The organism is Pseudoalteromonas fenneropenaei (assembly GCF_042643375.1).
Taxonomy (GTDB): domain Bacteria; phylum Pseudomonadota; class Gammaproteobacteria; order Enterobacterales; family Alteromonadaceae; genus Pseudoalteromonas; species Pseudoalteromonas fenneropenaei.
Genome location: NZ_JBHRSD010000048.1, coordinates 1 through 56,868, shown reverse-complemented (window position 1 = coordinate 56,868; position 56,868 = coordinate 1). Strand labels below are relative to the sequence as shown.

General features: G+C 46.5%; 58 protein-coding genes and 1 pseudogene (1 of these 59 only partly in view). 44 read left to right on the top strand and 15 right to left on the bottom strand.

Annotated features, from left to right (window positions below; all coding sequences use genetic code 11):
- The 4 genes in view from coxB to ACFOEE_RS20305 are tightly spaced (each overlapping or abutting the next) and all read left to right on the top strand, a layout consistent with a single transcriptional unit that may run on beyond the window.
- Positions 1-860, top strand: the 3' portion of a protein-coding gene (coxB, locus tag ACFOEE_RS20320) for a cytochrome c oxidase subunit II (protein ID WP_377128931.1). Its footprint begins 286 nt before the window's first position; 860 of the gene's 1,146 nt are visible here — the last part of the coding sequence; its start codon lies off the left edge, out of view; the stop codon is at positions 858-860.
- A complete protein-coding gene (gene ctaD, locus ACFOEE_RS20315) occupies positions 857-2,440 on the top strand; it encodes a cytochrome c oxidase subunit I (protein ID WP_377128928.1) in 1,584 nt (527 codons plus the stop codon). Before coxB ends, ctaD begins: the two co-directional genes overlap by 4 nt.
- Positions 2,437-3,009: a cytochrome c oxidase assembly protein gene (locus ACFOEE_RS20310; RefSeq protein WP_377128926.1), complete on the top strand. Its 573-nt coding sequence runs from the start codon at positions 2,437-2,439 to the stop codon at positions 3,007-3,009. Before ctaD ends, ACFOEE_RS20310 begins: the two co-directional genes overlap by 4 nt.
- A complete protein-coding gene (locus tag ACFOEE_RS20305) occupies positions 3,002-3,880 on the top strand; it encodes a cytochrome c oxidase subunit 3 (protein ID WP_377128923.1) in 879 nt (292 codons plus the stop codon). Before ACFOEE_RS20310 ends, ACFOEE_RS20305 begins: the two co-directional genes overlap by 8 nt.
- 37 nt (positions 3,881-3,917) lie before the next feature.
- On the opposite strand, the pseudogene ACFOEE_RS20300 reads toward ACFOEE_RS20305, so the two are convergent.
- Positions 3,918-4,088: pseudogene (locus ACFOEE_RS20300) on the bottom strand (DUF2909 family protein); the annotation flags it as partial.
- A gap of 11 nt (positions 4,089-4,099) precedes the next feature.
- Here ACFOEE_RS20300 and ACFOEE_RS20295 point away from each other — a divergent pair.
- The 13 genes from ACFOEE_RS20295 (at position 4,100) to ACFOEE_RS20235 (ending at position 16,451) form a co-directional block, all read left to right on the top strand.
- Positions 4,100-4,807 carry an SURF1 family protein gene (locus ACFOEE_RS20295; RefSeq protein WP_377128920.1) on the top strand — a complete coding sequence of 236 codons (708 nt, stop codon included), beginning with the start codon at positions 4,100-4,102 and terminating at the stop codon, positions 4,805-4,807.
- Between the two features lie 2 nt (positions 4,808-4,809).
- Positions 4,810-5,307 carry a transmembrane cytochrome oxidase associated protein gene (locus ACFOEE_RS20290; RefSeq protein ID WP_377128917.1) on the top strand — a complete coding sequence of 166 codons (498 nt, stop codon included), beginning with the start codon at positions 4,810-4,812 and terminating at the stop codon, positions 5,305-5,307.
- Between the two features lie 9 nt (positions 5,308-5,316).
- A complete protein-coding gene (locus ACFOEE_RS20285; protein WP_377128914.1) occupies positions 5,317-6,300 on the top strand; it encodes a COX15/CtaA family protein in 984 nt (327 codons plus the stop codon).
- 15 nt (positions 6,301-6,315) lie between these two features.
- Complete coding sequence (gene cyoE / locus ACFOEE_RS20280; RefSeq protein ID WP_377128911.1) at positions 6,316-7,215, top strand: heme o synthase; 900 nt, start codon at positions 6,316-6,318, stop codon at positions 7,213-7,215.
- A gap of 2 nt (positions 7,216-7,217) precedes the next feature.
- Complete coding sequence (locus ACFOEE_RS20275; RefSeq protein ID WP_377128908.1) at positions 7,218-7,820, top strand: SCO family protein; 603 nt, start codon at positions 7,218-7,220, stop codon at positions 7,818-7,820.
- Between the two features lie 148 nt (positions 7,821-7,968).
- Entirely contained in the window at positions 7,969-8,241 is a 273-nt protein-coding gene (locus ACFOEE_RS20270; protein ID WP_377128906.1) for an STAS domain-containing protein, read from the top strand.
- A 9-nt stretch (positions 8,242-8,250) separates the two neighbouring features.
- Entirely contained in the window at positions 8,251-8,613 is a 363-nt protein-coding gene (locus tag ACFOEE_RS20265) for a response regulator (RefSeq protein WP_377128904.1), read from the top strand.
- Between the two features lie 14 nt (positions 8,614-8,627).
- The gene (locus ACFOEE_RS20260; RefSeq protein ID WP_377128901.1) at positions 8,628-10,727 is read left to right on the top strand and encodes a chemotaxis protein CheA; all 2,100 of its coding nucleotides are present in this window, start codon (positions 8,628-8,630) and stop codon (positions 10,725-10,727) included.
- 47 nt (positions 10,728-10,774) lie between these two features.
- Positions 10,775-11,221: a chemotaxis protein CheW gene (locus ACFOEE_RS20255; RefSeq protein ID WP_377129017.1), complete on the top strand. Its 447-nt coding sequence runs from the start codon at positions 10,775-10,777 to the stop codon at positions 11,219-11,221.
- A 24-nt stretch (positions 11,222-11,245) separates the two neighbouring features.
- Positions 11,246-13,954, top strand: coding sequence for a methyl-accepting chemotaxis protein (locus ACFOEE_RS20250; RefSeq protein ID WP_377128898.1), 2,709 nt, complete (start codon positions 11,246-11,248; stop codon positions 13,952-13,954).
- Between the two features lie 21 nt (positions 13,955-13,975).
- On the top strand, positions 13,976-14,803 hold the full coding sequence (locus ACFOEE_RS20245) for a CheR family methyltransferase (RefSeq protein WP_377128895.1): 828 nt from the start codon (positions 13,976-13,978) through the stop codon (positions 14,801-14,803).
- Complete coding sequence (cheD, locus tag ACFOEE_RS20240) at positions 14,790-15,407, top strand: chemoreceptor glutamine deamidase CheD (protein WP_377128892.1); 618 nt, start codon at positions 14,790-14,792, stop codon at positions 15,405-15,407. Before ACFOEE_RS20245 ends, cheD begins: the two co-directional genes overlap by 14 nt.
- 9 nt (positions 15,408-15,416) lie before the next feature.
- Entirely contained in the window at positions 15,417-16,451 is a 1,035-nt protein-coding gene (locus ACFOEE_RS20235; RefSeq protein ID WP_377128889.1) for a protein-glutamate methylesterase/protein-glutamine glutaminase, read from the top strand.
- A 15-nt stretch (positions 16,452-16,466) separates the two neighbouring features.
- Here the strand turns inward: ACFOEE_RS20235 and ACFOEE_RS20230 are convergent, their stop codons facing one another.
- Positions 16,467-17,504 carry a polysaccharide deacetylase family protein gene (locus ACFOEE_RS20230; protein WP_377128886.1) on the bottom strand — a complete coding sequence of 346 codons (1,038 nt, stop codon included), beginning with the start codon at positions 17,502-17,504 and terminating at the stop codon, positions 16,467-16,469.
- Between the two features lie 39 nt (positions 17,505-17,543).
- Between ACFOEE_RS20230 and ACFOEE_RS20225 the strand changes: the two genes are divergently transcribed.
- Complete coding sequence (locus ACFOEE_RS20225; protein ID WP_377128883.1) at positions 17,544-18,833, top strand: MATE family efflux transporter; 1,290 nt, start codon at positions 17,544-17,546, stop codon at positions 18,831-18,833.
- Here ACFOEE_RS20225 and ACFOEE_RS20220 read toward each other — a convergent pair.
- Together ACFOEE_RS20220 and nfuA are read right to left on the bottom strand one after the other, a co-directional pair.
- Positions 18,760-19,035 (bottom strand): hypothetical protein, encoded by a 276-nt coding sequence (locus tag ACFOEE_RS20220; RefSeq protein WP_377128880.1) that lies wholly within the window; start codon positions 19,033-19,035, stop codon positions 18,760-18,762. The genes ACFOEE_RS20225 and ACFOEE_RS20220 overlap by 74 nt on opposite strands.
- A gap of 69 nt (positions 19,036-19,104) precedes the next feature.
- Positions 19,105-19,680: a Fe-S biogenesis protein NfuA gene (gene nfuA / locus ACFOEE_RS20215; RefSeq protein WP_377128877.1), complete on the bottom strand. Its 576-nt coding sequence runs from the start codon at positions 19,678-19,680 to the stop codon at positions 19,105-19,107.
- A gap of 152 nt (positions 19,681-19,832) precedes the next feature.
- Between nfuA and ACFOEE_RS20210 the strand changes: the two genes are divergently transcribed.
- Positions 19,833-22,379, top strand: a complete 2,547-nt coding sequence (locus ACFOEE_RS20210; RefSeq protein ID WP_377128875.1) for a M14 metallopeptidase family protein — start codon at positions 19,833-19,835, stop codon at positions 22,377-22,379.
- On the opposite strand, the gene ACFOEE_RS20205 is transcribed toward ACFOEE_RS20210, so the two are convergent.
- Complete coding sequence (locus tag ACFOEE_RS20205; RefSeq protein ID WP_377128872.1) at positions 22,352-23,074, bottom strand: ComF family protein; 723 nt, start codon at positions 23,072-23,074, stop codon at positions 22,352-22,354. The genes ACFOEE_RS20210 and ACFOEE_RS20205 overlap by 28 nt on opposite strands.
- 60 nt (positions 23,075-23,134) lie before the next feature.
- Between ACFOEE_RS20205 and bioH the strand changes: the two genes are divergently transcribed.
- The 3 genes from bioH to ACFOEE_RS20190 all read left to right on the top strand — a co-directional run bounded on the left by bioH (position 23,135) and on the right by ACFOEE_RS20190 (position 25,251).
- Complete coding sequence (bioH, locus tag ACFOEE_RS20200; RefSeq protein ID WP_377128869.1) at positions 23,135-23,872, top strand: pimeloyl-ACP methyl ester esterase BioH; 738 nt, start codon at positions 23,135-23,137, stop codon at positions 23,870-23,872.
- A gap of 99 nt (positions 23,873-23,971) precedes the next feature.
- Positions 23,972-24,280: a hypothetical protein gene (locus ACFOEE_RS20195; RefSeq protein WP_377128867.1), complete on the top strand. Its 309-nt coding sequence runs from the start codon at positions 23,972-23,974 to the stop codon at positions 24,278-24,280.
- A 50-nt stretch (positions 24,281-24,330) separates the two neighbouring features.
- Complete coding sequence (locus ACFOEE_RS20190; protein ID WP_377128864.1) at positions 24,331-25,251, top strand: putative metalloprotease CJM1_0395 family protein; 921 nt, start codon at positions 24,331-24,333, stop codon at positions 25,249-25,251.
- Between the two features lie 111 nt (positions 25,252-25,362).
- Here ACFOEE_RS20190 and ACFOEE_RS20185 read toward each other — a convergent pair whose 3' ends face one another.
- Positions 25,363-27,678, bottom strand: coding sequence for a Tex family protein (locus ACFOEE_RS20185; RefSeq protein ID WP_377128861.1), 2,316 nt, complete (start codon positions 27,676-27,678; stop codon positions 25,363-25,365).
- Between the two features lie 76 nt (positions 27,679-27,754).
- On the bottom strand, positions 27,755-28,228 hold the full coding sequence (gene greB / locus ACFOEE_RS20180) for a transcription elongation factor GreB (RefSeq protein WP_377128858.1): 474 nt from the start codon (positions 28,226-28,228) through the stop codon (positions 27,755-27,757).
- Positions 28,229-28,401: 173 nt separating this feature from the next.
- Between greB and ompR the strand changes: the two genes are divergently transcribed.
- Positions 28,402-29,121 carry an osmolarity response regulator transcription factor OmpR gene (gene ompR / locus ACFOEE_RS20175; RefSeq protein WP_377128855.1) on the top strand — a complete coding sequence of 240 codons (720 nt, stop codon included), beginning with the start codon at positions 28,402-28,404 and terminating at the stop codon, positions 29,119-29,121.
- A gap of 22 nt (positions 29,122-29,143) precedes the next feature.
- Positions 29,144-30,457, top strand: coding sequence for a two-component system sensor histidine kinase EnvZ (gene envZ, locus ACFOEE_RS20170; protein ID WP_377128852.1), 1,314 nt, complete (start codon positions 29,144-29,146; stop codon positions 30,455-30,457).
- Between the two features lies 1 nt (position 30,458).
- Here the strand turns inward: envZ and ACFOEE_RS20165 are convergent, their stop codons facing one another.
- Complete coding sequence (locus ACFOEE_RS20165) at positions 30,459-31,451, bottom strand: TDT family transporter (protein WP_377128849.1); 993 nt, start codon at positions 31,449-31,451, stop codon at positions 30,459-30,461.
- A 99-nt stretch (positions 31,452-31,550) separates the two neighbouring features.
- Here ACFOEE_RS20165 and ACFOEE_RS20160 point away from each other — a divergent pair, with 99 nt between their 5' ends.
- A complete protein-coding gene (locus ACFOEE_RS20160) occupies positions 31,551-32,441 on the top strand; it encodes a LysR substrate-binding domain-containing protein (RefSeq protein WP_377128846.1) in 891 nt (296 codons plus the stop codon).
- 65 nt (positions 32,442-32,506) lie between these two features.
- On the opposite strand, the gene ACFOEE_RS20155 is transcribed toward ACFOEE_RS20160, so the two are convergent.
- The 3 genes from ACFOEE_RS20155 to hslR form a co-directional block, all read right to left on the bottom strand.
- On the bottom strand, positions 32,507-34,045 hold the full coding sequence (locus tag ACFOEE_RS20155; protein ID WP_377128843.1) for a phosphoenolpyruvate carboxykinase: 1,539 nt from the start codon (positions 34,043-34,045) through the stop codon (positions 32,507-32,509).
- 312 nt (positions 34,046-34,357) lie between these two features.
- On the bottom strand, positions 34,358-35,203 hold the full coding sequence (gene hslO / locus ACFOEE_RS20150) for an Hsp33 family molecular chaperone HslO (RefSeq protein WP_377128840.1): 846 nt from the start codon (positions 35,201-35,203) through the stop codon (positions 34,358-34,360).
- 10 nt (positions 35,204-35,213) lie between these two features.
- Positions 35,214-35,624, bottom strand: a complete 411-nt coding sequence (gene hslR, locus ACFOEE_RS20145) for a ribosome-associated heat shock protein Hsp15 (RefSeq protein ID WP_377128838.1) — start codon at positions 35,622-35,624, stop codon at positions 35,214-35,216.
- Positions 35,625-35,855: 231 nt separating this feature from the next.
- Between hslR and gspC the strand changes: the two genes are divergently transcribed.
- From gspC to ACFOEE_RS20080, 13 genes are all read left to right on the top strand, one after another.
- Positions 35,856-36,758 carry a type II secretion system protein GspC gene (gene gspC, locus ACFOEE_RS20140; protein ID WP_377129014.1) on the top strand — a complete coding sequence of 301 codons (903 nt, stop codon included), beginning with the start codon at positions 35,856-35,858 and terminating at the stop codon, positions 36,756-36,758.
- Positions 36,759-36,784: 26 nt separating this feature from the next.
- Entirely contained in the window at positions 36,785-38,863 is a 2,079-nt protein-coding gene (gspD, locus tag ACFOEE_RS20135; RefSeq protein WP_377128835.1) for a type II secretion system secretin GspD, read from the top strand.
- A complete protein-coding gene (gene gspE, locus ACFOEE_RS20130; protein WP_377128832.1) occupies positions 38,856-40,397 on the top strand; it encodes a type II secretion system ATPase GspE in 1,542 nt (513 codons plus the stop codon). Before gspD ends, gspE begins: the two co-directional genes overlap by 8 nt.
- On the top strand, positions 40,397-41,626 hold the full coding sequence (gene gspF, locus ACFOEE_RS20125) for a type II secretion system inner membrane protein GspF (protein WP_377128829.1): 1,230 nt from the start codon (positions 40,397-40,399) through the stop codon (positions 41,624-41,626). The genes gspE and gspF overlap by 1 nt, the downstream gene beginning before the upstream one ends.
- 68 nt (positions 41,627-41,694) lie before the next feature.
- Entirely contained in the window at positions 41,695-42,117 is a 423-nt protein-coding gene (gene gspG / locus ACFOEE_RS20120) for a type II secretion system major pseudopilin GspG (protein ID WP_377128826.1), read from the top strand.
- A 15-nt stretch (positions 42,118-42,132) separates the two neighbouring features.
- Positions 42,133-42,738, top strand: a complete 606-nt coding sequence (gene gspH, locus ACFOEE_RS20115) for a type II secretion system minor pseudopilin GspH (protein WP_377128823.1) — start codon at positions 42,133-42,135, stop codon at positions 42,736-42,738.
- Positions 42,728-43,108: a type II secretion system minor pseudopilin GspI gene (gene gspI, locus ACFOEE_RS20110; protein WP_377128820.1), complete on the top strand. Its 381-nt coding sequence runs from the start codon at positions 42,728-42,730 to the stop codon at positions 43,106-43,108. The genes gspH and gspI overlap by 11 nt, the downstream gene beginning before the upstream one ends.
- Positions 43,105-43,803: a type II secretion system minor pseudopilin GspJ gene (gene gspJ / locus ACFOEE_RS20105; RefSeq protein ID WP_377128817.1), complete on the top strand. Its 699-nt coding sequence runs from the start codon at positions 43,105-43,107 to the stop codon at positions 43,801-43,803. The genes gspI and gspJ overlap by 4 nt, the downstream gene beginning before the upstream one ends.
- Positions 43,793-44,782: a type II secretion system minor pseudopilin GspK gene (gene gspK / locus ACFOEE_RS20100; protein ID WP_377128814.1), complete on the top strand. Its 990-nt coding sequence runs from the start codon at positions 43,793-43,795 to the stop codon at positions 44,780-44,782. Before gspJ ends, gspK begins: the two co-directional genes overlap by 11 nt.
- Complete coding sequence (gene gspL / locus ACFOEE_RS20095) at positions 44,779-45,984, top strand: type II secretion system protein GspL (protein ID WP_377128812.1); 1,206 nt, start codon at positions 44,779-44,781, stop codon at positions 45,982-45,984. Before gspK ends, gspL begins: the two co-directional genes overlap by 4 nt.
- The gene (gspM, locus tag ACFOEE_RS20090; protein ID WP_377128809.1) at positions 45,984-46,457 is read left to right on the top strand and encodes a type II secretion system protein GspM; all 474 of its coding nucleotides are present in this window, start codon (positions 45,984-45,986) and stop codon (positions 46,455-46,457) included. Before gspL ends, gspM begins: the two co-directional genes overlap by 1 nt.
- Positions 46,458-46,459: 2 nt before the next feature.
- Positions 46,460-47,218, top strand: a complete 759-nt coding sequence (locus ACFOEE_RS20085) for a type II secretion system protein N (RefSeq protein WP_377128807.1) — start codon at positions 46,460-46,462, stop codon at positions 47,216-47,218.
- Positions 47,219-47,223: 5 nt separating this feature from the next.
- Complete coding sequence (locus ACFOEE_RS20080) at positions 47,224-47,793, top strand: UPF0149 family protein (RefSeq protein ID WP_377128804.1); 570 nt, start codon at positions 47,224-47,226, stop codon at positions 47,791-47,793.
- Between the two features lie 24 nt (positions 47,794-47,817).
- On the opposite strand, the gene ACFOEE_RS20075 is transcribed toward ACFOEE_RS20080, so the two are convergent.
- Both ACFOEE_RS20075 and ACFOEE_RS20070 read right to left on the bottom strand, forming a co-directional pair.
- A complete protein-coding gene (locus tag ACFOEE_RS20075) occupies positions 47,818-48,024 on the bottom strand; it encodes a hypothetical protein (RefSeq protein WP_377128801.1) in 207 nt (68 codons plus the stop codon).
- 15 nt (positions 48,025-48,039) lie between these two features.
- On the bottom strand, positions 48,040-48,396 hold the full coding sequence (locus ACFOEE_RS20070) for a hypothetical protein (protein WP_377128798.1): 357 nt from the start codon (positions 48,394-48,396) through the stop codon (positions 48,040-48,042).
- A 248-nt stretch (positions 48,397-48,644) separates the two neighbouring features.
- Between ACFOEE_RS20070 and ccoG the strand changes: the two genes are divergently transcribed.
- The 4 genes from ccoG (at position 48,645) to ACFOEE_RS20050 (ending at position 52,408) form a co-directional block, all read left to right on the top strand.
- A complete protein-coding gene (gene ccoG, locus ACFOEE_RS20065; RefSeq protein ID WP_377128795.1) occupies positions 48,645-50,072 on the top strand; it encodes a cytochrome c oxidase accessory protein CcoG in 1,428 nt (475 codons plus the stop codon).
- 78 nt (positions 50,073-50,150) lie between these two features.
- On the top strand, positions 50,151-51,128 hold the full coding sequence (locus tag ACFOEE_RS20060; RefSeq protein ID WP_377128792.1) for a serine/threonine protein kinase: 978 nt from the start codon (positions 50,151-50,153) through the stop codon (positions 51,126-51,128).
- 12 nt (positions 51,129-51,140) lie between these two features.
- Entirely contained in the window at positions 51,141-51,764 is a 624-nt protein-coding gene (locus ACFOEE_RS20055) for a thiol:disulfide interchange protein DsbA/DsbL (RefSeq protein WP_377128789.1), read from the top strand.
- A gap of 11 nt (positions 51,765-51,775) precedes the next feature.
- Positions 51,776-52,408, top strand: coding sequence for a thiol:disulfide interchange protein DsbA/DsbL (locus tag ACFOEE_RS20050; RefSeq protein ID WP_377128786.1), 633 nt, complete (start codon positions 51,776-51,778; stop codon positions 52,406-52,408).
- Between the two features lie 40 nt (positions 52,409-52,448).
- Here the strand turns inward: ACFOEE_RS20050 and trmA are convergent, their stop codons facing one another.
- On the bottom strand, positions 52,449-53,546 hold the full coding sequence (gene trmA, locus ACFOEE_RS20045) for a tRNA (uridine(54)-C5)-methyltransferase TrmA (protein WP_377128783.1): 1,098 nt from the start codon (positions 53,544-53,546) through the stop codon (positions 52,449-52,451).
- A 164-nt stretch (positions 53,547-53,710) separates the two neighbouring features.
- Here trmA and ACFOEE_RS20040 point away from each other — a divergent pair, with 164 nt between their 5' ends.
- On the top strand, positions 53,711-54,817 hold the full coding sequence (locus tag ACFOEE_RS20040) for a DUF5610 domain-containing protein (RefSeq protein WP_377128780.1): 1,107 nt from the start codon (positions 53,711-53,713) through the stop codon (positions 54,815-54,817).
- A gap of 114 nt (positions 54,818-54,931) precedes the next feature.
- On the top strand, positions 54,932-55,705 hold the full coding sequence (murI, locus tag ACFOEE_RS20035) for a glutamate racemase (RefSeq protein ID WP_377128777.1): 774 nt from the start codon (positions 54,932-54,934) through the stop codon (positions 55,703-55,705).
- Between the two features lie 2 nt (positions 55,706-55,707).
- Here the strand turns inward: murI and ACFOEE_RS20030 are convergent, their stop codons facing one another.
- On the bottom strand, positions 55,708-56,169 hold the full coding sequence (locus ACFOEE_RS20030) for an RNA recognition motif domain-containing protein (RefSeq protein ID WP_377129011.1): 462 nt from the start codon (positions 56,167-56,169) through the stop codon (positions 55,708-55,710).
- Between the last annotated feature and the right edge of the window lie 699 nt (positions 56,170-56,868).

Below are 56,868 nucleotides of genomic sequence, written 5' to 3'. Positions count from 1 at the left end.
TAATCGTCATGGCAATACCTGCGACCAAAACCTTGATCGCTATGGAGGATACCAGCAAAGCGGATCTCACCATCAAAGTTACCGGTTCGCAGTGGAAATGGCATTACGAATATATGGGCGAGGGAGTCGATTTTTACTCCGTACTATCTACACCCAAAGAGCAGATAGATAACCTGCAAGCAAAGGGTGAAAACTATTTGTTGGAAGTGGATAAACCGCTCGTTATTCCTACTGGCGCGAAAGTGCGGTTTTTAATGACCTCAGATGACGTTATCCACTCTTGGTGGGTACCTGATTTTGCGGTGAAAAAAGACGCCAATCCAGGCTTTATCAACGAGGCTTGGACACGTGTTAATGAGGCTGGTATTTACCGAGGTCAATGTGCTGAACTATGTGGCAAGGACCATGGCTTTATGCCCGTTGTGGTTGAAGCGAAATCACCAGACGAATTTGCGACTTGGCTTGCCGATGCTAAAGCAGCTAAACAACGAGCTGCTGCTGAAAGTGCAGCATTACTAGACCAAACGTTATCGAAAGAAGAGCTGATGGCAGTTGGTGAAAAAGCCTACATGGCTTACTGCGCAGCTTGTCACCAGCCAACAGGTATGGGGTTGCCTGGCGTATTCCCAGCTTTAAAAGGCAACGCAGTCGTGCTTGGCCCAATTAATGACCACATTGACGTGATCCTGCATGGTCGTCCTGGCACTGCAATGCAGGCCTTTGCAAAGCAACTGTCAATTAAAGATATCGCAGGGGTCGTCACCTACAAACGTAATAGCTGGGGCAATGATACGGGTGAAGTAGTACAACCTAGTCAAGTTCAGGCTCGATTGGACGCAACGAAGGAGGAAGGGCAATGAGCAGCATCGTCAATCCGCATGAGCATGATCATGCCCATCATGCGCCCAGTGGCTTTAAGCGCTGGTTGTATACAACAAATCATAAAGACATAGGTACGATGTACCTCATTTTCGCGCTTACCATGTTTATTATTGGCGGCGCGATGGCAATGGTGATTAGGGCAGAATTGTTTCAACCTGGCCTACAATTGGTTGATCCGCATTTCTTTAACCAGATGACTACAGTGCATGGCTTAATCATGGTGTTTGGTGCGGTTATGCCAGCTTTCACCGGTCTGGCTAACTGGATGGTTCCTATGATGATAGGGGCTCCAGATATGGCATTACCACGGATGAATAACTGGAGCTTCTGGATACTGCCGTTTGCCTTTGCGATTCTGCTTGCTTCACTATTTATGGAAGGTGGTGGTCCTGCATTTGGTTGGACATTCTATGCCCCGCTGTCTACCACTTACAGTAACGATAACACCGCGCTATTCGTATTTGCAGTCCATATCATGGGGATAAGCTCCATTATGGGTGCTATCAACGTTATTGTGACCATAGTGAATTTGCGTGCCCCAGGCATGACTTGGATGAAACTGCCGTTATTCGTCTGGACTTGGCTTATTACCGCATTTCTATTAATTGCGGTAATGCCTGTGTTGGCTGGTGCGGTGACTATGGTATTGACCGATAAGTATTTTGGCACCAGTTTCTTTGATGCCGCTGGTGGTGGTGATCCTGTGATGTTCCAGCACATCTTCTGGTTCTTTGGTCATCCTGAAGTGTACATTATGATTTTGCCTGCGTTTGGTATTATCTCCACCATAGTGCCGACGTTTTCTCGTAAAAAACTCTTCGGCTACGCCTCTATGGTTTACGCCACCTCATCCATCGCCTTGCTGTCATTTATCGTTTGGGCGCACCACATGTTTACCACAGGTATGCCGCTGGCAGGGGAATTGTTCTTTATGTACGCCACTATGCTTATCTCAGTGCCGACGGGCGTAAAGGTATTTAACTGGGTTGCAACCATGTGGCGGGGATCAATCAGCTTCGAAGTGCCGATGTTGTTTTCCATTGCGTTTATTGTGCTGTTTACGCTTGGTGGCTTTTCAGGCTTGATGCTGGCGATTACACCTGCTGATTTCCAATACCATGATACCTATTTTGTGGTCGCTCACTTTCACTATGTACTAGTGACAGGTGCGATATTCTCTATTATGGCAGCAGCTTACTATTGGCTACCTAAGTGGACTGGGCACATGTATAGCGAAACCTTGGCTAAGTGGCATTTTTGGTTGTCGTTAGTCAGCGTTAATGTGCTGTTTTTCCCTATGCACTTTGTTGGCTTGGCGGGGATGCCACGACGGATCCCTGATTATGCCCTACAGTTTGCTGATTTTAACGCCATTATCAGTATCGGCGGGTTTGCTTTTGGCTTATCTCAGCTGTTGTTTGTGTACGTAGTGTATCGCTGTATTCGTGGCGGTGAGCCTGCACCAGCTAAAGTCTGGGATGGTGCCGAAGGATTGGAGTGGGAGCTGTCTTCACCCCCTCCTTATCATTCATTTAGTACCCCTCCGGAGATCAAGTGATGCATAGTGCTTTACTGAAAAAGTTGGTGTTAGCGAGCCTTGGCATGTTTGCCTTCGCATTTGCTTTAGTGCCTTTGTATGACGTGTTTTGTGATATTACTGGTCTCAACGGTAAACCTGATTTGACCGTGGCCGCTGCCAGCGAATCGGTTGATACCTCGCGTCAGATAGCGGTGAGTTTCACTACGCATGCTCAGCAAGGTGCACCTTTCTCAGTTCAAGCACAGCAATTTCAAGTTGAAGTAAAGCCGGGTGAAATCATGCGTGTGGACTTCGTAGCGCAAAACTTAAGCCAAGAATCGCGAGTGATGCAGGCGATCCCCTCGGTCTCACCTGGGCTTGCTTCCAAATACTTACACAAGATGGAATGCTTTTGCTTTAACCAGCAGCCTATGCAAGCGGGTCAGAAGCAAACGTTTCCCTTGTTGTTTTATGTTGATACCGAATTGCCAACAGAAATACAAGAACTGACCTTATCCTACACGCTGTTTGATATTACTGATAAGGCACAGTGGCAAGTGCAAACGCAGCCGACGCTAGAAGCTGCGCAGGAGAAGAGTGATGAGTAATTCAGAATACCAACACTACTATGTACCGGAACAAAGCCCTTGGCCTATCGTAGGCGCAGTTGCTTTGTTTTTTATTGCGGTGGGTAGTGGTTTAACTGTTATGCAGCAAGCTAAAGAAGGCGGGCAAGGACATTGGCTGCTCTTTATCGGCCTCGCAATTTTGATTTATATGCTAGTGGGATGGTTCAGAAATGTGATTTCGGAATCAAATCAAGGGCTATATTCAAAGCAAATGGACAAGTCATTCCGACAAGGTATGAGCTGGTTTATTTTTTCTGAAGTCATGTTCTTTATGGCCTTTTTCGGCGCCTTATTCTATGCCCGAATGATTTCAGTACCTTGGCTTGGTGGCGCGAGCAACAATGCGATGACGCAGGAGGTCTTGTGGCCAACATTTACTGCAATGTGGCCGTTAGTAACGACCCCTGCGGGAGGGACGACTCAGGCAATGGGTTGGGAAGGGTTACCACTGATTAATACCATTATTCTGCTCACCTCATCCGTCACAATCAGTTTTGCACATTCCGCCATGGAAAAAGATCAGCGTGGCCGCCTAAAAGCATTTCTGGGTTTGACCATCTTACTTGGCGTGAGCTTCCTTACATTGCAAGTAGAGGAATATATCCATGCCTACCAAGAGCTGGGTTTAACGCTGCAATCTGGCGTGTACGGCAATACCTTTTTTATGCTGACAGGCTTCCACGGCTTACATGTCACCCTCGGCACTATTTTACTGGTTGTGGTTTGGCTCAGGATTTTAAAAGGTCATCTTGATAGTAAGCAGCATTTTGCGTTTCAAGCGGCAGCTTGGTATTGGCATTTTGTCGATGTGGTGTGGTTAGGTTTGTTTGTGTTTGTGTATGTGCTTTAAGGTAAGGGTTGGGATGAAATTCCACATACCCTAACTTAGCGGCAAGCAAAATGACCAAAATAACCAAAGCGGAAAAAAGTACACGTTTACCTAAGTAATGAGACATAGGTTTAGCGGTTGGTTTTCCGCTTACCATCAACCACAACGCATAAAAAAGATTCACCAACACAAATAGTAATAAGAGCACGATAATAATTTTAATCAACATAGAGTGCCTGTATGGAAAAAGAGTATTCCCCTAAGCGTAGCTTAAGCTGGCTGAAAATGTCAGTCATGCTGGTGTGCTTGGGGTGTTTGGGATTGGCTTGGTGGCAGTATCAACGTGGTGTAGAGAAGCAGCAGTTATTGCAACATAGCGAAAGTGCGGTAACGGTTGCTGCGCTACACGCAAATGCTGCTGTGACTGAGTTGCACGGTAAACATGTTAATATTCAGGGGCGTTGGTTATCTTCGCAATATTGGCTACTCGACAATCAGACTTTGCAGGGGCAGCCTGGGTACGACGTAATTGTGCCTATGTTATTGAGTAATAACCAGGTTGTTTTAGTGGTGCTTGGATTTGTTGCTGCCAATGACCGTACCATATTGCCAGAGCTAAATCTGTTTGGCTTGCCGGACGAGTTGGCTGTGACGCTCAAAGCCCGCGATCTAAAAGGTTTCACTCTGGCTAAACAGCCAGTGCTTGATGAACGTTTCCCTCAGGTTATTCAATACTTAGATTTATCCTTTTTTCAACAGTTCATACCTTATCCGCTGGTAAGTGCTGTGGCTTATGCGCAGCAACCGCCTTTGGCCTTTGTCACACCGCACTTCCAGTTATCTGTCATGACGCCACAAAAGCATTTTGCGTATGCGTTACAGTGGGCGCTTCTAGCTATTGCGGCTGTGGTTGTCGGTGGAAGTTTAATGCGGCAGCTTAGGAGATAAAAATGAATAATAGTAAATCGACCATTTGGTTATTTGTTGCCTGTTGTATGGTGCCTCTGGTGTTGGCATTTATTGCCCTAAAGTGGCAATGGGCGCCTTCTCACACCACGAATAAAGGCGAGTTTGTAGAAGGTGAAGTTCATGTTTCGGCTCTTGAAAAGCGTGATGGTGCGCTTTGGTCGATTGCATTAAATGCACCCTCGCAATGTGGCGATGTTTGCTTAGAACAAGCCAAAACTTTATCCGCGCTGCAAACTGCGCTAGGTAAAAATCAGGCTAACGTTGAGATTTTTATCTTAGGCGAAGGAGCCGAACATGCACAGTTTAAGCAAGTATCAGGTGTAGATGGATTAAAACCAGCCGCTTTGTATCTCGTTGATAACAAAGGTTTGGTCGTACTTGCTTACCCATTTGTTGGAGATGAGCAGGAAAATCGTCTGATCCAAAAAGGTTTGTTACAAGATTTAAAAAAACTCCTCAGTTACGCACGTTCAAGTTAAGGAGCTGATATGACAAGACGTTTTAAATACATTGCATTGTTTGCCAGTCTATTAGCAGCGCTGGTGGTGACGTTAGGTGCCTACACACGGCTTAGTCATGCGGGGCTTGGATGCCCAGATTGGCCTGGTTGCTATGGTTTTTTAACTGTACCCAACGAGCATCACGAAATTTCAGCGGCGCATGACGCGTTTCCAGGTAGCCAAGTGGAGCCTAAGAAAGCTTGGATAGAAATGGTACATCGCTATTTTGCTGGTTCTTTAGGAATAGTGATTTTAGTGCTAGCCGGCCTTGCTGTAATGACCAAAGCGAGCCATACCAAGCCAGTCAAGTTGTCTCTGACCATTCTAGTACTGGTGGTGTTTCAGGCCTTACTGGGGATGTGGACTGTTACTTTAAACTTACAGCCCGTGATAGTGATGGGGCATTTGCTTGGCGGATTTGCCATTTTAAGCTTACTCACTTTGCTCTATCTCAGATTAAAGTACGCAAGCTATAGCACACTTGGTGACAACGCTCAGCAATCTCGCCGCTGGGTGCTTTTCGCTCTGGGCATATTGATCTTACAAATTGCCTTAGGAGGTTGGCTGGCGGCCAATTATGCGGCGCCGCATTGCCCTGGTTTACCGCTGTGTAGCAATATTGAGTTGTTTTCAATTGAAAGCTTATTTCATTTACCCGCGTCTTCAGCAACATACGAGTATGGGGTGCTGCCGTTTGAAACCCGTTTATCAATTCATGTGGTGCACCGCGTGTGGGCGGTGGTAACTGTATGTGCGCTTGGTTTAGTTGCCTGGCGAGTATGGCGTGCGAGTAGCGATGCCAAAATCAAACAAGCTGCCCAATGGGTACTCATGCTATTGTTGCTCCAGTTTACGGTTGGGGTGGCTATTGTGCACTGGCAATTCCCATTATTGCTGACGTTATTTCACAATTTTATGGCGGCAATGTTGCTTATCGCGACAGTGCGGCTTAGTTATTTTTGTAGCAAATAGAACGAGGTAAATGCCATGACTACTTCAATATTGATACAAGCTAGGCAGTTACCACTACTGACCAAAATGGCCGACTATATAGCAATTTGTAAAGCTAAAGTGGTGTTGCTGTTGGTATTAACAGCTTGGGTTGGGCTTGCCCTAGCCCCTGATATGAGTCGCAGTATCTGGTTACAGTTGGCAAGTTTAGCCGGTATAGGTGTACTTGCGGCAGCTGCGGCGGCTATAAACCATGTAGTTGACCGAGAAATTGACCGACAAATGGCACGCACGCGCCATCGTCCTGTTGCTATGGAACGACTAAGCACGAAACAGGCATTGTGGTTTGCTGCACTGATGACCGTATGTGGAACTACGCTCTTGATTTTTGCGGCAAATTTACTCTGCGCGATGCTGACATTGGCGTCTTTAGTTGGTTACGCGGTAGTTTATACATCATTTTTAAAGCGCCGCACACCGCAAAATATCGTGATAGGTGGCCTCGCTGGTGCTATGCCCCCGCTCCTAGGTTGGGTTAGTGAAACAGGGGCACTGGCGGCTGAGCCTTGGTTGTTGGTAATGATAGTGTTTACTTGGACACCGCCACATTTTTGGGCGCTGGCCATTGCAAGGCGACAAGATTATGCGCGCGCTAATGTGCCCATGTTGCCTGTGACGCATGGTGTCGAATTTACTAAGCTCTGTATCCTCATCTATACCATTATTCTCACGTTAGTGTGTGTCTTACCTTATTTGATAGGTATGTCTGGATGGGTATACCTAGCAAGCGCATGTGTGTTAAATGGGATGTTTTTGCAAAAGGCAGTTGAGCTGTGGCGACGTGGCAATGATCAAATGGCGATGCGAGTCTTTCGTTTTTCAATTTTGCATTTGCTGTTACTCTTTGTCGCATTATTCATTGATAGGTGGGTTTAACATTGAGAAAGCTGCTGACTTTAATAAGTTTATTGGTGTTGTTAGGGGGCTGTGAGAAGGCCCCTCCACAAGTGGCTGAAACCACTTTATGGTATCCAACGGCTAAGCCGCTTGCCGCCTTTACATTAACTGACCAATTTCAGCAACCAGTAACCAACCAGCAGTTGTATGGGCATTGGAACTGGTTGTTTGTGGGCTATACCAGTTGCCCAGATATTTGTCCTATGACCCTAGCAAAGCTCGCGGCGGTGCGACAGCAACTCGATTCTCAAGACATTAAGATCTGGTTTATTTCAGTCGATCCTAAACGTGATAATGCTGATAAATTAAAAGCTTACAGTGCCTATTTTGGTAGCGATATTATTGCTGCAACAGCACCACATAGCGCGCTATTTCCTTTTGTACGCGATTTGGGGCTTATCTACGCCATCTCTGAGAGTGAAAGCGAAGCATACAGTGTTGATCATAGTGCAGCGGTAGCTTTAATCGACCCACAGGGAAAGCTGGTGGCGCTATTCAAACCTGAGTTTAAACTAGGTGAGGTACCGCTGATTGATAGCAAAACCTTACGGCAGGACTTCCTAACTATCCGCTCCCAATATTGATCTTGCACAGTATCTAGCATCCCACAAGCCACTATAATTGCGCTAACACGTTAATTATTTTTGGCTTTTCAAAAATCTTTTATGGCAATTTTAAGATCTCGGTCTAAGCTAATTTTACGAGGTCTTTTACAAGGACTGTGCAGCGCACATGTTAAAACTTCCTTCAGAATTAGCGGTTTCACGCATTGAAGAATTGCAGCAACAAATCGCTCAAGAACTTCATGAAGAACGTGATATCCATATTGATATCGTTGATCTAGTCCGTGTAGACACCGCCTGCATTCAATTGTTGTGTGCGCTGCAAAAGCAGCTACATGCCATAGAACATAAAATTGTTTGGCATGGCAAAAGTGAGGCATTACTTGAAGCAGTACACGTTTTAGGGCTAAGCGACTTTCTGGCCCTGCATGACAATATCTAAGAGGTTGATATGAAGAAAATTTTAGCGGTCGATGATTCAGCATCAATGCGTCAAATGGTGGGCTTTACATTAAAGAAGGCCGGGTTTGATGTGACCGAAGCTAAGGACGGCAGTGAAGCATTGAGTCTGGCCAAGCAACAAGGATTTGATGCCGTAATTTCAGATGTCAACATGCCGGTTATGGACGGCATTACTTTGATCCGCGAATTGCGCGCTTTACCAAACTATAAGTTCACACCATTACTGATGCTAACAACCGAATCTGGGTTGGATAAGAAATCAGAGGGTAAGGCAGCGGGCGCAACTGGCTGGATAGTCAAACCTTTCAACCCAGAGCAGTTATTGGCGGTATTGAAAAAAGTGATTCGCTAAGTTAAGGAGCGACCATGAGTATCGATCTGAGTCAATTCTTTGAGGTTTTTTTTGAGGAAAGCTTCGAAGGGCTGGACGTCATGGAGGCGCAGCTACTCAACCTAAAACCAGGTGAGGAAGACGCTGAAACCATCAATACCATTTTCAGAGCAGCCCACTCTATAAAAGGGGGAAGCGGGACATTTGGCTTTACGTCAGTGTCTGATTTCACCCATGTACTCGAAACCTTATTGGATCAAATTCGAGATGGTCGCCGTAAACTCATCGCTGAACATATTAATCTGCTTTTGCAATCGGTTGATTGCTTGCGTGCTTTACTATCGGCTTTACAAAATCAGGAGGAACCTGACCTAACCGACGCTAGAGCTTTAAAAGCCCGATTTGAACACATTTTAGGGGGCGTAGATGCTGCTGAAGCGTCTGCCGAAGCTACGCTAGAGCCTGAACAACAAACCTACCAAGTTGATTTCAAACCACATCCTCATCTTTTTCGGACCGGTAACGAACCGCTTTATATGATAGGAGAGCTTGCTGAGTTAGGTGATTTGGAAACTCAGGTTTTTCATGATGGTGTACCTCCTGTTGATGATATCGTTGCTGAAGATTGTTACTTGGCATGGCGCTTTTTCCTCACTACCAATGCACCAGAAAGTAAAATTCGGGAAGTGTTTGAATGGGTTGAAGATGACGCCGAAATTAATATCCAGCTCTGTGGAGGGCTGTTTGATAGCTTAGCTGAAGAGCCTCAAGCAATTATTACTCCCGTAGTTGCAAGCCCTGCCCCCACCAACACTGGCAATGCTCCAGCTAAAAGCGCACCAAGCAAAATAACACCGACTGCGGTTGATAACAGTCAAAAAACCGATGCAAAAAAAGCCCAAGATGCGAGTACCACCTCGATTCGGGTTGGGATAGATAAAGTAGATTCTCTTATCAACATGGTAGGGGAATTAGTGATCACCCAAGCTATGCTCAGCCAGCTTGGTGAGCGGGATATGACCGAAAGCACAATAGCAGCTCTAAGAGAGGGGCTCGCGCAACTTGCACACAATACACGTGACTTGCAGGAAAGCGTAATGCGTATTCGTATGCTGCCGATTAGTTTTGTCTTTAGCCGTTTTCCACGCCTCGTCAGAGATACTTCGCAAAAGCTAAACAAACAAGTCGAATTAAAATTACTGGGTGAGCAGACTGAACTAGACAAAACGGTCATGGAAAAAATTTCAGACCCTATGGTGCACCTAGTACGTAACTCCATGGATCATGGCATTGAAACACCGGAGCAGCGCATTGCAGCGGGTAAGGACCCTGTGGGAACCTTAACGCTTAATGCTTTCCATCAGGGCGGCAATATCGTGATTGAGATTATGGATGATGGGCAAGGTCTCAATACCGAAAAGATCCGCAGTAAAGCCATTGCGAACGGTTTGATTGGTGAAAACGATGAATTGAGCGCCGAAGAAGTCAATGAACTGATCTTTCTACCAGGTTTTTCTACTGCGGACGTGGTCAGTGATATTTCCGGACGTGGCGTCGGCATGGATGTCGTGCGGCGTAACATTCAAGCGTTAAATGGCTCAGTCGAAGTTGCATCAGCGCGTGGTGTGGGAAGTACCTTTACCATACGTTTGCCACTGACATTGGCTATTCTTGATGGGCAGCTCGTGCAAGTAGCTGAACACACTTACATTATTCCTTTAATTTCAATCGTTGAATCATTGCAAATTGATGTCCGTAAAGTCAGTCGCGTAGGCAAAAATCTGGACGTTTTGCGCTTGCGAGATGAATACATTCCTATTCTAAGGCTGTTTGATATTTTCAATCACAGCGGTGCTATTGAAGAGCTTGATAAGTCTTTATTGGTCGTTGTGGAAAGTGATAATCAAAAGGTGGGTTTGCTGGTTGATGATTTATTGGCGCAGCAGCAAGTCGTGATAAAAAGCCTCGAAGCGAATTATAAGAAAGTAGATGGCATTTCGGGTGCGACCATTCTGGGCGATGGCCGGGTGTCACTCATTATCGACATCAGCGGTTTAATTAAACTAAGTGGCTTACGTCGGCCAGGTTCACAAGATCTGATCATCGAAACCTCAGCTGTGGGAGTAGCATCATGATATCCAGTGACACTCAGCAGCATAGTAATCTCAACCACCGTTTTGGTATGGATGAGGTGCAATCAGACCGCCAATACCTGACTTTCTTAATGGCGGGTGAAGAGTACGGCGTAGACATTTTAGCCGTTCAGGAAATCCGCGGTTGGGGCAATGCAACTGTGATCCCTAATTCTCCAGCGTTTGTGAAAGGTGCTATTAACCTACGAGGCACCATTGTTCCGATTATAGATTTGAGACTCCGGTTTGGCATTGAAGCGGTCGAATATGGCCCCTTGACCGTTGTTATTGTCGTCAAAGTCGATTTTAAAGAACACACCAAAACGATGGGGATAGTGGTGGATGGTGTGTCTGATGTCTACAGCATCAGCGATGCAAAAGCGAAAGATGTACCTGATTTTCAAGAATCAAAAAGTTCTCAGTTTGTTGATGGTCTCGTCAATGTGGGTGAAAAAATGGTGGTATTACTGAATTTGCAAAAGACGCTGCAAATTTAGCTGTGCATAACAAAGGTGATCGATATGGGATTTTTCTCTAGCTCCAAGCCAAAAAAAGTAGCAAGTGATTATGTATTTGATGCGTTGAAACGTTCATATGCAGTGATTGAGTTTTCACCCAGTGGTCAGATTTTGACTGCAAACCAAAAATTTCAAAATTTATTTGGGTATCAAATAGATGAAATGCGAGGTCAACACCACGCTATGTTGGTTCCCGAAGCTCAGCGTAATAGTGACGAGTATCAACAATTTTGGCGGCGTCTAGCGAGTGGTGAGCAAATACAAGGGGAATTTTGCCGAGTGGCAAAAGGCAATCGTGAGCTTTGGCTCCACGGTTGTTACTCTCCAGTACAAGACGAGCACGGTAATATTACCAAAATTATTAAGTTAGCAAGCGATATTACCCAAACCAAGCAGCTTGTGGTTGACCAAGGAGCGCTAGTTGAAGCTATTAACCGTTCACAGGCAGTGATTGAATTTGATTTGCAAGGCAAAGTGCTTGATGCAAACGATAACTTTTTGAAGACCATGGGCTATCAAAAAGCAGAGATTGTCGGAAAGCATCACAGCATGTTTGTTAGTCGAGATTATGCCGACAGTAAAGCTTATGAAGAGTTTTGGCAAACTTTGGCTCGTGGCCAGTTCATTAGCGGTGAGTTTGAGAGATTTGACAAGCATAATCATAAGGTTTGGCTAAGCGCAACCTACAATCCGGTTTTTAATTCTAACGGTCAACTCTATAAAGTCATGAAGTTTGCCACGGATATTACTGCACGTAAGGAGCAAGAGTTACTCGCGAAGGGCAATGCTGACTTAGCGAATGCACTGCAGATCTGTCAGGCAAACGTCATGATTGCGAACAAAGATTTAGAAATTATCTTTGTTAATAATGAAGTGGAAAAAATGCTCAGGTCCCATGAGCAAACGCTAAAAGCGGTATTGCCCGCTTTCAATGTGGATAAGCTTATTGGCACTTGTGTCGATGTCTTCCATAAACAACCAGCACATCAGCGTCAGCTTCTGGCCTCACTCAAGCAGCCGCACAAAGCGACATTAAAATTGGGCGGACTCACTTTTGGTTTAACTGCTTCGCCTTGGTTGAGTCAATCTGGTGAGCACCTTGGTACCATAGTGGAATGGTATGACCAAACTGAGAAGCTCGCGCAAGAAGAAAAAATGCGAGTTATCGCTGAAGAAAACTTACGTGTCCGGCGGGCGCTCGATAATGTTGCGACCAATACCATGATTGCAGATCGTAACAACGTGATTGTTTACATGAATGAGTCTGTAACAGCCATGATGCAAGAAGTTGAAAGTGACCTGCGTAAAGACTTGCCCAATTTTGATAGCCGCAATCTGATTGGCAAAACCATAGATGAGTTTCACAAGCACCCTGAACATCAACGTAAGTTATTGGCGAATTTAAAGGATACTTACAAGACGCAAATTAAAGTCGGTGGCCGTACCTTTGGTCTTATCGCTAATCCTATTTTCACTGAGCAAAACGACTATGTCGGTACAGTAGTAGAGTGGTCTGATAGAACTACGGAAGTGAAAATGGAAGAGGAGATAGACAACTTAGTCATGTCGGCGAGCAAAGGTGAGCTTAATGTGCGGGTGAAAGAAGAAGGTAAACAAGGTTTCTATTTAAAACTCACCAAAGGTTTAAACAATCTCATTAGCGTAATAGATGATGCAGTGAGTGAAAATGGCAATATGTTAGACGCCATGGCAAACGGCGATTTATCACGGCGGATAGTGAAGGATTATCAAGGCGCGTTTGATAAACTCAAACGTGATGCGAACGCTACAGCTGATAAGCTCACTGAAGTGATTAATCGCATTAGCACGGCGGCGTCTTTGGTGGCTAATGGTGCTGAGGAAATCTCGCAAGGTAATGCTGATTTAAGCCAACGTACGGAAGAGCAAGCTTCGTCGTTAGAGGAAACCGCATCAAGCATGGAAGAGATGACCAGTACGGTGAAGCAAAACGCAGATAACGCGCGCATTGCTAATCAATTAGCTGAAGAAACCTGTAGCAAAGCTGAGATTGGCGGCACTGTAGTTAGCCGTGCGGTTGATAGTATGTCAGCTATTAATGACTCCAGTAAAAAAATTGCCGATATCATAGGTGTGATAGATGAAATTGCATTCCAGACTAATCTCTTAGCACTAAACGCAGCAGTAGAAGCGGCCAGAGCTGGCGAGCAAGGTCGAGGTTTTGCTGTGGTTGCTGGCGAAGTGCGTAATCTGGCACAACGTTCAGCCGCCGCTGCAAAAGAAATTAAAGATTTGATCCGCGATAGTGTCGGTAAAGTGGAAGACGGTACTGTGCTGGTGAACGAATCTGGTGCGACATTAAAAGACATTGTGGCATCGGTGCGTAAAGTGACACAAATGATCTCTGATATTGCTTCTGCGTCGCAAGAGCAAAGCTCTGGCATTGAGCAAGTGAACAAAGCGGTGGCTCAGATGGATGAAATGACTCAGCAAAATGCGGCCTTGGTAGAACAAGCTTCCGCTGCTGGCGAGTCGATGGCAGAGCAAGCTAATGATATGCGAAGACTGTTGAATTTCTTTACTATCGCCAATGAACTTGGCAGTGAGGTACCGGCAAAACTAAATGGTAGTAAGCCGAAGCCACAAATAGAGCACAAAGAAACGAAAGCAGCCGTGAAAGCACCTGTAGGCAACCGTTTTGCCGACTCTGCAGAAGAGTGGGAAGAATTTTAATCTCTCTTAGAGGGGGCACGGATGAAAGAATTTCCGTTTTCCGATGCAGATTTTCACAAAGTCTCAGACAAGGTGTACCAAGCATGTGGGATTGTGCTTGGTCCCCATAAAAAAGAGATGGTGTATTCACGCTTAGCCAGAAGGATCCGTGCGGTTGGCTTAAAGTCGTTTGCGGATTACTTGGCCCATGTTGATAGCCATGCGGAAACTGAGCTTACCCAGTTTATTAATGCGATTACCACCAATCTGACTTCTTTTTTCCGTGAGCAGCATCATTTTGACTATTTAGCCAATGTGATTGTGCCGGTGTTGTTGGAGCGAAATCAAAAGTCACGGCGCGTCAGGATTTGGTCAGCAGGCTGTTCAACAGGTGAGGAGCCATACAGTATCGCTATGACCATAGCGGGTAAATTCCCTAAAGCTTGGGACGTTAAAATACTCGCTACGGATTTAGATTCAAATGTACTAGATAAAGCAAGGCGTGGGGAATATGCCAGCAGCAGTGTCACAGGCCTGAGCGATGATAAATTAAAGGCGTTTTTTTTGCGTAGCAATGATGCGAGTTTGTTTAAAGTCAAACCTGAGTTACAGCAAATGGTGCATTTTAAGCGCTTGAATCTGCTGGAACCTTGGCCAATGAGTGGTCCGTTTGACTTGATATTTTGTCGTAATGTACTGATTTATTTTGATAAAACGACGAAAGACAAACTGTTCCATGGTTATTTTGAGATGTTAGCGCCTCACGGGCATCTGTTTATCGGGCACTCAGAAACCATGGGCAAAGAGCATCATGAGTTTAAAAATCTAGGTAAGACAATGTATCAAAAGGTTACGCATGCATCATTTTAAACCTGTTATTCATGGCTTTGAGCATGTTAAACGGTTTTGGGATTCCGGCCGTCAAAAGGTGATCGCCAAAGTTTTGCCAGGTGAATTTTACATTTCCAAACAGGATGAGTTGATCTCGACTGTATTGGGGTCATGCATTTCAGCTTGCATTTATGATGATGGTTTGGGGATTGGTGGTATGAACCACTTCATGCTGCCTAGTATTGTCAAAACAGCGGAGTCAGTTCATGCCGATGATTTGAATTGTCGCTATGGCAACTGGGCTATGGAGTTTTTGATCAATGAGCTGTTAAAGAATGGAGCGTCACGGCGCAATCTCAAGGTTAAATTATTTGGTGGCGGTAAGATCATTCGCTCCATGACCGATATTGGCCAAGGCAATATTCGTTTTGCTTATGCGTACGTACAAGAAGAAGGTATTAATTTAGTTTCGCATGATGTCGGTGGTCCGTGGCCAAGGAAAATAGTTTTTGATCCCCAGACGGGCAAAGTCCATGTCAAAAAACTCAGAGAAATGCACAACGACACCATTGAAAAACGGGAAGTGCGCTACTTACATGAAATCGAAGCGCAAGATAAACACACGGACATTGAGTTGTTCTAAGAGAGCATCATGATTAAAGTTTTGGTAATAGATGATTCTCCGCTGATCCGCATGGTACTCACCGAGATTTTGCAGCAAGCGGGTGATATAGAAGTGGTTGGGGTGGCCGAAGACCCTTATGAAGCGAGAGAGAAAATCAAGACTTTACATCCAGACGTGCTCACTTTGGATGTTGAAATGCCTAAAATGGACGGCATCAGTTTTTTGAAAAACCTCATGCGTCTGCGTCCGATGCCTGTGATTATGGTATCCACTTTAACTAAACAAGGTTCGCCAGTTACTTTAGAAGCGTTAGAAATCGGCGCGGTGGATTTTATCGCCAAGCCATCAGTGAATGTAGCCTCGCAACTGCAATCTTATGCTGAGCTGTTATATCAAAAAATTCGTGTTGCGCATAAAGCTAAGTTGCGACCGTTTAAACCTCACGACGACAAAGACGTTACGGTAGTTAATGAGTTTAAAGCCTTTTCCTCGCAGGCGGTGTTGGCAATTGGTGCATCAACGGGTGGTACTGAAGCCATTAAAGAAGTGCTGATCCGTATGCCAACCCATTGCCCACCTATCGTGGTGACGCAACATATTCCTCCTGTGTTTAGTACTTCGTTTGCGCTTAGAATGGATAAGACTTGTGCCATAACAGTGAAAGAAGCCGTCGATGGCGATGTGTTAAAACCCGGCTTTGCCTACATAGCACCGGGAGATCAACATTTAAAAGTCGTGCGTCGTGGCACACAGTTACATTGCTTACTTGATAACGGCGAACTCGTTAATCGCCATAAGCCTGCGGTTGATGTGTTGTTTCATTCATTAGTGGAGAGTGTTGGCAAACATACCAGCGCAGTTTTACTTACAGGTATGGGTAGCGATGGGGCGCGGGGATTGTTAGCGCTGCGTGAGGTCGGTGCGCACACTTTTGCCCAAGATGAAGCGACGTCGGTAGTGTGGGGTATGCCCAGAGCGGCCTTTGAAATGAATGCCGCTCAAGCATTGGTGCCATTACCTAAAGTCTGTCAGCAATTACTTAAAAGTGCAGCACGAAATTAACGTGCTGTTCCTAACTCAGCTCGGATCATTAACGACCCAAGGATGCGAATACCAAAAGTAACGTTTAGGCGCGGTTTTGATAGGCGCGGTACAGTTGTAGCGGCTGCGACCCAGCTTTAAAGGCTCAGGGCTCTCAATTAAGACGCTGCGCTCATCTACCCAACTCAGCTTGGCATGACCTTGACCAGACACATAGCAAGCTAACTGACTGGTATGGAAATTAATTTCCGCAAAGGTCAGCTTCAAACTGGGTTGTCTATTCGTCGTCACGGTATCGTCGTATTCAATCGCGCTAAACGAAAATGCTGCGGACTCTAATTTGGTTTTTAGCGTGTCTAAATTGGCATATTGCCCTGAGGCTGGGTAACGCGGCACGGCAAGCCAATCGGTATTGGCATTGACTGCGCCAGAGTGTTGGCCAATTCCAATCAGACCGAGCTCTTTCACTATGGCTTGCACATCACGATTGTATTCACCGTATGGATAAGCTATCCACGGCCAGTCTTGACCTGTTTCATCCTTGATACGTTGCTGTGACCAGCTCAAATCTTGTTTGATGCGGGCTTTCCAGCTTTGGCTGTCTTCTTCACTGGCGTGGACATGCAGATAATTGTGCTCGGCACTGTGATTGGCGATCAATGCCCCTTGTTGGCTTAAGGCTTTCAGTTGCGCCCACGTCATCACATAACTTTTGCCTTCATCTATCAGTTTAGGATTAACGAAAATAGTATAGGGATAAGCGAACTCGCGTAATATCGGTGCCGCCGTGTCGAAGTTATTGAGATAGCCGTCGTCGAAGGTGATAGCGACGGTTTTATCATCAAGCACTTTGCCCGCTTGCAATGAGTCGAGTAAGGTATTGAGCGCGACGACTTGATAATCTTGATCCTTAAGATACTGTAAATGCTGGCGAAAGGTGTCAGCAGAGACACTGGTTACCGCAGGTAAGGTTTCACTGACGTGATGATACTGTAGAATAACTGCACTCTTAACCGGTAATGCACATAGACTTAACCAGAACAGACACCAATGCGACAGCTTTTTTGCACTCATAAAATACAACACCTTGAATTAATCCGGTTGGCCGGGCCCATGATCCTAGCAAATATGTCTGTGCCTCTGCTAGGGCTAGTTGATACTGCCGTAATAGGGCATTTATCGGATGCGCGTTTTCTCGCCGCCATCGCCTTGGGATCAAGTACGGTAACGGTGCTATTCTGGCTATTGGGTTTTCTGCGTATGAGTACCACAGGTGCAGTTGCCGAGGCGTTTGGTAGCGCACAAAGCAGTAAAATCACCACAGTGCTGCTTGCTAGCAGCAGCTTAGCGCTGGTGTTAGCGTTGCTGTTGGGTTTCTTGCAGCAGCCAATCGTCATGGTGATGGGATATTTGGCGCAGACGAGCGCCGAAGTACAGCAGCTAGCTAGTGAGTATGTTGCCATCCGCTTGTTTGCAGCCCCTGCGGTATTGCTCAACTTAGTGCTACTAGGTGCCTTGCTTGGCCTGCAGTTTGGTAAAGGTCCATTTTATGTGGTGTTGTTTAGTAACGGATTGAATATTGTTTTAGATATTTGGTTTGTGGTTGGGTTAGGCCTTGGGGTTCAAGGGGCTGCTTGGGCGTCTTGTATTGCCGAATATGCCTCACTGCTATTGGCATTGTGGCTGCTACGTAAAGTGCTGTGGCAGCAAATGGCAACTAAACTGCGCTGGCAATGGCCTCGCTGGCAGCAACTGGTTACTTTACTGGCGTTAAATCGTGATATTTTCCTGCGTTCCTTAATTTTACAAGCCTGCTTTAGCTATATGACATTTTACGCAGCGCGGCTTGGCGATATCACACTCGCGGCCAATGCAGTATTACTGAACTTTTTGTTGCTAGTGAGTTTTGCCATGGATGGCCTAGCCTATGCTTTAGAAGCTAAGGTTGGGCATGCCAACGGGCAAAGAAATCTACCCGCTATTCAATTGTGGGTGAAGCTCGGCTTTGTTTGGGGCGGCGCTTTTGCGCTTTGTTACGCATTACTTTTTGCCACGCTAGGGGGTAATATCATTGCTCTGCTGACAGATTTACCTGAGGTGCAAGCCCACGCTGAGCGTTATCTTGGTTGGCTAGTTGTGTTGCCACTGTTAGCGACCAGTGCTTTTCTCTTTGATGGGATATTTATTGGGCTGATGCGCGGACACGATATGCGTAACAGTATGTTAGTATCGGGACTGGTTGGGTTTGTACTACCGGCATGGGGTTTTAGTAGTTATGGTAATCACGCGTTGTGGCTGGCTATGTGTGCTTTTATGTTATTGCGCGGGCTTACTTTAGCTTATCTTTATCGAAAATGGATGGATCAACGTCCGTTTTCTCCAGCACTTGCGCAAAACGATTAGCAAAGATACCAAGATAACCCCACGCCGCCATTACTAAAGCTGGGAGCAATAACACCAGCCCAATTAATTGCAACCAAGCTAAGGTGTAATAGCCGAGTGCGATAAAAGCGACTGCTGCGGCAAAAAATGCCAAGCCAATTAAAAAACGTTTGAGGCTCAATTTAGGTTCACTGCCAAGTTGGTAAATAACTGCTTTTAACATATCGGCCTAGCGAGGTATTAGGGAAGCTGCAGCTGGCGGTGGTGAAACGCCAGCTAGTAGTGCTTAAACTTAATAGTAAGAATGCTCACCTGGATTGTGTTCAGTGATATCGCGCACCCCGGAGATCTCAGGGAACTTAGCTATCATTTCCTTCTCAATCCCTTCTTTTAAGGTGACATCAATCATAGAGCAACCGTTACAACCACCACCAAATTGTAGCACTGCGATACCGTCAGCGGTGATTTCGACCAAACTCACCTGACCGCCATGGTTAGCCAATTGTGGGTTCACTTCAGTAGTCAGCATATGCTGTACACGTTCTTCTAAGCTGGCGCTATCACCCAGTTTTTTGGCTTTGGCATTGGGTGCTTTTAAGGTCAGTTGCGTGCCCATTTTGTCAGTAACAAAGTCAATTTCCGCTTCATCTAAAAATGGTGCGCTTTCGGCGTCAACAACCGCATCAAAACCATTAAATGGTAAACGAATGTCAGAGGCTTCCACGGCATCGGCTGGGCAATAAGACACGCCACATTCGGCTTTCGAAGTGCCCGGATTTACCACAAACACACGAATATTGGTGCCTTCAGCTTGATTGGATAACAGCTTAACGAAGTGCGCCTGAGCGCTTTCAGAAATTTTGATCATATCGGAGACTATACTTGACTAAATTACTCGGTTAATCGCTATCATACTCCGCTCGTCTTATCGGTGCTAGTGTTGAGCGTAAAAATTTGGCAATCAACACGGCACCTTGCTAGCTTGATAAGCAGCCAAAAAAACAACAAACAGAGGTAAGCATGCGTCACTGGTTAAGTCTAAGTGCGGCGGTCTGGTTATCAAGCGCGGTCGCAGAGCCACTAGATTATTATTTTTCAGATGTGAGTCAGTTTGACCCTAACATCCCAACCCCAAGTTCAGTATTGGGTTATGAGGTCGGTGATTGGCACGTCCGCCACGACCAGCTAGTGCAGTATTTATATGCGTTGGCCAGCGCCAGTGATAGAGTCAGCATTGAGGAAATTGGTCGCACTTATGAGCAGCGACCATTGCTGCTGTTACGTTTTAGCTCACCGGAGCGTCAAACACAGCTCGATACCATTCGCGCTGCGCGGCTAGATGCCATTGCCTCGGGGAGTGGGCTTGCCGCGTTACCCGCAGTGGCATGGATGGGTTATAGCGTACACGGCAATGAATCTTCGGGCAGCAATGCCGCATTGTTGGTTGCTTACTATCTTGCAGCTAGTAAAGACCCGCGGGTGAATGCGCTATTAAACGATACCGTGATTTTACTCGACCCAGCGTTAAACCCAGATGGGCTTGCGCGTTTTGCCAACTGGGCCAATACCACGCGGAGTTTAACGCCTTCGGCCGACCCAAGTCATAGAGAGCACAATGAGCCTTGGCCATCGAGCCGGACAAATCACTATTTGTTCGATTTAAATCGCGATTGGTTGTTGTTACAACATCCAGAATCACGCGCCCGAGTTGGTGCCTTCCACGACTGGAAACCGAATGTATTGACTGATTTTCATGAAATGGGCCCGAATAGCACGTATTTCTTTCAGCCGGGCGTACCTTCACGGACCAATCCCATCACACCTGCAAAAAATATTACCCTTACTGCCGATATCGCCACATACCATGCTAAAGCGCTAGATGCGCGTCAGGAACTCTACTTTACTCAAGAGAGCTTTGATGATTTTTATTATGGCAAGGGCTCCACTTACCCAGATATTAATGGTGCGGTCGGGATTTTGTTTGAACAAGCCAGTAGTCGTGGGCATTTACAGCAAACCATTAATGGCCCTTTAAGCTTTGCGGCAACCATTAAAAACCAGCTCACCACCAGTTTATCGACTTTTGATGCGGTGCTTGCTAAACAGCAGGAATTAAAACAGTTCCAGCAGGATTTTTATCGTGATGCTAAAAGTGACGCGGCAAAAGAAAACTTTGCCGGTTATGTGGTGGATTTAGAGCAAGATGCCAGCAAGGCAGACGCTTTTATGGCGATTTTGGCTCAGCATCAAATTCAAGCTTATCCGTTGATCCGTACTGTTACTGTAGATAAACGAGAATATGGCGCAGCAACCAGCATCTATATTCCACTTGCGCAGCCTCAATATCGGGTGATCCAAGCGGTTTTTTCTACCCAAACTGAATTTAAAGACAATACCTTTTACGATGTCTCGGGTTGGACCTTAGCCCATGCGTTTGATTTGCCTTTTGCACCAGTTAAAAGCGAGCGCAGCGTCAAAGTTGCAGAGCAAGTTTGGCAAGCTGCGACGCGCAAACCAGAGGCGCCAGCCGCGGGTCATTATGCGTATGCTTTTACTTGGCAGGATAGCCAAGCCCCTGCGATGCTCAATGCGTTGCTGCGCCAAGGTGTACAAGCGCGCCTAGCGTTGGCGGATTTTACCGCCACCACAACGGCTGGCGAACAGGCATTTAATCAAGGCAGCGTGATTATCCCTGCTGGCCTACAACAGCAAAGCAACTGGTTTACTATCGTCAAACAAGTGCAACAAGAGTTTGGATTGCCGCTCTATGCGATTGAAAGTGGCTTAACCAGTGCTGGGATTGATTTGGGCTCACGGCTATTTGAAGTGGCCAAAATGCCCAAAGTGCTGCTAGTTGGAGGCGAAGGGGTTGACCAGTACGAGCTTGGCGAAGTGTGGCACTTTTTAGACACACGTTTGCAAGTTGCCCCGACTATAGTCACGCAGCAGCAGGTCGAGCGTCTCAACTTAGCTAACTATACTCACATTGTGTTTGTTGATGGCCGCTATAAGTTCTCCGAAACGACAGAGCAGCATATTGGCACTTGGATCAAACAAGGTGGTGTGGTGTGGGGCCATAAGCGTGGTGCGCAGTGGTTACAGCAACAGCAGTGGTTAAAAGCCGATGCACTCAGTGCCAAAGCGCAGGCGGCACAATTTGATAGCTCACAGCTGCGTTATGCGGATCAAGAGCAGTTGGCGGCTAAACAGCGTATTGCTGGGGCGATTTTTAATACCGAGGTGGATCTTAGTCACCCACTGGCCTTTGGCTTAAGTGATAGCACTTTACCTATGTTTAAAGATGCGACTTGGTTATTACAGCCAAGTAAAGCCCCGTTTGTGAATGTGGCAAAATATACTGCCTCTCCTTTGCTGGCAGGATATGCTGATGACATCTACCAACAAAACATTAGTCAAGGTGCGGCGTTGGTAGCTCATCGCTTAGGTAAGGGCAGTGTTATCGCAATGACGGATAACCCCGTATTTCGGGGCTATTGGTATGGCACCAGCCGATTACTGGCCAATGCCCTGTTTTACGGTCACACCTTAAGCGCAGCGGGCGAGTAGGGCGTTACCGCAAGCGTCATGGCCCAGACCGAGACAGCCCCTGCTTGCTTGCAAGCATGGGCTGCACTGTCGAGTGTCGCACCGGTCGTTAGTACATCATCAAGCAACGCCACTCGTAGGCCTGTCAGCGAGTATGTGGTAGTAAAGGCGTTTGCTACATTGCTAAGCCTAGCGCGACGACCTAAAGCACTTTGTGCGCGTGTAGCGCGGGCCCTTTTAAGGCAAGCTAAGCTTGCGTAAGACGCGAGCACGGGTTGCCAGCTTTGCCAAACCTGATTATAACCCCGCAGCCAATAACGATTGCGATGTAGTGGCATGATAAGCAGTAGATCAAATGGCAACTCAGCTTGGGCGGCACACCACAATTGCCACTGCTGAGTTAATAGTTGCCACAGCGCCGCTTTGTAATAGAGTTGGTTATTGAACTTAATCGCGCTTAACCAGTGTGCTAATGCACCTTGATACCAACCGCAGCTAAATAAACCATCGCAGTAGCGAAAACTAACGCCCGCAGCAATATCTGGCTGCAAGAGCAAATTACCACCCGTTGGGTAGCTAAAACAAGGCAAGTCGGCTAGACATGTCGCGCATAAACCATGCTGGGAGGGAATTTCACAATCACACAGTGCGCACCGAGAGGGTGCCAGCAGGTGACTTAACCATGCCAAGTAAGGTCGTGCTGAATTGGTGTTCATTCCTTGAATCCTTGCAAAGTACCGTTATCATATCGGCAAGTGTGGTAGAGGAACGAAAAAATGCAAAGCAACTTAGTGCTGTTACACGGTTGGGGTATGAATAAAGCCGTGTGGCAATTGGTTCAGCAAGACTTGCAAAGCGCGGGCTACAATCAAGTGCTGGCGCTTGATTTACCTGGTTTTGGTAATGCACCTTGGCTGCAGGCTGAATATGATTTAACCACTGCAGTAACCGAGTTGGCAGCACATATTCCAGAACAAAGCACTTTAGTCGCGTGGTCTATGGCTGGGCTGTTTGCGCTACACCTGGCGCAAGCTTATCCCAACAAAGTGCGCAAAATTATTTTGGTTGGCTCGAGCCCATATTTTCTTGAATCGCCGCAGTGGCCGGGGATCAAAGCGCTGGTCTTAGCGCAATTTCAGGCAGCTTTACTGCAAGATACGGGTAAAACCATAGAAAGGTTTTTGGCAATTCAAGCTATGGGCAGCGAGCATGCAAAGCAGGACATTAAGCGCTTGCGCGAATGGTTAGCGACATCGCCAACGCCCAATACAGTGGCGCTGGCGGGTGGTTTGACATTATTAGCCGACTGCGATTTACGGGCGCTGTTTTGCGCTTTACCTATCCCGATTTATGGCATCTTCGGCCGACTTGATTCACTGGTGCCAGAGCGCGCCGTAGCAGCGATGCAACAGCTCAACCCCGCATTTCGTGCAGAAATATTGCCAAAAGCATCTCATGCACCGTTTATTTCTCACCGCGAGGAGTTTGTATCTATATTGAAATCAATGCTTTAAAACTCATACCTGAGGGTGGTGAAAGTTTATCGAGTTCATCCTTTCATTTGAGGTGTTTTTGCGCAATAATTAGACAAAGTCATTAAGCGGAGGTGTGCTATGCCAGTAGGAAGCGCATTATCAAGTGGGGTGGAAGGTTTTAACCGAGCCAGCCAGCAAATTGAACGTGCCACTGCAGATATTAATCGCGCCAGTTTGCAACAACAGGATGACGACCAACTCGCCCAGCAACGTCAGCTGCAAGCAGCCAGTAAAGATGAAGCGGTAACGCCGCCAGTCTCTCAGCCGCCGCGTATTGACGAGTCATTGGTGCAATTAAAAGTTGAAGAGTTTAACGCTAAGGCAAATACTCAAACAATTCGTACGGCAGACGAAGTGTTAGGTACTTTGGTTGATATCAAGGTTTAATCACGAGGTAAATAGCAATAGAGCTATAACCTTGTTGCTAGTGATACACAATGAATATTGTAACGCCGCAACCGGCGATTAATCTCAATATAGGAAACGTCCATACCGAAACGGCGCGACGTGATAATCAGCTGCGCGAAGTGATCCCGCAGCCCTCTTCTGCTACGCCCTCATTTACAGATAACCGTGCATTTCAAGATTCAGACAAAGCCAAAGGCCAGCCTCAGGACGAAAAGGGGCTGTACGATAAAAAAGTGCAGCTTGAAGACAAGCATGCTATTTCAGGCCGAGAAGCTAAACACCAAGAAGGTGAGGGTGAGGCGGAAGGAGATGAAAATCGCCATCAGCAACGCCAAGCTGAAGCAGACTTAAAACAGCTCGAACAACTCAAAGACCGTGACCGCGAGGTGCGTTTGCACGAGCAGGCGCATGCCCGTGTTGGTGGCTCACATGCCGGTTCACCGAGCTACGAGTTTCAGCGCGGTTCCGATGGCAACAATTATGCTGTCGGTGGCGAGGTGATGATAGACGTCTCCGAAGTGCCGGGAGATCCGCAAGCCACTATTGAAAAAATGCAAACCGTGCGCTCGGCGGCGCTTGCTCCTGCGGAGCCATCTGGTGCTGATCGCGCAATTGCCGCAGATGCGACGCAAAAAATCGCGCAAGCGCAGGCAGATTTAGCCAAACAGGCCTTGAATGCCGATGATGAAGAGTCGAGTAATGATGGTATTGGGACTTATCAACGTCGGCGTCTGAGTGGCGAAGAGGAAGGTAAAGAGGCAAAGCTAGAGTCAGCAGCAGATATTTTTCTTGCTGGTGATGATGAGCAAGAATTTGCCGTTGTCGCTCGGCGCCAAGCGTTGGAGGTGAGTCGTGACCCTGAAGTGAATGCCAGAGCAAGCCGCATTGCCGATTTTTATCAACATGTTTATGAGCCAAAAAGTGTGTCTGGCTTTAGTCGCGTAATTTGAGTGATTGAGAATAGAGTAAGCATAAAGGCCGCATTGCGGCCTTTATGCTTTTTGCGTTACGTTACCGAAGTGGTGGTGAAAGACACCACCCACAGCGTGAGCGTACTTCGATTACTTTTTCAATTTCGCAAACGCTTCAGCAAACGCATTACCCATAGCGGCATTGCCAGCAGCAGGTTTGGCCTTAGCTGGCGCGGCACTTTTGGCTCGTGGCTGAGTATTGGTGTTGTCTGCAGCTTTACCTTTTGCTGGCGCTACCACTTCGTCGTCCATGCGCATCGTGAAACTGATACGTTTACGTGCCACATCGACTTCCAGCACTTTAACCTTAACTATGTCACCGGCTTTAACCACTTCACGCGGATCGCTAATAAACTTATTAGTCAGCGCTGAAATATGCACTAAACCATCTTGATGGACGCCGACATCGACAAACGCACCAAAGTTAGCCACGTTAGACACCACACCTTCAAGAACCATACCTGGTTTGAGATCAGAAATGCTTTCAACACCCGCTTTAAATTCTGCTGTCTTAAATTCTGGGCGAGGATCGCGACCTGGTTTATCCAACTCTTTGATGATGTCGGTGACCGTTGGCACACCGAATTTGTCATCAATAAAGTCATTAGCGACTAATTGGTTCAACAGCGTGCTATTGCCGATTAAGTCATTGACCATCACTTGCTTGGCTTCACAGATTTTCTTCACCACAGGATACGCTTCAGGGTGAACAGCTGAGGCGTCCAAAGGATCTTTGCCATTCACGATGCGTAAAAAGCCCGCGGCTTGTTCGAAGGCTTTCGGACCAAGACGCTCAACTTTTTTCAACTCACTGCGGCTATTAAAGCTGCCATTTTCATCACGGTAGCGCACGATATTAGTCGCGAGGGTTTTATTCAAGCCAGAAACGCGTGTAAGGAGCGGCACAGAGGCGGTATTGACGTCAACACCTACCGAGTTTACGCAATCCTCTACGACGGATGTTAAGCTTTGACCGAGCTGACTTTGCGATACGTCGTGCTGATATTGACCAACGCCAATCGACTTAGGTTCGATTTTTACTAGTTCCGCAAGCGGATCTTGTAAGCGCCGTGCAATTGATACCGCACCACGTAAAGAAACATCAAGATCAGGGAATTCATTGGCAGCAAATTCAGACGCAGAGTAAACCGACGCGCCTGCCTCGCTGACCATAATTTTATTCATTTTCAACTCAGGGACGGCTTTGACGAGCTCAGCCGCCAGTTTGTCGGTCTCACGCGATGCAGTACCGTTACCAATCGCAATCAGCTGTACTTTGTGCTGACGACATAACTGCTCTAGGGTACGGAGCGATTTGTCCCATAGGTTTTGCGGCGCATGTGGGAAAATAGTGTTAGTCGCTAGTAGCTTGCCGGTAGCGTCAACAATCGCGACTTTACAGCCAGTACGTAGACCCGGGTCAAGACCCATAGTCACTTTTGCACCTGCAGGCGCTGCCATCAATAAGTCTTTAAGGTTTTTGGCAAACACATCAATGGCGTCGGTTTCTGCGCGCTCACGCATTTGCGCTAAAAACTCATTTTCTAGATGCAGTGCGAGTTTGACTTTCCAGGCCCATTGCACCACTTGCAGTAACCAGCTGCTGGCGGCTTTACCTTGTACAGCCAAGCGATAATGGTCGGCAATCATCTGCGCACAGTAAGCTGCAGCGTCTTCAACAGAAGGCTCTGGGTTGATCGTCAGTTGCAAAAAGCCTTCGTTACGTGCACGTAACATAGCCAAAGCGCGGTGAGACGGCACTTTTGCTAGCGGTTCTTGATGATCAAAATAGTCTTGGTATTTATTACCCGCTTGCTCTTGCCCTGTCACGACTTTGCTACTGATAGCGGCATATTTCTGCATGTGGTCGCGGAACTTAGCCAATAATTTAGCGTCTTCGGCAAAGCGTTCCATCAAGATAAATTTAGCGCCTTCAAGTGCGGCTTTTTCATCCTCAACCCCTTTGCTGGCATCGACATAGCTGAGCGCGGTCGTGTTAGGGTCTAAATCGGCATCATTGAACAATGCGTCTGCCAGCGGCTCAAGCCCAGCTTCAATGGCAATTTGGCCTTTGGTACGGCGCTTAGGTTTATACGGCAGATAGAGGTCTTCAAGCTCGGTTTTGCTGTCTGCGGCTAAAATATCGCGGTTTAATTGTTCAGACAGTTTGCCTTGCTCAGCGATGGTATTGAGAATAAAGCTGCGGCGCTCTTCAAGCTCGCGTAAATATGACAAACGCTGTTCTAATAAACGCAGTTGGGTGTCGTCTAAACCCCCAGTTACTTCTTTACGGTAACGGGCAATAAAAGGCACGGTTGCGCCTTCGTCTAAGAGCGTGATGGCAGCGTTAACTTGCTGCTCTTTTGCGTTTAACTCAGTGGCTAAACGTTGTGAGATGTTGCTCATGCAAAATCCTTATCTATTTTCTAGTGGCTCGTTATGAGCCTATGGCGGTGAGTTTACCACCGCACTCAGGGTGCGCCTAGGTTGAGTATGTGATCTCATTGATGAACCAAGTCTTACGACCTTCAGGGGTTGTAACAAGAACTTCATCATCAACTGCTTTACCAAGTAGCGCGCGGGCCATTGGCGCATCGATGGAGATGTAATCTTTGCGTTCGTAAATTTCGTCGGGTCCGACGATGCGAAAGCGCAGCACATCTCCTTGTTCGTTTTCAATTTCCACCCAAGCACCAAAATACACTTTGCCGTGTTGACTTGGATGCGGGTAAACAATTTTTAATTCAGGTAACAGCTTACGTAAGTAGCGTACACGACGGTCAATTTGCCGCAGTAAACGTTTGTTAAAGGTGTAGTCGGCGTTTTCTGAGCGATCGCCAAGACTTGCCGCCCAAGTGACAATCTTGGTCACTTCTGGTCGTTTCTCGAACCATAAGTGATCATGTTCTTGTTGTAGCTGGCGATATCCCTCAGGGGTGATCAAATAGGTCTTCACTGGTTATGCTCTCACTTAAAACGCTCGGCCACCTTAATCAAAGCCACGTTGTTTGTCGAGCTTTGCGCGCTGTTACCTTATGTAACAATCTAGTCGTTTACAGGGATGTTTATATGGGGGTTTTTCCATTATATTTAAAGTTATCTGTTGGCCAAAAAAACAAGAATGACAAAATGGGAAATGAAACAACCAAAATCTTAGTAGTAGACGATGACATGCGTTTGCGCAGTTTGCTGGAGCGTTATCTGGTAGAACAAGGCTTTATCGTCCGTACCGCTGCCAATTCCGAGCAAATGGATAGATTACTGGAACGTGAAAACTTCCACATGATGGTGCTTGATTTAATGTTGCCAGGTGAAGATGGTTTGTCGATTTGCCGTCGTTTACGGCAAAAAGAAAATGAGATCCCGATTGTGATGTTAACCGCAAAAGGTGATGAGGTAGACAGGATCATAGGTTTGGAGTTAGGGGCTGATGATTATTTACCTAAGCCATTTAACCCAAGAGAGCTACTCGCGCGGATCAAAGCGGTATTACGACGCCGCACTAAAGAAGTGCCAGGGGCACCTTCCGCGCAGGAAAACATCGTTTCATTCGGGTGTTTCTCTTTGAATCTTGCCACTCGGGAGATGCAAAAAGGCGATGAAAGTATGTCGCTTACCAGTGGCGAATTTGCAGTGCTCAAAGCTTTGGTCAGCCATCCGCGTGAACCACTTAGCCGTGACAAGCTTATGAATCTAGCCCGTGGTCGTGATTACAGCGCACTTGAGCGCAGTATTGATGTCCAAGTGTCGCGTTTACGCCGCATGATAGAAGAAGACCCTGCCAACCCTCGTTACATTCAAACTGTATGGGGCTTGGGATATGTATTTGTGCCTGATGGCGATAAGTAGTCAGTAGTTAATCCAGGACATTATGAGTATTCTGCCTAGAAGTGCCTTTGGTCAAACGGTGTTTTTCGTTGGCGCGCTATTGTTGATAAACCAGATTGTCTCTTACATCACAGTGACATTATATGTGGTGAAACCGACTTTTGAACAAGTAAACCTAATGCTGGCCAAGCAGGTTAAAACTGTGTTTATTGAGCGCGAAGATAGCATTAATCTGTCTAGTGAATTTTCCACTAAGTTTTACGATATCACTGGCATTGAAGTCATGACCCAGCGCGAAGCCTATCGCAACGGCTTAGCGCAAGCGAAAGAATACACTATGCTGTCACGTAGCATGTCGGAGCAGCTTCATGGCTCAGCACGAGTGATGGTGAGCCAAGGTAATCCGTTGGTGTACTGGGTTGAGGCGCCGCAGGCGCCGGGTTACTGGGTTCGAGTACCTTTATCTGGTTTTACCGAAACCAATTTGCAGTTCTTAGTTTTCTATCTCTCTACCATAGGTTTTCTCAGTGTTTTGGGGGGCTGGTTATTTGCCCGCCATCTCAATAAGCCGCTTAAATCGCTGCAGATTGCGGCGGGCAGAGTTGGGGTAGGAGATTTTACTACACGCCTTAAAGAAGAAGGCTCAACTGAGGTAATTGAAGTAACCAAAGCCTTTAATCAAATGTCCAAAGGCATCGCCGAACTGGAAAATGACCGACGCTTAATGATGGCAGGGGTCTCGCACGATTTACGCACACCACTGACTCGCATCCGCTTGGCAACAGAAATGATGAATGATGAAGAGGATTATCTACGTCAGGGGATCATTGATGATATCGAAGATATGAACGCGATTATCGATCAGTTTATTGAGTATCTACGTCATCATAATAGCGCCGAGTTGGTGTTGGATGATGTCAATCAAGTGGTACAAGAAGTGGTCCACGCCGAGCAGCAGCACCAGCGCACTATTGTATTACAAAGCGATGAGCAACTTCCTGCGGTGATGATGAACGCCGTTGCGTTAAAGCGGGTGGTAACCAATATGATTGAAAATGCCATTCGTTATTCTGATGATGATATTACAGTCTCAACGCATTATCTGAGCCACAAAAAGCAAGTGCTGATCTGTGTTAAAGACCGTGGTCCGGGTATTCCCGAATCTGAATTAGAAAGTGTATTTGAACCGTTTAAACGCGGCGATTTAGCCCGCGGCAGTGAAGGCAGTGGGCTTGGGCTGGCGATTATCAAACGGATTATCACCACTCATGGTGGCACGGTAAAACTGCGTAATCGCAAACAAGGTGGGCTCAGTGCTGAAGTGTACCTGCCGGTTGCCAAAGGTGCTGTGCGTTAGTTTAAGGCAAAGCGCCATCTAGCACATTGCTTTGCATGTGCAACTGAAAATATCGCCAAGCAGTGAGTGCATATCGAGCCGAAACCACAGCTATCACAGCTGCGGCGATAAAAAACTCGACGGTTGCCAGCTGTTCCACCCAAGCCACTAGCTTGGTATTCGGTGCAAGGCTTGTTAACCATACTGCCAGTTTAAATTGTGCCGAAGCGCCAATTACCAGAGGAAAAGTAAACGCTGCGTGTGAAGGGCTAAAAGGCAAAGTTAGCAAGCGCGTTAATAGCAAATAGGCGGTAAAGGTCATGAGTATCGCTATACCCGTGAGCAGTGCCACTAGCTCTATGGATGGTGTCGCAACAAAACTTAAATAGCCTGCCAGACACAAACTTGCAGGCGCCGCAAGCACTGCTAAGGTAGGTAACGCCGCTGGATTGGGTGTGCCAACCAAAATCAAGCGCATCAGCATCAGCGGCAACATCACTGCAAGCGCCACCAGTCCAAACAGGAGAAGTAGATAGGCTAAGGTTTGCAGCGTTGGTACAGCGGGTACAGTGAGAGGCGCAACTACAATACCAATAGGCGGAATAAACCAGCTGGGTAACAGATCAGCAAGTTTAAAATGTTGGCTGCGATAGTAAACAAAACCAAGCAACAACAGTAAATGTACCACGACTGCGGCACACCATAGTATTTCCGCTATTCCTGCCAGCCAAGGTGCAAGGGCATGGCTCACCACCATAGTGGCCATGGTAAAGGTAGGCAATACGCTACCCAGTATCGGCTGTTGTAAGTCTTGCAGTAAGCGCGCTGGCACACAACAATATTTCGCCACCACTAAGAGCAACAACAAAGTTGCCACCCCAGCGCCAAGGAGCGCGAGTTGTCCATTACTGGCAAATAGGTTTTCTGCACACCAGCCAAGGCTCGCGATGCCAAGCGCTAAACCCGTGAGAGGAGTTGGCACTGTGCTAAGGTGTTGCCTGAATTGGATTGTCATAGCTTATCTCGGTGTTTTAGCCCGAGACTATTTTACACTGGCATTTTGTCTGCAAATATCGGATAGTTTCATACGCACGTTCGAAAAAACTTAACGAATATGTCGACACCGACCTTAAAGCAATTACAAGCCTTTGTGACCATTACTCAAGCTAAGTCTTTGAGTGCAGCCGCTGAACAGTTATATCTCTCCAAAGCGGCGCTAAGTAGTGCACTGGCTGAGTTGGAAAAAAACCTTGGGCACGCTGTGTTTGATCGTGTGAATAACCGTTTACTGCTTAATCAAGAAGGGCGGCGATTATTGCCGTTGGCTGATGAGTTATTAACGCGCGCCAATGAAATTGCGCAGTTATTTAGCCAAGATGCGCAAATGGCAGGCATATTGCGTTTGGGTGCCAGTGATACGATTGGCAATCAAGTGATGCCCGCACTACTTGGCACACTAAGGCAGCAGTTTCCCGCTGCACAGCCCACGTTACATATCACCAATAGCACTAGGATCATCAACATGCTGCTGGATTTTGAGTTGGATCTCGGCTTGGTTGAGGGGCAGGTTAGTCACGCGATGTTGGATACCCAAGTCTTTATGCAAGATGAAATGTGCATTATAGCGTCACATACCCACCCGTTAGTTGGACGACCAGTAACAGAGTTAGCTGAATTGGTGGGGCAAACTTGGTTAATGCGAGAAACCGGCTCCGGCACCCGTGAGTATTTTGTCCAGCACGTAGCGCCTAAGGTTACTGCATGGCTGTTAAGTATGCAGCTCAACAGCACTGAGGCACTACTTAATGCTGTTGCCGCGGGACTCGGGCTGGCTTGCGTCTCTACGCGTGCAGCGCGATATGCGCTTGCCGATGGGCGGGTGTGTAGATTGCCGATTGTGCTTCAGCCACTGCGGCAGTTCAGTTTGGTGGTGCATCGCGACAAATATCGCAGCCCGCTATTGCAAGCTTGCATGGCGCAATGTTTGCGTGACATCGAGGCATAAAAAAACGCCCTCGTAAGGGCGTTTTACATCATCATTGATAAAGGAATTGTGTCTGTTATTAATGCTTAACCGCGTGGGCCAGCATTAACGATAGACTCAGGTACGTCGTACTTAGTGAAGTTAGCTTTAAATTCTGCTGCCAATTTCGCTGCGTATTGAGCGTACTTATCTTTGTCTGCCCAAGTGTTCATTGGGTTAAGTAGTTTGCTGTCCACACCTGGTACTGCTACTGGCACATCAAGATTCAGCACCTCAATATGTTGCGTTTCAACGCCCGCTAAGTTACCAGAAACAATTGCATCTACCACTGCGCGAGTAGTTGGAATATCAAAGCGCTTACCAACACCGTATGGACCGCCTGTCCAACCTGTGTTTACTAGGTACACTTTGGCACCAAACTCACGTACACGTTTCATCAGTAGCTCAGCGTAAACGCCAGCTGGACGTGGGAAGAATGGCGCACCAAAACAAGTTGAGAAAGTCGATTCGATATCTGAAGTTGAGCCAATTTCAGTAGAGCCAACTTTCGCTGTGTAACCACTCAGGAAGTGGTAAGCCGCCGCTTCTTCTGAAAGCACAGATACTGGCGGTAACACACCGCTTACGTCACAAGTTAAGAAAATCACAGCTTTTGGTTCGCCAGCGCGGTTTTCTACTTTACGTTTTTCTACGTGCTCTAGTGGGTAAGAGGCGCGTGAGTTTTGCGTCAAGCTAGTGTCTGCGTAGTTAGGTACGCGGTTTTCATCCAGCATCACGTTTTCTAAGATAGTACCAAAACGGATCGCATCCCAAATCACAGGTTCATTCTTTTGTGATAGGTCGATACATTTTGCGTAACAGCCGCCTTCGATATTGAATACGCTACCTGGTGCCCAACCGTGCTCATCGTCACCAATGAGGAAACGTGTTGGGTCAGCAGATAAAGTCGTTTTACCTGTACCAGAAAGGCCGAAGAATAACGCAGTATCGCCCGCTTCGCCGACGTTTGCACTACAGTGCATAGGTAATACACCTTTCGCTGGCAACAGGAAGTTCTGTACAGAGAACATCGATTTTTTCATTTCACCGGCATAACGCATACCAGCAAGTAACACTTTGCGCTCTGCAAAGTTGATGATGACTGTGCCGTCGCTGTTTGTGCCATCGCGCTCTGGATCACAAACAAAAGAAGGGACATTCAATACTCGCCATTCAGGTAAATCAGCTGCATTGTATTTTTCAGGAATGATAAACATGTTCTGAGCAAAAATATGGTGCCAAGCAGTTTCGGTGGTCACTACCACAGGCAAGTAATGCTCAGGATCTGCACCCACTTCGAGGTGAGAGACGAAGTGGTCTTGTTCCGCAATATACGCTTCTACACGAGCCCATAACGCGTCAAATTTGCCAGCATCGAATGGGCGGTTCACGTTGCCCCATTGAATGTCATTCGCTGTAGTAGGCTCTTGGACGATAAAACGGTCACTTGGAGAACGGCCAGTGCGGCGGCCAGTTTGTGCCACAAATGCACCATTGGCGGCCAAAGTACCTTCGCCACGACGGATCGCGTGCTCTACCAGTTCAGCTGCGGTTAAATCGACATAACGAGTTGCGCTTGAAGTCATGTTTATACCTAAAAAATGAGAGATTGAACGGGATAGCTCTGGGTTCTAACAGAAAATATTGACCTCAAGACTTTATGCAAAAAACCAAGAGGTCAATAACTCATCAAAGCTAAAATTATAGTAACAGATGAAGTTGCATTAGACGAGTGTTTGCAAGGCCTAAAATCCGCCTTTTTGCAGAAAAAACTTGAATATTTTCAATGATACCGGTGTCATGAAAAGGCAGGTTTTTATGACACCGGTATCAGTTTTTGTCATAAAAAAAGCCGCTGTTTTAGCGGCTTCGATTAAACTAAATTAGGTACAGTCTAATTAACTAAAAATTGCGTTAATATCGTCCTCGTTAAAGCGGTAATCTTGGAGGCAATAATGGCAGCTGATCTTAATCTCACCTTGCGCCGCAAGATCTTCAAGTAACGCTTCACGACCAACATTGACGAGCGCATCAATGGTTTTCTCACGACTACAACCACATTTAAATTGTACTGCTTGTGGTGTAAACAGTTGTGGATTGTCTTCATGGTAAAGGCGCGTCAGCACAGTTTGCGCGTCCAAATCGAGCATTTCACTGGCCGTAATGGTGGTGGTCAGTGCTTCCAAGTGAGCAAAATCGGTTTTTGATTTGGCTTGATCCACTGGCAATACTTGGAGCAGCATGCCACTGGCCTTGGCGACGCCATCTTGATTGCTGGTTGCCAGCCATAAACGAGTTTTTAACTGCTCTGATTGTTCGAAGTAGCTTTCTAAACAACCCGCCAACGTATCCGCAGTTAATGGCACGATACCCTGATAACGCTCACCCTTACTTGGGGTGATAGTGATGACCATATGGCCTTGACCAATCAAATCGGCAATCGAACCGCCACGCAGTTCACTTTGTAAACGCGCAATACCACGCATGTTTTGCTGATGGTCGCCATTGATCACGGCATATTTAACAGGACCATCACCTTGTAATTGCACTGCGATTTGACCTTCAAATTTCAATGTCGCAGTCAATAAACAAGTTGCTACCAGTAACTCACCCAATAAAGCTTGTACTTCAGCTGGATAGTCATGGCCAGCAATAATGTCCTGATAGGTTTGTTGAAGCTGTACCAGCTCACCACGGACGTCTAAATTCTCGAATATATAGCGGTGTAATAAATCGCTTTGCATTAACAAAATCCTAACTTAACTTCAGTTTCAGTAGTTCTCGACGTTGTTTTTTATCCGGCTTGGTGATCGGATGGGGGGCAAACAACAAATTATTTTTGCGCGCGATAGCGTTTTTTTCGCGGCGTTCAATGCTTTCCTCAGATTCTTGGTAAAGCGCTTGCGCGAGCGGTGCGGCGAGCCGCTTTTCGGCCAGTGCCAGCACGGTCACTTCTCTATCATCGTGGCCTTGCGCAAGTTTTATTACTGCGCCGACATCGACCGTTTTACTGGGTTTACAGCGTTGTCCGTTGTAGTGTACCTTACCGCCTTGTATCATTTCTCGCGCCAAAGTGCGGGTCTTGTAAAAACGAGCTGCCCATAACCATTTGTCGAGCCGGATTGCCGTCGCATCGGTTTGCTGTTGTGGGTTTGTTTTGGCCACCAAAAATAACTCTGTAAATAAATCGCGTCAGGGTAAAAATGTACCACATTCGCGGCTCTAACAAAAGCACACATATGCTTGTCATAAAGGTGCAGTAAAGTGGCTTTTTGACATTCATTTACAGAACTGAGTTGTATTGTGAGTTAATGTAATGTTTCATAATTGTTTGCTTGTTGAATGGGTTATGAGGCGTTACACTGGAGCGCTCGCAAGAAGAAGAAAAGTGAAATGATGGAACAGTATTTAGTACAGTTGCAAAAAATTGCACAATATTTACCGCATAAGCGGCTTAACAAGCTGGTGACCTTAGCCGCAGTTATTTATATTGCTTATCTTGCTTCTCAATTATTCTGGCTACTCTGGCCAAAACCAACTTCTTCAAATTTACCTGCGTTGGCGAATTACCAGCAAAGTGCGCAAACGCCAGTAAACGTGCGCAGCATTATCAGCCAAAACCTATTTGGCCAAGCTGATGCCAAACCAGATACCGCGCCAAAAACTGTGATTTCAGATGCCCCAGAAACCCGTTTGAGTTTGCGTTTGACAGGCATTGTGGCCGTTAGCCAAGACGACGAAGCGGGCCTAGCGGTCATTGAGTCGCAAGGTCGCCAAGAAACCTATGTAGTGCAAGACGCGATAGCGGGTACGCGCGCCAAGCTTGCGCAAGTGTTACCTGATCGCGTTATTTTAGATGTCGGCGGGCGTTTTGAGACGCTGATGTTAGATGGCTTAGATTTTACTAAAACGGTGAGCGTCCCTTCTTCTGCAAAGCGCAATAATAATGCTGCAGAAGCAGCGCAATATACGGTAGAGAAAGACAATCTCAAAGCGGACTTAACCGCCACTCGCTCAGAAGTGATGCAAGATCCCGGTAAGTTATTTGACTATATTCGCATTTCGCAAGCGACAAAAGATGGCAAACTCATCGGCTATCGTCTAAGCGCCGGAAAAGATCCGGAACTTTTTGCAAGGATGGGACTTAAGAACAATGATTTGGCTGTTGCTATCAACGGCTATCAACTCACGGATATGAAACAGGCAATGCAAGCCGTTAATGAACTGCGTAACAGCACCAATGCCACCATTACCATTGAACGCGACGGCGGTTTGATGGATGTGCAGTTCAGCCTGTAAGACACATTTTTGGAGTAATCACAGCAATGATGAATAAGCGAAACCATACAACAAGCAAAATCGGGTTAGCTAAGTATGCTGCACTCTTTTTAGCGGCTGGCTTGTCTTGGTCGGTATCAGCAGTGGAATATGCGGCCAACTTTAAAGGCACCGACATCAACGAATTTATCAATATCGTTGGTAAGAATCTCAATAAAACCATCATTATCGACCCGAACGTGCGTGGCAATATTAATGTCCGTAGTTACGAGTTGATGGATGAAAAACTTTACTACCAATTCTTTTTAAACGTCCTTGAAGTTTATGGCTATGCCGTAGTTGAGATGGACTCAGGGGTATTGAAAATCGTTCGCAGCGCGGATGGTAAAAAATCGAACGTACCTTTGGTTGAAGGTGAAGAAAAAGGTAATGGTGATGTACTGGTGACGCGCGTAGTGCGAGTCAAAAACGTCAGCGTGCAAGAGCTTGGCCCATTAGTGCGTCAATTCAGTGACCAAAAAGATGGTGGTCATGTTGCGAACATGAGTTCCGCTAACGTGATGATGTTGACCGGTCATGCTTCATCGGTAAATCGTCTAGTCGATATTATTCGTTCGGTTGACCAAGCCGGTGACCGCCGTGTCGATATTATTAAGCTGCATCACGCGACCGCAGAAGATGTGGTGTCAGTTGTAGAAAACATCTTTAAAGATTCTGGCAAAGGCACTATCCCTGAGTTTTTGATCCCTAAAGTTGTGGCTGATGCGCGCACCAATAGTGTGATTGTCAGCGGTGAGTCACAAGCCCGTGGCCGAGCGGCAGATTTAATTAAGCGTTTGGACGATGAGCTAGAAAACACCGGCAATACGCAAGTATTTAACCTCAATTACGCCAAAGCTGAAGATCTTGTTAAAGTGTTACAAGGGGTGAGCAAAACCCTGCAAGAAGAAGCACAAGGCGGCGCCAACGGCGGCGGTACTGCGCGCCGCAGCAGTGGTCAAAAAGGCGAAACCAGCATTGAAGCTTATGCAGACTCGAATTCTGTGGTAATCACCGCGCAGCCAGACACCATGCGCTCGCTGGCTAAGGTCATTGAGCAGCTTGATATTCGCCGTGCCCAAGTATTAGTTGAAGCCATTGTGGTGGAAGTCTTTGAAGGGGATGGTATTAACCTCGGCTTACAATGGATCAGTAAAGATGGTGGCATGTTGCAGTTTAACAATGGCACCACAGTGCCGATTGGTGGCTTGGCTGTAGCCGCAGAACAGGCGCGTGATAAAGAAGTTAAGAAAGTTTACACTGGTAGCCTTACTGACGAGAACAAACCTTACACTGAGACGGTTAAAGGCGACTTGACCGCACTTGGCCAATTGGTTGGCGGCATTAATGGTTTGGCTGCGGGTATTATCCGCAATGATTGGGGTGCTATAGTGCAGGCGGTATCAACCGATACCAACTCTAACATTCTTGCTACGCCGTCGGTCACGACCATGGACAACGAAGAAGCGTCGATGATTGTGGGTCAAGAAGTGCCTATTATTACCGGTTCAACCACAGGCAATAATAACTCTAATCCATTCCAAACGGTTAACCGTCAAGAAGTAGGTATCAAACTTAAAGTAACGCCGCAAATTAACGAAGGCGATGCAGTTCAACTTACGATTGAACAAGAAGTATCAGGCGTCAGTGGTGCGACTGCGGTGGATATTGCAATCAATAAACGTGCGATTAGCACCACAGTTATTGCTGACGATGGTGGTATGGTTGTACTCGGCGGTTTGATTGACGAAGACGTACAAGAAAGCGTTTCGAAAGTACCGTTACTTGGCGATATTCCAGTATTAGGTCACCTCTTTAGATCAACCAGCACCAGCAAGAAAAAACGTAACCTGTTGGTGTTTATCCGCCCCACTATCGTGCGTGACTCAGTTAAGATGAATGGCCTTAGCCATAGCAAATATAACTTTATTCGCAGTGAACAGCAGAAACAACGCGAAGATGGCATTGACTTAATGCCATTAACAGACTCGCCTGTGCTGCCTGAGTGGAACGACGAGCTGACGTTACCACCTTCTTATGAAGAGTATTTGAAACAACAAAACAGCAAAGAGCAAAACAATGACTGAGCAAGTAACGAGTCTTTTGGCAAGCGTTGAGCCTGACGTTGCATTGCAAAACGATGCGCGCGCCGTTAAAAAGCGTTTACCGTTTGCCTTTGCGAAGCGTTTTGGTGTGCTGCTGAGCCACGACGCGGATGCTTTAACTGTTTATACCACAGGTGATGTTACGCCTGAGGCCTTGTTGGAAGTGCGCCGCGTGGCGGGTAAAGCATTTAAGATAGAAGCGCTACCGGCTGACCGCTTCGAGCTGTTATTAGAAGCAAGTTATCAACGTGATAGCTCTGAAACCCAGCAAATGATGGAAGACATCGGCAACGAGGTGGATTTATTCTCGTTGGCCGAAGAACTGCCGCAAACAGAAGATTTGTTAGCCGCAGACGATGACGCACCTATCATCAAACTTATCAACGCGATGCTCAGTGAAGCAATTAAAGAAGGCGCATCGGATATCCACATTGAAACCTTCGAGCAGGATTTGGTGATCCGCTTCCGGGTCGATGGGGTGTTAAAAGAAGTGCTAAAACCTAACCGTAAGCTCTCGTCATTGCTGGTTTCGCGCATCAAGGTTATGGCTAAGCTCGATATCGCCGAAAAACGCGTACCGCAAGACGGCCGCATTAGTCTACGCATTGCAGGTCGTGCGGTAGATGTGCGGGTTTCAACTATGCCATCAAGTTTTGGTGAACGTGTGGTACTGCGGTTACTCGACAAAAATAATGCTCGCTTGAACCTTGAAGACCTCGGTATGACTGAGCGCAATCGGCAAATTTTTGCTGATATGATTGCCAAACCGCACGGCATCATATTGGTTACAGGCCCAACGGGTTCCGGTAAAAGTACCACCCTGTATGCGGGCTTAACGCAAATTAACAGTAAAGATCGCAACATCCTGACCGTTGAAGATCCGATTGAATACGAAATTCCTGGCATTGGTCAAACGCAAGTTAACCCTAAAGTGGATATGACCTTTGCGCGCGGGCTGCGCGCCATTCTGCGGCAAGACCCTGATGTGGTGATGGTGGGTGAGATCCGCGACCTTGAAACCGCACAGATTGGTGTCCAAGCTTCACTGACCGGCCACTTAGTTATGTCTACGCTGCATACCAATACCGCAGCAGGTGCTATTACCCGGATGGAAGACATGGGCGTTGAGCCATTTCTGTTATCGTCCTCGTTACTTGGCGTATTGTCACAGCGTTTAGTGCGGACCTTATGTCCAAGTTGTAAGCAGCCCCATCAAGCGGATGAGCGTGAATGTCAGCTCTTGGGGGTACCAGCAACTAATCCGCCGATTATTTACCGTGCTGTTGGTTGTGAAGAGTGTAACTTTAACGGTTACCGCGGCCGTACCGGTATTCATGAGCTACTCTTGGTGGATGAGCATATTCGCGAACTTATCCATAGTGGTAAGGGCGAACAAGCGGTTGAGAAGTATATTCGTAAGCACAGCCCAAGCATTCGTCAGGATGGCTGTGCGCGGGTATTAGCGGGTAAAACCACTCTAGAAGAGGTCTTGCGTGTAACGCGCGAGGAGGGGTAATGGCCGCGTTTGAATATCGCGCTCTGGATAGCAAAGGTAAAGAAAAGAAAGGCATTCTTGAGGCTGATACTGCCAAGCAAGTGCGTACTTTGCTACGCGATCAAGGCATGGTGGCGCTTGAGGTTAGCCCAGCTGCGCAAAGGGATAAAGGCGTTAGTAGTTCAGGTGGCTTTACGTTTCGCTCGGGTTATCGCCCATCGACAGCAGACTTAGCACTGATCACCCGTCAGCTTGCTACGCTTATTCAATCCGCTTTACCGGTTGAAGCGGCAGTGATGGCTGTTGCTGAACAGTGCGAAAAACCCCGTTTGAAACGTATGCTAATGGCGGTACGCTCGAAAGTGGTAGAAGGCTATACTCTAGCGGATGGTATGTCGGAATTCCCGCATGTGTTTGATAACTTATACCGCGCTATGGTGGCAGCAGGTGAAAAGTCAGGTCATTTGGATGCCGTACTGAACCGCCTGGCAGACTACACTGAACAACGCCAGCATATGCGCAGTCAAATCACTCAAGCTATGGTGTATCCAACCATTCTCGTGATTTTTGCGATTGCTATTGTGTCGGTGTTACTCGGTACGGTCGTGCCTAAAATTCTCAAAACTTTTGAAAAATCGAAACAAGCACTGCCATGGACAACGGAATGGGTGATGGCGGCGAGTCAGTTTGTGCAGAATTATTGGCTGCCTTCCATCGTTATTATCACCCTTATCATAGTGGCAATAAAAAAGGCGCTACAAAACCCTAAAATTCGTTTTTGGTATGACGCTAAACTGCTGCAAATGCCGGGTATCGGAAAAGTAAGCCGTGGCATTAATACCGCGCGATTCGCCAGAACACTCAGTATTTTGTCGTCTAGCTCAGTGCCGCTTTTGGAAGGCATGAAGATTTCAGGGCAAGTGTTGGAAAATCAGAAAATTAAACAAGCAGTTTCAGAGGCGGCAACGCGCGTCAGCGAAGGTGCAAGCTTACGTGCGGCGTTACAGCAAACCAAATTATTCCCGCCGATGATGATCCACATGATTGCCAGTGGTGAGAAATCGGGCGAGTTAGAGCAAATGCTTGAGCGTGCGGCCAATAACCAAGACCGTGAGTTTGAAAGCATGGTCAATGTGTCGCTGAAATTGCTCGAGCCGGCCATGATAGCAGGCATGGCAGTAATCGTACTATTTATCGTAATGGCCATTTTGCAGCCGATTATGGCAATGAACAAAGCAATTGGTCTGTAGTCTAAACACAAGTCGAACAGAGTTGCTGCTCGACAAGGAATATTTTGCATTTTAAGAGGTAAGTTAAAGTGAACAGACAATCAGGATTCTCATTACTCGAAGTTATGGTGGTATTGGTTATCATCGGTATGATCATGTCAATCGTAGCGCCAAATATCATGGGCCAACAAGAAGAAGCAGCAATGGATAAAGCGCGCTTAGATATTCGTCAGCTTGAAGATGCGATGAATATGTACAAGCTAAAGAACAAGACCTATCCAACCACGGAGCAAGGTTTGGAAGCGCTAGTGAACAAAACGTCAGTGGAACCCGTGCCAACGCGTTTTCCTGACGGCGGATTTATTTCTAAGCTGCCAGAAGATCCATGGGGCAATCCATATCAATTAGTTAGCCCAGGTGAAATGGGTAAAATTGATATTTTCTCTATGGGGCCAGACAGCGAAGCAGGTACCGAAGACGACATCGGTAACTGGGATCAAGACAAGAAATAATCCGAGCCCACCATTTTGCAGTTTGCCCAAGGTTTATCCAAACCACCTCTATCACGCCACTTAGGTTTCAGTTTAATTGAAATCTTAGTGGTGTTGACCATCATTGCGTTTGCCACTCAGTTAGTGGTGTACAGTCTTTCTGATAACCATGAAGAAGAGCTGGAAAAGCAAACGCTCAGATTGCAAACCACGATTAATATGGCGTCTGAATTTGCGGTGATGAATCAAGTGGAGCTGGGCTTTCACCTCGATAAACAAACCTTAGAGTTTTTGGTGTTTGATGGTGAAAAGTGGGCGGCATTTGAGGCCGAGGATTTATACAAGCCAATCAAACTGGGTGAGCAGTATAAGCTGACACTCACTGTTGACGGGTTAAACTGGGCGCAAGACAATTTGCTTGAGCAAGCCAACTGGCGTGAATTATTAAGCGGTGGTGATGAAGATAGCCTGCTTGAGCTCAACAAACGTAAAATACCGCAGGTGTTGATTTTATCCTCGGGGGAGATAAGTGCATTCCAGTTACAGCTGGAAGATGTTGATTATCTTGAGCCAGTATTCTTTATTGAAGGCGAATACATGGCACCAGTTAAGCAACGTAAGGAGCCAGAAGATGCGCAATAGAGCGTCTGGTTTTACCTTATTGGAAGTTATGGTGGCGCTGAGTATTTGTGCCTTAGCTGGCATTGCAGCAATGCAAGCCACAGGTGACCACATCGTGCATATCTCAACCATCGAATCACAAACCTATGCCTCTTGGGTAGCGGAAAACCGCCTTGCCACTATGCGTGCCGAAGGCGAGCAGTGGGATGGCAAGAATGGCGAAAAAGGTGAAGAAGAACTGGCCGGTCAAACTTGGTACTGGCAGCAAGTGGTGACTACCACCCAAGCGGCGGATTTTGTAAAAGTCACTGTTAACGTTTATCGTGACGAAGCGCAGCAATACCTTGAGTACGATTTGACCACCTTTATGTTCAAAGAGGCTGGGCGATGAAAGCGCGCGGTTTTACTCTATTAGAAGTTATGGTCGCGCTAGGGATTTTGGCTGTGGTCGTGATGGCAACCCATCAAATTTTAGAATCTACCCTGAGTGCCAAGGAGGCGTCCGACGAAACGCTTGCTGAGTTACAAGCACTGCAAACCACCTTTCGTTTTATCGACCAAGATTTAAGTCAAATGACTGAGCGTAAAGTGCGCAATCAGTCTGGCGATGAAGCACCAAGTTACCTTAACCATGGCCGTTATGCGTTTGAGAGCCAGTACGATGGACTTGGTTTTGTGCGCGATGGTTGGACTAACCCAATTCATTTGTTACCGCGCTCAGAACTCCAAGCGGTGGCTTATCGTGTTAAAGACGACAAGTTGGAACGCCTTTATCGCATTTATGTTGAGATGCTGGATGACGCAGAGCCCAAAGTACAAGTGTTGTTGAGCGATGTTGAAGAACTCAAATTTGAGTTTATGGACGACAGCAAAAAATGGCAGGAAGAATGGAAAATTAACGGCCTGCCGCGTGCCGTTGCGGTGACCTTAAAACAAAAGGACCGTGCGCAGATCAAACGTATTTTCGCTGTGCCTGGGCTTGGCCGTGAACGTGAAACGCAAACCGGCGAAGAGCGCAGTGATGAACAGCGCCAATCTGAGCCGAACAATGATGAGCAAAATAACGGAGAGCGCAATGGCAATTAAGCAGCGTGGCGCCGCGTTAGTAATTGTGTTGTTTATCGTCGCGTTGGCCGCCACTATTGCCGCCGATATGGCGGTAAACTTAATGGTGCAAGTGCAAAAAACCACTAATATTCAACAGCATCAGCAGTCAAAGTGGTACGCCTACGCCACTGAGGAATTAGCCAAAAAAGTCTTGGTTGAAGTCAAAAAGCAAGATAAAGAGCAAGTCAATTTATCTCAGGTGTGGGCTACCGAAAACGAACCTTATCCAGTTGATGGTGGTTATTTAAAAGTCAAACTGACTGACTTGCGCGCGTGTTTGAATTTGAACGCGCTTGCCCAACCACCGGCCGCACAAGATAACAAAAGCAGTGAAGGCCAAAATCCAGCTCATCGTGCGCTGCTGCATTTACTGCAGAACATTGAAGAGTTGAATAACGAAGAGTCGGAAGAGGCGCTAGCCGATAGCGTGTACGATTGGCTGGATGAAGACAATATTACCTATCGTTCTGGCGCTGAAGAAGACGATTATATGGCAAATCGTACGCCGTATATGACCGCCAACAACTTATTTGCCGCAGTGTCGGAGCTGCGTGTTGTGAAAGGTTTTAACCCGTTAGTGATGGAAAAACTCCTCCCTTATGTGTGTGTGATCCCTGGTAACACGGAATTGATATTGAACGTCAATACCCTGCAGCCCGAGCAAGCTATGCTCATCACTGCGCTTGCGCCCGGGGTGAGCCAAGCTGGAGCGGAAGCTGCGTTGGCGGCCCGGCCAGAAAAAGGTTTTGAAAAGGTGAGTGATTTCATCGAAGAATTAAAAAAGCAAGGGGCGAAAGACGTACAAACCTTGGATAAAGTATTTACGGTAAACAGCAATTACTTCCAGTTAGTCGCAGTGGCCTTTTTTAATGAGCGCCGCTTTACAATGACGTCGACTTTGGCGGTAAAGGATGGTCAAGTGACCGTTTTGGCACGGAAATTTGGAGGCGTGCAGTGACAGAAAAATTACTGATCCGCGTAGGCTTTAGTAAAGCCGACCCGGTGCACTGGCTGATTTGGTCAGCCACACAAGAGATCATTGCCAGTGGTGAGCTTACTCACTGTGACTTTGCATTACTTGCAGAAAAGGCTCAGCAGCGCGAGGTAGTGCTACTGCTGCCTAGCGACCAAGTACAGCTGAAAACCGTTACGTTGCCAACCAAATGGGGTAGAAAACTAGAACAAGCCTTGCCCTATATGCTTGAAGAGCAGCTAGCGACGGACATTGACAGCGTGTTTGTGGCGGTGGCAGAGCCGGTAATGATTGAAGAACGACACGGGGTTCGCGTGGCGCTCTGTGACGAGAGTTGGTTGGCCGAATGGTTGGATGCGTTTGCAGCTGAGCATATTGAGATCAATCGGGCATTACCTGATGCGCTTTTGTTACCCGCACAAGCCGAAGCGGGTCACTGTAGTTTGCTGCAATTGGGTGAACAATGGTTGTGCCGTATGGCTGAGTGGCAAGTGGCAGTCGTTGAAACAACTTGGTTTGGTGGCTTTATACAAGCCTTGAAACCTCAGCAATTACATCATTTAAGCCCGCTGCCTGCAGAGCTTGCGGGGACGGTTGAATGCCAAGCGCATCCAGAACAATATGATTTACCGCTCGCAATTTTTGCCAAGCAACTGTCGGCACTCAGCTTTAACTTACGCCAAGGGCGCTTTGCGGCACGCAAGAAAAAACCGCAGTGGCGTAGCGATTGGCGTAGCGGCATGATAGCTGCGGGCATTGCTTTGGTGGCTTTTGTTGGCGTGAAGTCAGCTCAGCTGTTCAGCTTAAGTAGTGAAGTGGACAAACTACGTGAGCAATCTGTGGCTGCCTATCAGGAGGCATTTCCAGGCAAAGTGGTACGGCCACATTTACTGCGTTCGCAACTTCGCAATGAGTTAGCTCAGTTACAAGGCGGCCCATCCACGAGTTTCCTGAAGTTAACAGAGCAGTTTGTGTCCGTATTCAACGAAGTGAAGCAATTCTCACCAGAAACAATCCGTTTTGATAGTCGCCGTAATGAGTTACGAGTACGCGCCCGCGGTAAAGATTTCCAAACCTTTGGTCAGGTTAAAGCACTACTCGAACAACGTGGCTTGTCGGTTGAACAGGGCTCGTTGAGCAACGATGGCGATATCGTGGTTGGCGAATTGAAGATCAAGGGGGCGTAATGAAGGATAAAGTATTAGCCTACTGGCGCGGTCTAAAAGATCAAGAACAACGTTTGTTGTTGGTAGCGGGCGGGGTGTTTGTCATTTTTGTGCTGTATATGGGGGTTGTTAAACCTTTGCAAGATGGCATCAAAAACGCACAAAAGGAACTACAACAACAAACAGAATTGTTGGCTTGGGTGCAAGAGAGTGTGGTCAAACTCAAAGCCAGTACGCCAAAACAAGCGCAAAGCAATCAGTCTTTGAGCCAAGTAGTCAACTCTACTCGTGGTCGATATAACATCAATATTGCCAAAATGCAGCCAAGCGATAATGCGCTGCGTTTGACCATTGATAGTGTCGAGTTTAATCGCCTTGTGAGCTGGATTGATGAGCTGGTAAGCCGCCATGGCGTAAAGATTGAAAGCTTAGATCTTGCTCAAGATAGCCAACCTGGATATGTGCGGGTTAGTCGTTTAGTGTTGGAGAATTAGTTGTGAAAAAAACGCTCAGCCTTACACTGCTGTTTGTCGGCTGTTTTGTGCTCTTTACTGTGTGGCATTTACCAGCGAATGTGGCTTTCCATGCGTTTGCCAGTAAGTTGTCAAACCAGCTGCAGTTCGGTCAAATCACCGGTAGTATCTGGAATGGTCAGGTGACAGAAATTCGGGTGCAACAAATGCCATTAAAAAATGTCCGCTGGGAAATTTCCCCTTGGGCATTGCTGAGGGGCAACTTACAAGCGCAAGTGCAGCTTGGCAATGCTCGCGTCAAAGAAGAGATTTCTGGCCATGGCGCGGTGACTTTTGGTTTGTTTAACCAAACTATAGCTTTGCACGATGCAACGCTAAGAACCAGTGTCGAACAAGCGATGGCGCATGTGACACTGCCTTTACCAGTCCAAGCCAAGGGCCGAGTAATATTAGAGATCCAACAGTATCAATCGGGTATGCCTTATTGTCAGGCGCTCCAAGGTGAGATCCATAGCCCAGAAATTGAAGTCCAAGGAGTCAATAGCTGGTTCAGCATCGGCGAACTGGCGGGAAGCTTAGGCTGTAAATCTGGCGATATCGCCGTAAATGTACTGGCAGAAAACCGGTTAGGCTTGCAAGCTGATGCGGTGCTAAGTGCAAATTTGCAGTTTAAAGTTGCTGGCAAAATCAAACCGGACGCCAGCCTACCGAAGGAAGTGCATGACGCGGTGAAGTTTTTAGGCCGTGCCGACGCCGATGGTTTTTACCCTATTAAGCTTTAAATCTTATGTATCAGTTTGAATTTACCGACTCAGCACGCCAGCTGCTGGCACAGTTAATGAAGAGCGACCCGCAGCAACGCTCGCTTGCCTTTATCGAAGGTTGGCTGTTTGCTGACATTTGCGCCCCGCAAGCCAGAGAGGCGCAAGAGTGGTTAGATGCGCTGCAATTAGCGCCCTCGCCACTGGATGAAGAGCAAGTGTTTGCGTTTATGGCATTCCACCATCATATTAGTGAACAAGTGTTTGCCGAGTCAGGTTATCAGCTGCCTTGGCAGGATGTGGCTAGTTGGCCGCAGCTGCATGATTGGAGCCTTGGATTTTTAGCTGGTGTAGCGCGATACCTTGACACTTTGCTAACAGCGCAAGGTCAGTCACTTGAATTGCAGCAAGCTTTGCAGCAAAGCACCGAGCAATTGGGCTTCTTTGCGTTGCAGTCGGCACAGATCACCGCCTATTGTGAGCAGCAAGGTATCGCTGAAACTGCCTTTTTACAGCAGCAAATTGACTTAGCGGCCGAGTTTGCGCCGCATTATGTGATGTTGATTGAGGCTGCGGCTCAAGTCTTATTTGACTAGAGCCGAGAGATACGCACCACTGAGTTACGCACCGAGTTCCAAGAGGATATCGGTGCAGCCTTTTTTACAATAAACCCGACCTTGTTTTGTCGTACTGTGTAAATCTAATTGCAGCGGTGCCTTGCAGTGTTCGCAGCAACAGGTTTTGCCACTACTGAGACTTTTCAGCAGCGCTCGCTGCTGATTGAATGACGCGGCACGTCGTTGATTGAACTGCTTTAAATCTAGCATCTCGAGTACTCAGGGTTACTTATTCGCGTCATTCAAATTGCGCGTGACGATTTCGCAGATAGCCGCTAAGCGCTCTTCATAAAAATACAGATTCAATTCGTTACGGACACAATAGCGCACATGGAATTCCTGTAGTTTAGTGTCAGTGAGCAAAGCGTCTTGAATATAATTATGTTCCGATTCGCTCAAACTCATCGCGCGTTCAATTTCTCCGCGCGCGACTTTCGCTGCAAGCGCTCGTTGCAGTTGGCTGGTTTCACCTAATTTTTCCATACCTTCACCGAGCAGCTTGTCACGCTGTTCTTTGATGAGTGGATGGTCAATGGTAAAAAATGCCAACACGACCACTACCAAAAATAGAAACTTCTTCATTTTTGCACCTGTGTTTGATCTCAACGAGCTTATTATTCTGCCCAGTGTAATAAAATGCAGAAAATAAAAGCAAGTTCCTTATTCAGGGGATTGCAGCGTCAAGTGCTAAGTTATCGCTAAATTTACGCTTAAGCTGTCAAAACCCATCGAGCATTGCTTATAATATCCATGCAAAACAAAGGTCATTGCCGAGCGTCGGCATGTAGCAAGTGACCTATTGATCCGAGCGATGCGATTAAGGAGCTTCGATGGACAATCAAATCAAAGTCAAAAATATCCCCACCGAGGTGAAGATCCAAAAGCCAAGCGATCTCCATCCTGACCGTTTTAATCCGAGAAATCGTATTTACGTGCGTGCTATTACCGGGCTTCATCAACAGTTACGCAAGCGAATTGGGTTTGTTGGGATGTTGGCGTTTATGGTATTACCTTGGGTGAATTTCCAAGGTAAGCAAGCGGTGCTATTTGATTTAATGGCGCAGCAGTTCAATATTTTTGGTTTGACCTTATTGCCGCAAGATCTCACCATTCTTGCCTTTATTTTTATGATTGCGGCATTTGCTTTATTTGTGGTCACGACTTTTTATGGTCGTGTATGGTGCGGTTATACGTGCCCACAAACGGTGTGGACGTTTATTTTTATTTGGTTCGAAGAAAAGCTCGAAGGTACCGCTAATCAGCGCAAAAAGCTCGATGAGCGGCCAATGGACGCTGATAAGTTTATGCGCAAGTCGGCCAAACATTTCAGTTGGCTGGCGTTTTCAACCTACACTGCGATTACTTTTGTTGGTTATTTCACGCCTATTCGCCAGTTAATTCCCGATTTAATTACTTTTTCTGCCAGTGGCTACGCGAGCTTAAGCGTCGCAGTGTTCGCATTGTGCACTTACGGCAATGCGGGTTGGATGCGGGAAATTATGTGTTTACACATTTGTCCGTACTCACGTTTCCAATCAGCCATGTTCGATAAAGATACTTTTACGGTTAGCTATGACACTGCGCGTGGTGAAAATCGTGGCCCGCGTGGTCGTAAGCAAGACCCCAAAGAGCTAGGTTTAGGCGACTGTATTGATTGTAATTTGTGTGTGCAAGTGTGCCCAACTGGAATAGACATAAGAAACGGCCTGCAGTACGAGTGCATTAACTGCGGTGCTTGTATTGATGCCTGTGATGGGGTGATGGATAAAATGAATTATCCGCGCGGACTTATCTCTTACACTACAGAGCGTAACCTTGAATCGCACACCGAGAAAACCAAGGCAGTCAGAGCAAAACTGGTGGGTTATGTGCTTATTCTTGTCACCTTAAGTGTGGCTTTGGTGGTCAATATTGCCATGCGTAAGCCAATGGAATTGGATATTATCCGTGACCGTAATCAGTTGTATCGAGTCAATTTTGACGGCTTAGTCGAAAATACTTATACCTTAAAAGTGATCAATAAATCACAACAAACCATGACTTATGATATTAAGGTAAATGGCTTAAGTGATTTCCAACTCTTGGGTAAAACGCAAGTGACAGTAGATGCAGGGCAATCCCATGATGTACCATTGTCGATAGTGATAGACCCCTATACGCTGAACAAGCCAGTGACTGAGTTTGAATTTACGATAGCGCCAATTGAACAGCCTGATTTAGCGATATCACAGCAGACTAATTTCTTTAAAACACGCTGATCTGGTGTTTTAACAAACAATACAAAAAGCGGGTTTTCCCGCTTTTTTGTTGTAACTTTAAACAAGGTAACAAAAGTAATGAGTGACTTCTGTTTTGCCCACTTAACACCTGAGTGCATCTTAGATGCAATTGAAAGCACGGGTATTTATCCTGAAAGTGGTTTGTTGCCACTCAATAGTTACGAAAATCGGGTATTCCAGTTTCGGGCTGATGACAATCAGCGCTATGTAGTCAAATTTTATCGCCCTGCGCGTTGGAGCGAAGCGCAGATATTAGAAGAACATACTTTCATGGCGCAGTTGGCAGCAGCGGACATTGCCGTGGTGGCGCCTTTATCTATCAACGGCAAGACCTTACATCAGCATATGGGGTTTGGCTTTGCGCTGTTTCCAAGTGTCGGCGGGCGTAGTTTTGAAGTTGATAACTTAGATAATCTCGAGTTGTTGGGGCAAGTGCTTGGGCGTTTACATAGCCAAGGAGCACAGTCCGCTTTTACTCACCGACCGGCGCTAAATTTATCCACTCATTTGCAACAACCGACTCAGATTTTACAGCAAAGTGGTTTAGTCAAGGCGCCATATCAGCAGCAATTTTTCCAGATTGTGAAAGAAATCACAGAGATATGCGGTTCTTTATATCAGCCAAAAGCACAAATCCGTTTGCATGGTGACTGTCATGCTGGCAATATTTTGGCAACCACTGATGGGTTGTGTCTGGTTGATTTCGATGATTGTCGCCAAGGTCCGGCGATTCAGGACTTGTGGATGATGTTAAGCGGTGATACTCAGTCACGGCAGGTTCAGTTGGATGCGCTATTAAGTGGTTATGAGTTGTATCGTGCATTTGATCTCAAAGAGCTGGCTTTGATAGAGCCGCTCCGCGCGATGCGCATGATACATTACATGGCGTGGCTTGCTGAGCGCCATCAGGATCCTGCTTTTGTGGGGAACTTTTCCTGGTTTGCAACAGACAAATACTGGGAACAGCAACTGGGCTATTTACAAGAACAATTGCTTGCATTGCAGGCGCCGCCACTTAGTCTGGCATTTGGATAATGAGAGAGTTATATGTTGAATAAGTTGAAATATGCATTGCTGCTGTTATGTCTACCTGCAGCGGTATGGGCTGCCGATTTTGAAGATGGTAAACATTACACCACCTTGAATACTGAAAGAAGTGCACAAAATCAGGTAACCGAGTTCTTTTCATTTTATTGCCCCCACTGTTTTCGTTTTGAACCCGTTGCCATTGCATTGGAAAATAGCCTGCCAAAAGGCACCAGCTTTGTGAAAAGCCATGTGAACTTTCTCGGTGGTATTTCACCGCAAGTTCAAACCAACCTAAGTTATGCGTACATCATCGGCAAGCAAAATGGCAAAGCGCATCAAATCGCTGAGCGACTTTTTAATACAATCCATGTGCAACGCGAGCGCTTAGACTCTATGGCTGAGCTGAGAAAGTTTATGGCTGCGCAAGGCATTTCGGAACTTGAGTTTGATGCTGCATTGGTCAGTATGCCAGTGCTGACGGCGGAAAAGGCCATGGCTGATGCGCAGCAGAAGTTTTCTGATGCGGGTGCATTGACGGGCGTCCCAACCTTTATCGTTAATGATAAATATAAGCTCAATATTTCAGAACTGAAAAGCCAAGATGAGCTTCATGAGCTAGTACAATATTTATTAAAAAAATAAGGAATTAAACTATGTCGAACTTGCTTAAAGTAGCTTTTTTAGGGCTACTATTGCCGCTCATGGCGCACGCCACCGAGTATGTTGAGGGTGAGCACTACGAAGTGGTTGCTGAACGCGCCACCAAAAAACCTGAAGTGACCGAGTACTTCTCTTTTTACTGTCCAGCATGTAATGCGTTTGAGCCGATTATTGCCAATGTAAAACCACATTTAGACTCAGACGTCGCGTTTAAGAAGAGCCACGTTGATTTTGTTGGACCGCGTGATCCTAAAGTGCAAACTATGCTACCTCAAGCACTCGCTGCCGCTGATGCCCTGCCTGAAAAAGACAAACTGATCAGTGCTATCTTTAATCATATTCATGGCAAGCGCGCAAAGATTAATGAAGAAGCCGATATGAAAGATATTTTCATCGCGCAAGGCGTTGATGAGCAAACTTTTGATAAGGTTTACAGCAGCTTCTCGGTGCGCACAGCAGCGGCTAAAATGGCTCGCGACCAGAAAAACCTGCAGGAAAAGCGTGCCCTAACTGGCGTACCGACGTTTATCGTCAATGGCAAGTATAAGCTGCGTTTACACGAAGCCAAAATTCGTGAACCAGAAGACATTGCTGCCTTGATAAACTATCTTGCGAAAAAGCAATAAGCAGATAAAAAACCCGGTTTCAAACCGGGTTTTTGCTTTTTTAACGGCGGGTTAGAAAGACCCCAGACTCAACATGATGGGTGTAAGGGAACTGATCAAAAATGGCGATTCGGCTTACTTGATGAGTTTGCGATAGCAGTTCTAAATCACGTTCCAGCGTATCTGGGTTACACGAGATATAAATCACATTGTCATATTCAGCTACGAGGCGACATGTCAGCTCGTCCATACCCGCACGAGGTGGGTCAACCAAAATGGTTTGGCAGTTATAAGTTTTTAGGTCGATACCATTCAATCGTGAAAATTGCTTTTCACCTTTCATCGCTTGCGTGAACTCTTCGCTCGACATCCGGATGATATCTAAATTGGTTACCCCGTTGGCGGCAATGTTAAGCTGTGCGGACTGAACTGACGACTTGGCAATTTCAGTGGCCAGTACTTTATTAAAATGTCCAGCAAGTGCGATAGAGAAGTTTCCATTGCCGCAGTAAAGTTCCAAAAGGTCATTTTGTAAGTTTGCGGCAATAGACTGCGCCCACGCCAACATCTTTTCGTTTACTTTGGCATTGGGCTGGGTAAAGCTATTTTCGACTTGTTGGTATACGTATTCTTTACCATTTACTGTGAGTCGCTCAGTGACATAGTCGCGACCGAGCACTTCTTTTTGTTTGCGTGCACGACCAATAAAGTCAACTTTATATTGTGTTTGTAGTTCTGCGCGTAGCGTCTGCATGGCCTGCATCCAAGCTTCATCAAGCGGTTTGTGGTACAGCAAACTGACTAGAATCTCGCCACTTAAGGTCGACAAGTAATCTATCTGGAACAGTTTGCGGCGCAGCACTTCGTTGCCTTTGAGCTTCTCTACCATTACCTGCATCATTTCGTTGATAAGTGGTGCGGCGGCAGGGAACTGATCAACGCGGATTTTTTCTTTGGTTTCTTGGTCAAACATGATGTGGTACAGCGCTTCACCGTCATGCCATACGCGAAATTCGGCACGTTGACGATAATGGCTGGCGGGAGAGTCGTAAACCTCAAGTGCAGGGGGGTTAAAGCGCGCAAATTGAGCTGAGATCCGTGCTGCCTTTTCCGCTAACTGCGTTTCGTAGTGTGCTGGATCAATCTGAAGTACCGCCATGGAACCACCTTTTCTATACTAAATGCCTTAAAAGAGTCGCGCTATTTTAGGGAGCGAATGGCATTTGTCCAGTTTAGTACAAAAAAATCGCTGTTTTTTTGCACAAAGGTGTTAAGTTTGAACTTAGATAGCCGATAACAGAGTTGGGTATTTAACGGAGTAGAATGATGAAAGTGGGTCAACAGACGGGGATTTTCCAGCCAAACTTGGATAAGTTTCCGCTTACTCGCAAGCCAGGCCTTAAAGCACATACTGCGTTGGGCGATAGCTACGTTGGTGACAAGTTTAAAGCATCTGCAAAAATGCTGCAGGACAAACTCAATGAAGCGCTGGGTATCGAGAAGAAAACAGATAAGGCTGAAAAAGACAAACCGCTGTTTGACTTTGAGGCGGTGGTCAAAAACGTCCTTGATTTTGTTAAAGGCGCCGTCAATATGGCGAAGGTCAACGGCAAAAGTGATGATGAACTGCAAGAGATGCTAGGCAAAGCTCGTAAAGGGGTTGAGGCTGGAGTCGGTGAAGCCAGCAAATTGCTGGAAGATTCCGGCTTGCTGGATGATGACATTAAAGACGGTATCGCGAAGTCACACGAAGGCATCAATAAAGGTCTTGATGACTTTGAGCAAGAGCTGTTCGGTCCGAAGCAGCCTCAAGGCGTGATGTTTGGTGCCGCGCAGTATGCCAGTTTGCAGAATCAAGCTGAGTTTGCCTTTACTACCGCAGAAGGCGATGAAATTGTCATTTCCTTCAACGATGCGTATCAGGCTGAACAAGGGTTTGCGGCGCAAAAATCTGGCAACAACACCAGCTTTGCCGCCACCGCCAAGCAGAGTCACGAAGTGCAGTTCTCAATCAGTGTTAATGGAGAGCTTAACGATGCTGAGCAAGAAGCCATTAATGGCATGATGAAAGACATTCGTGATATCAGCAATGCATTCTTCCGTGGCGATTTTGATAAAGCCTTTGATGAAGCCAAAAAGTTAAGCTTAGACAATGAGCAAATTGCACAATTCTCGATGGATTTGAAGCAAACTAAACGTTCGGCTGCTATCAGCCAATATCAAGAAACAAACCCTGCTCAGCAGGCGGCTAAAGCCGTACAGCCGCTCAATGAAGGATTGAAAGACATCTATGGCCAAGGTAAAGCACTGGGGATTGAGAAACAGCTGCCTGATATCATGGAATGGATGAATCAAGGGCAAGCGCGTTTGAAAGAGTTTTTGGACTATGCTCAGGCTTATTTCAATACTTTAAGTAAGAAAGAGTCGTGACAAGCTTAGGTTATATACCGAACTAATACATGAAGCCCAGCGTATGCTGGGTTTATTTTTACGCTTAGGCGTGGCACACTGCGGCGACTTTTATGCGCTATCGGGGATTTTGCTTTGTTGCCTCATATATTGGTATTTGACTCGGGTATTGGTGGCACGTCAGTACTTTCACATATCCAACAAGCAGTACCCAATGCGCATTATAGTTATGTGATGGACAATGCTCTGCTGCCTTACGGTTTGCAAAGCCAAGCAACAATTATTAGGCGTCTTACAGGATTATTGGCTGCCGATATGCCTTGGGGACAGACTATCGATATGATAGTCATAGCTTGTAATACCGCCTCAACTCAAGCCTTAGCTGCACTTCGTGAATTAACTCAAATTCCGGTCGTTGGGGTGGTGCCGGCTATCAAGCCTGCTGCACAGTTATCACAACAACGTCATATTGCTTTGCTTGCCACTCCGGCCACGATTAGCAATAGCTACACGAAAAACCTTATCCGTGATTTTGCCGCAGATTGCCAAGTCGACCTGCACCATTCTACTGAATTAGTCTCTATAGCCGAACGTTTTTATTGGCTGCAGCAGGACGTTAGCGAAGCTGTGACTGAAGAGTTAGCAAAAATAGACATTGCTAAAACAGTCGATGTGGTTGTATTGGGTTGTACGCATTTTCCAATTATTGCGAAGCAGATTAGCTCTAACCTCAGCGCACAATGTGTGATGTTGGATTCGGGGGCGGCGATTGCCCGACGAGTCAGCCACTTATTGTCGGCTAGGTTCGCTGAGCAGATGCAAAGAGAGGCGGGTAGTTTAAACTTTTATGCCACTAAAGAAGTAGTAGGTAGTGCAATGAAGGTTAACTTTATCACACTACCTGTTTGATTTTATTCGTCTTCTAACTCATCCTGCTTTTGTTTGGCCTCACGAACTTTCAAAGTCCGTTGTTGAAACTCCCGGTCATTTAGCGCTGCTATGGCTTTTTCTGCATCGGCTTCAGCCATTTCAACAAAACCAAAACCGCGTCTTTTTCCGGTATTCTTATCCTTTAACAATCTGACATTCACAACGGTGCCTTGTTCTTCAAACAAATGTCTCACGACGACTTCATTCGCACGATAAGGCAAGTTACCAACATAGATAGTTTTAGTTTTTATATCTGTTGATGGAGCTTGTTCTGGCGTGGCTGTTGAAAAAAGTGAAGTGATGATACCACCTGATAATGCGCAAATTGCCGCAACAAGTGCAATTTGAGGCTGTAAGGTATCTGACATGGTGTGTGCGATAAAAAAGGCGATCAACCCTAACAACACACTGACAATAAATGATCTTTGATCTGGAAATTTCATCATGATCTACCAAGTAAACAATGGATACACATTAATTTAACAAACGAAATTGCTATCTTAGCGAGTTAAATATTCTTCGCAATAATAAAAAGCATAGATCTGTTAAGATCTGTATAAAATTGTAGCTGAATAGACCGTATTTTCAGCCCCTTTACAAGCTTTTGTGTAAATAATGCGCGAACGAATAAAAACAGCAAAAAAAGAGTTGATCCTTTTTTTCTACTCCCTATAATGCGGCCCCACTGAGACGGACAACGGCGCTGCAAAGCAAAGTATGAAGTTAAAGTTGAGTCGAGTAAAACTCAGGGTTGAAAATCAAAAAAGAATTTCAAAACTAAGTGTTGACAATAAAATTGGATGGCGTAAGATGCGCATCCCTACCGCGAAACGAATCGCGGCGAACTTTGAAAGTTCGTAACGTTCTTTAACAATTTAAAGCAATCATCTGTGTGGGCACTCGTACAGATTGAGTTCTAACAGCTAAGCCACTTTGTGGTGAAGCAAAAAAATTTAGAGTCTCAATGTGTTTTTTCCTTAATGGAAAGTGAGTGACTATAACAGTCAATTCGATTTCCTTTAGTAATGAAGCGAAATCAAAAATCAGAATTCATTGAGCTGAATCCTCGGATTCAAAAAACTTTTAATTGAAGAGTTTGATCATGGCTCAGATTGAACGCTGGCGGCAGGCCTAACACATGC

Bases quoted from the DNA above. Each gene is read 5' to 3' on its own strand.
- ctaD (WP_377128928.1), top strand. From the start codon at position 857: ATGAGCAGCATCGTCAATCCGCATGAGCATGATCATGCCCATCATGCG.
- ACFOEE_RS20305 (WP_377128923.1), top strand. From the start codon at position 3,002: ATGAGTAATTCAGAATACCAACACTACTATGTACCGGAACAAAGCCCT.
- ACFOEE_RS20295 (WP_377128920.1), top strand. From the start codon at position 4,100: ATGGAAAAAGAGTATTCCCCTAAGCGTAGCTTAAGCTGGCTGAAAATG.
- ACFOEE_RS20290 (WP_377128917.1), top strand. From the start codon at position 4,810: ATGAATAATAGTAAATCGACCATTTGGTTATTTGTTGCCTGTTGTATG.
- ACFOEE_RS20285 (WP_377128914.1), top strand. From the start codon at position 5,317: ATGACAAGACGTTTTAAATACATTGCATTGTTTGCCAGTCTATTAGCA.
- cyoE (WP_377128911.1), top strand. From the start codon at position 6,316: ATGACTACTTCAATATTGATACAAGCTAGGCAGTTACCACTACTGACC.
- ACFOEE_RS20270 (WP_377128906.1), top strand. From the start codon at position 7,969: ATGTTAAAACTTCCTTCAGAATTAGCGGTTTCACGCATTGAAGAATTG.
- ACFOEE_RS20265 (WP_377128904.1), top strand. From the start codon at position 8,251: ATGAAGAAAATTTTAGCGGTCGATGATTCAGCATCAATGCGTCAAATG.
- ACFOEE_RS20260 (WP_377128901.1), top strand. From the start codon at position 8,628: ATGAGTATCGATCTGAGTCAATTCTTTGAGGTTTTTTTTGAGGAAAGC.
- ACFOEE_RS20255 (WP_377129017.1), top strand. From the start codon at position 10,775: ATGGATGAGGTGCAATCAGACCGCCAATACCTGACTTTCTTAATGGCG.
- ACFOEE_RS20250 (WP_377128898.1), top strand. From the start codon at position 11,246: ATGGGATTTTTCTCTAGCTCCAAGCCAAAAAAAGTAGCAAGTGATTAT.
- ACFOEE_RS20245 (WP_377128895.1), top strand. From the start codon at position 13,976: ATGAAAGAATTTCCGTTTTCCGATGCAGATTTTCACAAAGTCTCAGAC.
- cheD (WP_377128892.1), top strand. From the start codon at position 14,790: ATGCATCATTTTAAACCTGTTATTCATGGCTTTGAGCATGTTAAACGG.
- ACFOEE_RS20235 (WP_377128889.1), top strand. From the start codon at position 15,417: ATGATTAAAGTTTTGGTAATAGATGATTCTCCGCTGATCCGCATGGTA.
- ACFOEE_RS20230 (WP_377128886.1), bottom strand. From the start codon at position 17,504: ATGAGTGCAAAAAAGCTGTCGCATTGGTGTCTGTTCTGGTTAAGTCTA.
- ACFOEE_RS20225 (WP_377128883.1), top strand. From the start codon at position 17,544: ATGATCCTAGCAAATATGTCTGTGCCTCTGCTAGGGCTAGTTGATACT.
- ACFOEE_RS20220 (WP_377128880.1), bottom strand. From the start codon at position 19,035: ATGTTAAAAGCAGTTATTTACCAACTTGGCAGTGAACCTAAATTGAGC.
- nfuA (WP_377128877.1), bottom strand. From the start codon at position 19,680: ATGATCAAAATTTCTGAAAGCGCTCAGGCGCACTTCGTTAAGCTGTTA.
- ACFOEE_RS20210 (WP_377128875.1), top strand. From the start codon at position 19,833: ATGCGTCACTGGTTAAGTCTAAGTGCGGCGGTCTGGTTATCAAGCGCG.
- ACFOEE_RS20205 (WP_377128872.1), bottom strand. From the start codon at position 23,074: ATGAACACCAATTCAGCACGACCTTACTTGGCATGGTTAAGTCACCTG.
- bioH (WP_377128869.1), top strand. From the start codon at position 23,135: ATGCAAAGCAACTTAGTGCTGTTACACGGTTGGGGTATGAATAAAGCC.
- ACFOEE_RS20195 (WP_377128867.1), top strand. From the start codon at position 23,972: ATGCCAGTAGGAAGCGCATTATCAAGTGGGGTGGAAGGTTTTAACCGA.
- ACFOEE_RS20190 (WP_377128864.1), top strand. From the start codon at position 24,331: ATGAATATTGTAACGCCGCAACCGGCGATTAATCTCAATATAGGAAAC.
- ACFOEE_RS20185 (WP_377128861.1), bottom strand. From the start codon at position 27,678: ATGAGCAACATCTCACAACGTTTAGCCACTGAGTTAAACGCAAAAGAG.
- ompR (WP_377128855.1), top strand. From the start codon at position 28,402: ATGGGAAATGAAACAACCAAAATCTTAGTAGTAGACGATGACATGCGT.
- envZ (WP_377128852.1), top strand. From the start codon at position 29,144: ATGAGTATTCTGCCTAGAAGTGCCTTTGGTCAAACGGTGTTTTTCGTT.
- ACFOEE_RS20165 (WP_377128849.1), bottom strand. From the start codon at position 31,451: ATGACAATCCAATTCAGGCAACACCTTAGCACAGTGCCAACTCCTCTC.
- ACFOEE_RS20160 (WP_377128846.1), top strand. From the start codon at position 31,551: ATGTCGACACCGACCTTAAAGCAATTACAAGCCTTTGTGACCATTACT.
- ACFOEE_RS20155 (WP_377128843.1), bottom strand. From the start codon at position 34,045: ATGACTTCAAGCGCAACTCGTTATGTCGATTTAACCGCAGCTGAACTG.
- hslO (WP_377128840.1), bottom strand. From the start codon at position 35,203: ATGCAAAGCGATTTATTACACCGCTATATATTCGAGAATTTAGACGTC.
- gspC (WP_377129014.1), top strand. From the start codon at position 35,856: ATGGAACAGTATTTAGTACAGTTGCAAAAAATTGCACAATATTTACCG.
- gspD (WP_377128835.1), top strand. From the start codon at position 36,785: ATGATGAATAAGCGAAACCATACAACAAGCAAAATCGGGTTAGCTAAG.
- gspE (WP_377128832.1), top strand. From the start codon at position 38,856: ATGACTGAGCAAGTAACGAGTCTTTTGGCAAGCGTTGAGCCTGACGTT.
- gspF (WP_377128829.1), top strand. From the start codon at position 40,397: ATGGCCGCGTTTGAATATCGCGCTCTGGATAGCAAAGGTAAAGAAAAG.
- gspI (WP_377128820.1), top strand. From the start codon at position 42,728: ATGCGCAATAGAGCGTCTGGTTTTACCTTATTGGAAGTTATGGTGGCG.
- gspJ (WP_377128817.1), top strand. From the start codon at position 43,105: ATGAAAGCGCGCGGTTTTACTCTATTAGAAGTTATGGTCGCGCTAGGG.
- gspK (WP_377128814.1), top strand. From the start codon at position 43,793: ATGGCAATTAAGCAGCGTGGCGCCGCGTTAGTAATTGTGTTGTTTATC.
- gspM (WP_377128809.1), top strand. From the start codon at position 45,984: ATGAAGGATAAAGTATTAGCCTACTGGCGCGGTCTAAAAGATCAAGAA.
- ACFOEE_RS20080 (WP_377128804.1), top strand. From the start codon at position 47,224: ATGTATCAGTTTGAATTTACCGACTCAGCACGCCAGCTGCTGGCACAG.
- ACFOEE_RS20075 (WP_377128801.1), bottom strand. From the start codon at position 48,024: ATGCTAGATTTAAAGCAGTTCAATCAACGACGTGCCGCGTCATTCAAT.
- ACFOEE_RS20070 (WP_377128798.1), bottom strand. From the start codon at position 48,396: ATGAAGAAGTTTCTATTTTTGGTAGTGGTCGTGTTGGCATTTTTTACC.
- ccoG (WP_377128795.1), top strand. From the start codon at position 48,645: ATGGACAATCAAATCAAAGTCAAAAATATCCCCACCGAGGTGAAGATC.
- ACFOEE_RS20060 (WP_377128792.1), top strand. From the start codon at position 50,151: ATGAGTGACTTCTGTTTTGCCCACTTAACACCTGAGTGCATCTTAGAT.
- ACFOEE_RS20055 (WP_377128789.1), top strand. From the start codon at position 51,141: ATGTTGAATAAGTTGAAATATGCATTGCTGCTGTTATGTCTACCTGCA.
- ACFOEE_RS20050 (WP_377128786.1), top strand. From the start codon at position 51,776: ATGTCGAACTTGCTTAAAGTAGCTTTTTTAGGGCTACTATTGCCGCTC.
- trmA (WP_377128783.1), bottom strand. From the start codon at position 53,546: ATGGCGGTACTTCAGATTGATCCAGCACACTACGAAACGCAGTTAGCG.
- ACFOEE_RS20040 (WP_377128780.1), top strand. From the start codon at position 53,711: ATGATGAAAGTGGGTCAACAGACGGGGATTTTCCAGCCAAACTTGGAT.
- ACFOEE_RS20030 (WP_377129011.1), bottom strand. From the start codon at position 56,169: ATGAAATTTCCAGATCAAAGATCATTTATTGTCAGTGTGTTGTTAGGG.